The 57671-nt window shown below is 72.8% G+C and carries 42 protein-coding genes; 9 read left to right on the plus strand and 33 right to left on the minus strand.

What is annotated here, in order from left to right; translation table 11 throughout:
• Positions 1-310 precede the first annotated feature (310 nt).
• From ACZ3UD_RS31710 to eccD, 9 genes are all read right to left on the minus strand, one after another.
• Entirely contained in the window at positions 311-1996 is a 1686-nt protein-coding gene (locus ACZ3UD_RS31710; protein WP_465595435.1) for a ribonuclease J, read from the minus strand.
• A 170-nt stretch (positions 1997-2166) separates the two neighbouring features.
• Positions 2167-3066 (minus strand): 4-hydroxy-tetrahydrodipicolinate synthase, encoded by a 900-nt coding sequence (dapA, locus tag ACZ3UD_RS31715; RefSeq protein WP_465595438.1) that lies wholly within the window; start codon positions 3064-3066, stop codon positions 2167-2169.
• 214 nt (positions 3067-3280) lie between these two features.
• Positions 3281-4012 carry an FAD-dependent thymidylate synthase gene (thyX, locus tag ACZ3UD_RS31720; protein WP_465595441.1) on the minus strand — a complete coding sequence of 244 codons (732 nt, stop codon included), beginning with the start codon at positions 4010-4012 and terminating at the stop codon, positions 3281-3283.
• Positions 4009-4467, minus strand: coding sequence for a hypothetical protein (locus ACZ3UD_RS31725; protein ID WP_465595444.1), 459 nt, complete (start codon positions 4465-4467; stop codon positions 4009-4011). The genes thyX and ACZ3UD_RS31725 overlap by 4 nt, the downstream gene beginning before the upstream one ends.
• 25 nt (positions 4468-4492) lie before the next feature.
• Complete coding sequence (gene dapB, locus ACZ3UD_RS31730; protein ID WP_465595448.1) at positions 4493-5239, minus strand: 4-hydroxy-tetrahydrodipicolinate reductase; 747 nt, start codon at positions 5237-5239, stop codon at positions 4493-4495.
• Positions 5240-5294: 55 nt separating this feature from the next.
• Complete coding sequence (locus ACZ3UD_RS31735) at positions 5295-6647, minus strand: M16 family metallopeptidase (protein WP_380614693.1); 1353 nt, start codon at positions 6645-6647, stop codon at positions 5295-5297.
• A gap of 120 nt (positions 6648-6767) precedes the next feature.
• On the minus strand, positions 6768-8975 hold the full coding sequence (locus ACZ3UD_RS31740; RefSeq protein ID WP_465595452.1) for a polyribonucleotide nucleotidyltransferase: 2208 nt from the start codon (positions 8973-8975) through the stop codon (positions 6768-6770).
• A gap of 457 nt (positions 8976-9432) precedes the next feature.
• A complete protein-coding gene (gene rpsO, locus ACZ3UD_RS31745; RefSeq protein ID WP_465595455.1) occupies positions 9433-9723 on the minus strand; it encodes a 30S ribosomal protein S15 in 291 nt (96 codons plus the stop codon).
• A gap of 241 nt (positions 9724-9964) precedes the next feature.
• Positions 9965-11425 carry a type VII secretion integral membrane protein EccD gene (gene eccD / locus ACZ3UD_RS31750; protein ID WP_465595458.1) on the minus strand — a complete coding sequence of 487 codons (1461 nt, stop codon included), beginning with the start codon at positions 11423-11425 and terminating at the stop codon, positions 9965-9967.
• A 343-nt stretch (positions 11426-11768) separates the two neighbouring features.
• Between eccD and eccCa the strand changes: the two genes are divergently transcribed.
• Both eccCa and ACZ3UD_RS31760 read left to right on the plus strand, forming a co-directional pair.
• Positions 11769-15710, plus strand: coding sequence for a type VII secretion protein EccCa (gene eccCa, locus ACZ3UD_RS31755; protein WP_465595461.1), 3942 nt, complete (start codon positions 11769-11771; stop codon positions 15708-15710).
• Positions 15711-16179: 469 nt separating this feature from the next.
• Positions 16180-17583 carry an APC family permease gene (locus ACZ3UD_RS31760; protein ID WP_465595464.1) on the plus strand — a complete coding sequence of 468 codons (1404 nt, stop codon included), beginning with the start codon at positions 16180-16182 and terminating at the stop codon, positions 17581-17583.
• Between the two features lie 81 nt (positions 17584-17664).
• On the opposite strand, the gene ACZ3UD_RS31765 is transcribed toward ACZ3UD_RS31760, so the two are convergent.
• The 6 genes from ACZ3UD_RS31765 to ACZ3UD_RS31790 all read right to left on the minus strand — a co-directional run bounded on the left by ACZ3UD_RS31765 (position 17665) and on the right by ACZ3UD_RS31790 (position 23566).
• On the minus strand, positions 17665-18960 hold the full coding sequence (locus ACZ3UD_RS31765) for a hypothetical protein (RefSeq protein ID WP_465595467.1): 1296 nt from the start codon (positions 18958-18960) through the stop codon (positions 17665-17667).
• Positions 18961-19015: 55 nt separating this feature from the next.
• Positions 19016-19558 carry a SigE family RNA polymerase sigma factor gene (locus ACZ3UD_RS31770; protein ID WP_465595470.1) on the minus strand — a complete coding sequence of 181 codons (543 nt, stop codon included), beginning with the start codon at positions 19556-19558 and terminating at the stop codon, positions 19016-19018.
• A 110-nt stretch (positions 19559-19668) separates the two neighbouring features.
• Positions 19669-20937, minus strand: a complete 1269-nt coding sequence (mycP, locus tag ACZ3UD_RS31775; RefSeq protein WP_465595473.1) for a type VII secretion-associated serine protease mycosin — start codon at positions 20935-20937, stop codon at positions 19669-19671.
• Positions 20938-21021: 84 nt separating this feature from the next.
• Entirely contained in the window at positions 21022-21318 is a 297-nt protein-coding gene (locus ACZ3UD_RS31780; RefSeq protein WP_465595476.1) for a WXG100 family type VII secretion target, read from the minus strand.
• A 102-nt stretch (positions 21319-21420) separates the two neighbouring features.
• Positions 21421-21723 carry a WXG100 family type VII secretion target gene (locus tag ACZ3UD_RS31785; protein WP_465595479.1) on the minus strand — a complete coding sequence of 101 codons (303 nt, stop codon included), beginning with the start codon at positions 21721-21723 and terminating at the stop codon, positions 21421-21423.
• A gap of 178 nt (positions 21724-21901) precedes the next feature.
• Complete coding sequence (locus tag ACZ3UD_RS31790; protein WP_465595482.1) at positions 21902-23566, minus strand: type VII secretion protein EccB; 1665 nt, start codon at positions 23564-23566, stop codon at positions 21902-21904.
• 200 nt (positions 23567-23766) lie between these two features.
• On the opposite strand from ACZ3UD_RS31790, the gene eccE reads away from it, so the two are divergent.
• The 3 genes from eccE to ACZ3UD_RS31805 all read left to right on the plus strand — a co-directional run bounded on the left by eccE (position 23767) and on the right by ACZ3UD_RS31805 (position 28281).
• A complete protein-coding gene (gene eccE, locus ACZ3UD_RS31795; protein ID WP_465595485.1) occupies positions 23767-25170 on the plus strand; it encodes a type VII secretion protein EccE in 1404 nt (467 codons plus the stop codon).
• Entirely contained in the window at positions 25170-25937 is a 768-nt protein-coding gene (locus ACZ3UD_RS31800) for a hypothetical protein (RefSeq protein ID WP_380614682.1), read from the plus strand. The genes eccE and ACZ3UD_RS31800 overlap by 1 nt, the downstream gene beginning before the upstream one ends.
• A gap of 130 nt (positions 25938-26067) precedes the next feature.
• On the plus strand, positions 26068-28281 hold the full coding sequence (locus ACZ3UD_RS31805; RefSeq protein ID WP_465595489.1) for a MinD/ParA family ATP-binding protein: 2214 nt from the start codon (positions 26068-26070) through the stop codon (positions 28279-28281).
• A gap of 52 nt (positions 28282-28333) precedes the next feature.
• Here the strand turns inward: ACZ3UD_RS31805 and ACZ3UD_RS31810 are convergent, their stop codons facing one another.
• The 10 genes from ACZ3UD_RS31810 to rimP form a co-directional block, all read right to left on the minus strand.
• Entirely contained in the window at positions 28334-29311 is a 978-nt protein-coding gene (locus tag ACZ3UD_RS31810; protein ID WP_465595492.1) for a bifunctional riboflavin kinase/FAD synthetase, read from the minus strand.
• 65 nt (positions 29312-29376) lie between these two features.
• Complete coding sequence (locus ACZ3UD_RS31815) at positions 29377-32967, minus strand: serine protease (protein ID WP_465595495.1); 3591 nt, start codon at positions 32965-32967, stop codon at positions 29377-29379.
• A 210-nt stretch (positions 32968-33177) separates the two neighbouring features.
• The gene (truB, locus tag ACZ3UD_RS31820; RefSeq protein ID WP_465595498.1) at positions 33178-34107 is read right to left on the minus strand and encodes a tRNA pseudouridine(55) synthase TruB; all 930 of its coding nucleotides are present in this window, start codon (positions 34105-34107) and stop codon (positions 33178-33180) included.
• A gap of 76 nt (positions 34108-34183) precedes the next feature.
• A complete protein-coding gene (locus ACZ3UD_RS31825) occupies positions 34184-35287 on the minus strand; it encodes a DHH family phosphoesterase (RefSeq protein WP_465595501.1) in 1104 nt (367 codons plus the stop codon).
• Positions 35288-35289: 2 nt separating this feature from the next.
• Positions 35290-35730: a 30S ribosome-binding factor RbfA gene (gene rbfA, locus ACZ3UD_RS31830; protein ID WP_387936145.1), complete on the minus strand. Its 441-nt coding sequence runs from the start codon at positions 35728-35730 to the stop codon at positions 35290-35292.
• 153 nt (positions 35731-35883) lie between these two features.
• The gene (locus ACZ3UD_RS31835; protein ID WP_030311386.1) at positions 35884-36180 is read right to left on the minus strand and encodes a DUF503 domain-containing protein; all 297 of its coding nucleotides are present in this window, start codon (positions 36178-36180) and stop codon (positions 35884-35886) included.
• 135 nt (positions 36181-36315) lie between these two features.
• Positions 36316-39462 (minus strand): translation initiation factor IF-2, encoded by a 3147-nt coding sequence (infB, locus tag ACZ3UD_RS31840; protein ID WP_465595506.1) that lies wholly within the window; start codon positions 39460-39462, stop codon positions 36316-36318.
• Positions 39463-39674: 212 nt separating this feature from the next.
• Entirely contained in the window at positions 39675-39986 is a 312-nt protein-coding gene (locus tag ACZ3UD_RS31845) for a YlxR family protein (protein WP_465595509.1), read from the minus strand.
• 75 nt (positions 39987-40061) lie between these two features.
• Complete coding sequence (nusA, locus tag ACZ3UD_RS31850) at positions 40062-41063, minus strand: transcription termination factor NusA (protein WP_465595513.1); 1002 nt, start codon at positions 41061-41063, stop codon at positions 40062-40064.
• Positions 41064-41116: 53 nt separating this feature from the next.
• Positions 41117-41656, minus strand: a complete 540-nt coding sequence (rimP, locus tag ACZ3UD_RS31855; protein ID WP_465595516.1) for a ribosome maturation factor RimP — start codon at positions 41654-41656, stop codon at positions 41117-41119.
• 303 nt (positions 41657-41959) lie between these two features.
• Here rimP and ACZ3UD_RS31860 point away from each other — a divergent pair, with 303 nt between their 5' ends.
• Together ACZ3UD_RS31860 and ACZ3UD_RS31865 are read left to right on the plus strand one after the other, a co-directional pair.
• The gene (locus tag ACZ3UD_RS31860) at positions 41960-42955 is read left to right on the plus strand and encodes a ferritin-like domain-containing protein (RefSeq protein WP_465595584.1); all 996 of its coding nucleotides are present in this window, start codon (positions 41960-41962) and stop codon (positions 42953-42955) included.
• A gap of 181 nt (positions 42956-43136) precedes the next feature.
• Positions 43137-44066 (plus strand): aminoglycoside phosphotransferase family protein, encoded by a 930-nt coding sequence (locus ACZ3UD_RS31865; protein WP_465595519.1) that lies wholly within the window; start codon positions 43137-43139, stop codon positions 44064-44066.
• A 28-nt stretch (positions 44067-44094) separates the two neighbouring features.
• Here the strand turns inward: ACZ3UD_RS31865 and ACZ3UD_RS31870 are convergent, their stop codons facing one another.
• The 5 genes from ACZ3UD_RS31870 to dxr all read right to left on the minus strand — a co-directional run bounded on the left by ACZ3UD_RS31870 (position 44095) and on the right by dxr (position 49764).
• Complete coding sequence (locus tag ACZ3UD_RS31870) at positions 44095-44652, minus strand: GNAT family N-acetyltransferase (RefSeq protein WP_465595522.1); 558 nt, start codon at positions 44650-44652, stop codon at positions 44095-44097.
• 122 nt (positions 44653-44774) lie between these two features.
• On the minus strand, positions 44775-45650 hold the full coding sequence (locus tag ACZ3UD_RS31875) for a GNAT family N-acetyltransferase (protein WP_465595587.1): 876 nt from the start codon (positions 45648-45650) through the stop codon (positions 44775-44777).
• A 169-nt stretch (positions 45651-45819) separates the two neighbouring features.
• Positions 45820-46980 (minus strand): flavodoxin-dependent (E)-4-hydroxy-3-methylbut-2-enyl-diphosphate synthase, encoded by a 1161-nt coding sequence (ispG, locus tag ACZ3UD_RS31880; RefSeq protein WP_465595525.1) that lies wholly within the window; start codon positions 46978-46980, stop codon positions 45820-45822.
• A gap of 144 nt (positions 46981-47124) precedes the next feature.
• Positions 47125-48429, minus strand: a complete 1305-nt coding sequence (locus ACZ3UD_RS31885; protein ID WP_465595528.1) for a M50 family metallopeptidase — start codon at positions 48427-48429, stop codon at positions 47125-47127.
• A 93-nt stretch (positions 48430-48522) separates the two neighbouring features.
• Entirely contained in the window at positions 48523-49764 is a 1242-nt protein-coding gene (dxr, locus tag ACZ3UD_RS31890) for a 1-deoxy-D-xylulose-5-phosphate reductoisomerase (RefSeq protein ID WP_465595531.1), read from the minus strand.
• A 75-nt stretch (positions 49765-49839) separates the two neighbouring features.
• On the opposite strand from dxr, the gene ACZ3UD_RS31895 reads away from it, so the two are divergent.
• Entirely contained in the window at positions 49840-50508 is a 669-nt protein-coding gene (locus ACZ3UD_RS31895) for an NAD(P)-binding oxidoreductase (RefSeq protein ID WP_465595534.1), read from the plus strand.
• An 80-nt stretch (positions 50509-50588) separates the two neighbouring features.
• On the opposite strand, the gene ACZ3UD_RS31900 is transcribed toward ACZ3UD_RS31895, so the two are convergent.
• The 3 genes from ACZ3UD_RS31900 to ACZ3UD_RS31910 form a co-directional block, all read right to left on the minus strand.
• Positions 50589-52031, minus strand: a complete 1443-nt coding sequence (locus ACZ3UD_RS31900; protein ID WP_465595537.1) for an aldehyde dehydrogenase family protein — start codon at positions 52029-52031, stop codon at positions 50589-50591.
• 154 nt (positions 52032-52185) lie between these two features.
• Positions 52186-53751, minus strand: coding sequence for a PucR family transcriptional regulator (locus tag ACZ3UD_RS31905; protein ID WP_465595540.1), 1566 nt, complete (start codon positions 53749-53751; stop codon positions 52186-52188).
• A gap of 202 nt (positions 53752-53953) precedes the next feature.
• The gene (locus ACZ3UD_RS31910; RefSeq protein WP_465595543.1) at positions 53954-56017 is read right to left on the minus strand and encodes a type IV secretory system conjugative DNA transfer family protein; all 2064 of its coding nucleotides are present in this window, start codon (positions 56015-56017) and stop codon (positions 53954-53956) included.
• A gap of 241 nt (positions 56018-56258) precedes the next feature.
• Between ACZ3UD_RS31910 and gabT the strand changes: the two genes are divergently transcribed.
• Positions 56259-57614: a 4-aminobutyrate--2-oxoglutarate transaminase gene (gene gabT, locus ACZ3UD_RS31915; protein WP_465595546.1), complete on the plus strand. Its 1356-nt coding sequence runs from the start codon at positions 56259-56261 to the stop codon at positions 57612-57614.
• The last annotated feature ends 57 nt before the right edge of the window (positions 57615-57671 follow it).

Here is a 57671-nt window from a genome sequence, read left to right on the forward strand (position 1 = left end):
CGCTGTTGAGTTCTCAAGGAACGGACGCTTCCTTCGGACCGCCTTCCAGCAGGCCCTCCGGGCGCTTCGTTCTTTCGTGTTTCCAGCTTATCAGATGTTTTCCGCTCCGTTTTCCGGAGTTTCATTCATCCGACTTGGCTTTCGCCTTTCGGCGCTCCCGAACTCTACCAGAGTTTCTCGGTCCGTTTTCCCGGCCGTTCTCGAATTCAGATTCGAGGACTTCCTTGGGGCTCGTCCCGTGGGGCAACCCGGAGAACATTACGCACCGGGTCGCCCCACGTCAAACCAGCCTCAGCGGGTCGGAGGAGGCTCAGACCTCGACGACGACCGGCAGGATCATCGGCCGGCGGCGGTAGTTGTCCGCGACCCACTTGCCGATGGTCCGGCGGACCAGCTGCTGCACCTGGCGGGGCTCCAGCACGCCGTCGCTGGCCGAGCGGTCCAGGGCCTCCTGAAGCTTGGAGACCACCGGCACGAAGGCGTTGTCCTCGATGCCGGAGCCGCGGGCCTGGATGGTCGGACCGCCGATGATCTTGCCGTTGGTCGAGTCGACCGCGACGAAGACCGAGATGAAGCCCTCCTCGCCGAGGATCTTGCGGTCCTTGAGCGAGGCCTCGGTGATGTCGCCGACCGAGGCACCGTCCACGTAGACGTAGCCGGCCTGCACCTTGCCGACGATCCGGGCGACCCCCTTCTCCAGGTCGACGCAGACTCCGTCCTCGGCGATGACCACGCGGTTGCGCGGCACACCGGTGGCGATGCCCAGCTCGGCGGCGGCCCGCAGGTGGCGCCACTCACCGTGGACCGGCATCAGGTTGCGCGGCTTGCAGATGTTGAAGAAGTAGAGCAGCTCGCCGGCCGAGGCGTGGCCGGAGACGTGCACCTTGGCGTTGCCCTTGTGCACGACCTTGGCGCCCCAGCGGGTCAGGCCGTTGATCACGCGGTACACGGCGTTCTCGTTGCCCGGGATGAGCGAGGACGCCAGGACGACGGTGTCGCCCTCGACGATGCGGATCTGGTGGTCGCGGTTGGCCATCCGGGAGAGCGCCGCCATGGGCTCGCCCTGTGAGCCGGTGCAGATGAGCACGACCTCCTTCTCCGGGAGGTCGTCCAGCTGCTTGACGTCCACGATCAGGTTGCCGGGGACCTTCAGGTAGCCGAGGTCGCGGGCGATGCCCATGTTGCGGACCATCGAGCGGCCGACGAAGGCGACCTTGCGACCGTACTCGTGGGCGGCGTCCAGCACCTGCTGGATGCGGTGCACGTGGCTGGCGAAGGAGGCGACGATGATGCGCCGATCGGCGTTCGCGAAAACGTTCCGCAGCGCCGCCGAGATGTCACGCTCGTGCGGGATGAAGCCGGGGACCTCGGCGTTGGTGGAGTCCACCAGCAGCAGGTCCAGGCCCTCCTCCGCCAGCTTGGCGAAGGTCGGCAGGTCGGTGAGGCGGCCGTCCAGCGGCAGCTGGTCCATCTTGAAGTCGCCGGTGGCCACGACCATGCCGGCGGGGGTGCGGACGGCCACGGCGAGGGCGTCCGGAATGGAGTGGTTGACCGCGATGAACTCGCAGTCGAAGGGGCCGATGCGCTCGCGCTCGCCCTCCTTGACCTCCAGCACGTACGGCCGGATGCGGTGCTCGGCGAGCTTGGCCTCGATCAGCGCCAGGGTCAGCTTCGAACCGATCAGCGGGATGTCCGGGTTCTCCCGGAGGAGGAAGGGGACGGCGCCGATGTGGTCCTCGTGCCCGTGGGTGAGGACGATGCCGTCGACCTTGTCGAGGCGGTCCCGGATGTAGCTGAAGTCCGGGAGGATCAGGTCGACGCCGGGCTGCTCGTCCTCGGGGAAGAGGACGCCGCAGTCGACGATCAGGATGCGGTCCCCGTATTCGAAGACCGTCATGTTGCGGCCGATCTCGCCGAGGCCGCCGAGCGGAGTGATGCGGAGGGCGCCCTCCTTCAGGGCCGGGGGCGCGCCGAGTTCGGGGTGCGGGTGGCTCAAAAGACTCTCCTCACGACGCACGCCATATGCCCGGGGTCCTCCCCCTGGAGACATATGGCGTGCGTACTCAGTGTCGTTTTCCTACTGGGTCGGTGCTCTCGCGCCTTCGGTCCGGTCCAGCGGCGGTCCCGTGAGGGTCCGGCGAGCCGGGGCGCGCACGTCTGTGTCTGCTACAGGTGTACCCCGCCGGCGGCGAGATCCTGCTTCAATCGGTCGATCTCCTCGGGCGTCGCGCCGACCAGCGGCAGCCGCAGCGGGCCGGCCGGCAGGCCCTGGAGCCCCAGCGCGGCCTTGGCGAGGATCACGCCCTGGGTGCGGAACATACCCGTGAACACGGGCAGCAGGCCCTGGTGGATCGCGGTGGCCTTCGCCACATCACCCGCCAGGTAGGCCTCGATCATCGTCCTCAGCTCACCGGCCACCACGTGCCCGACGACGCTGACCACGCCGACGGCTCCGACCGACAGCAGCGGCAGGTTGAGGATGTCGTCGCCGGAGTACCAGGCGAGGTCGGAGCGGGCGATCGCCCAGGCCGCGGCGCCGAGGTCGCCCTTGGCGTCCTTGTTGGCGACGATCCGCGGGTGCTCGCCGAGCCGGACCAGCGTCTCGTGGCTCAGCGCGACCCCGCTGCGGCCCGGGATGTCGTACGCCATGACCGGCAGGCTCGTGGCGTCGGCGACCTGCGTGAAGTGCCGGTACAGGCCCTCCTGCGGGGGCTTGTTGTAGTACGGCGTGACCACCAGCAGGCCGTGCGCCCCGGCGGCCTCGCCCTGGCGGGCCAGCTCGACGCTGTGGTGCGTGTCGTTGGTGCCGACGCCGGCCACCACGTGCGCCCGGTCCCCGACCGCCTCCACCACGGCGCGGACGAGCTGGGCCTTCTCGGCGTCGCTGGTGGTCGGGGACTCACCGGTGGTGCCGTTGACGACGAGGCCGTCGTTCCCGGAGTCGACGAGGTGCGTGGCGAGGCGCTGGGCGCCGTCGAGGTCGAGTCCGCCGTCGGCGGTGAACGGGGTGACCATCGCGGTCAGCACCCGGCCGAACGGCGTCTGGGGGGTGGAGGTCGGAGCCATGGGTCCAAAACTACTCGTAGGCGGTGGGACGGTACCCATGCCGGTCCAGGGTTCGGACAGGTGTAGCAGGTCAGGGGCAGGAAATGGGATCCCGGTGCTGCCCGCTCGGGGGTTCAGACAGCACCGGAATCCGTGGTCACGAATCTAGGGAGCGGCTAGAAAAGCCGCAATCCAGACATGCCACGCACTCTGCCCGTATGCCTGTCGTCCCAGGTCAGGGGGCGACTCGACCGTGCTTCTCGAAGGCCGCATGGGTGAGCGGCATGAGCTGGGCCCACTGCTGCTCCATCTGCTCGGCGACCATCTCGATCTCGCGCTGCGGGAACGACGGCACCGCCGAGTTCTCCCGCCTGGTGCGCAGCGAGAGGAAGTGCATCAGCGAGCGCGAGTTGCAGGTCGCGTACATCGAGGAGAACAGGCCGACCGGCAGCACCGCGCGGGCCACCTCCCGGGCCACGCCCGCCGCCAGCATCTCCTGGTAGCGCGCGTAGGACTCGCGGTACGCGGCCTCCATCGCCTCGGTCGTGGTCCTGTGCTGCTCCGGGGTGCCCTCGGTGAACTCGTACTTGCCGGGGCGGCCCTGCTGGACCAGCATCCGGTCCTCGCCGGGGACGTAGAAGACCGGCTGCAGCTCGCGGTAGCGGCCGGACTCCTCGTTGTACGACCAGCCGCTGCGGTGGCGGTGGAACTCGCGGAACACGAAGATCGGCGCGCTGATGAAGAAGGTCATCGAGTTGTGCTCGAAGGGCGTGCCGTGCCGGTCCCGCATCAGGAAGTTGATCAGGCCCTTGGACTTCTCCGGGTCCTGCTGGAGCGCCTCCAGGGACTGCTCGCCCGCGGTCGAGACCCGGGCCGCCCAGATGACGTCCGAGTCGGCGGCGGCGCTGCGGACCAGCTCCACCGTCACGTCGCTGCGGAAGCTGGGGGCCGTCGGTTCGTCGCTCACGCGTTGCTCCTTGCGGGTTCGGTGCTGTGCAGCTCGATGGCGTGCTGCATGGTCTTACGGGCGCGCGGGGTGTCGCCGGCGTCGGCGTACGCCACGGCGAGGCGGAACCAGACCCGCCAGTCGCCGGGCGCGGCCTCCGCCTCGGCCTGGCGGCGGGCGAACACCGCGTCGGCCGAGGCCCGGTCGATCCGCCCGCCGGTGGTGCGCTTCAGCTCGTCCACCGGCAGGCCGCCCTCGGCCTCCAGTTCGTGGGCGAGCTGCTCGCTGGCCCGGCCGAAGCGGACGGTCTGGCGCAGGAACCAGACGCCGATCGCCGGGATGACGAAAGCACAGAGGCCGATGCCGATGCCGAGCGGCTTTCCGGTGGCGATCAGCTGGACGCCCTCCCCCACGCAGAGCAGGGCGACCACCAGCAGCACGCCGGACAGGACGAAGAAACCGGTACGAGAGGTCATGTCACTCTCCCAGGAATGAGCACGGTCACAGGTCCAGGAAGTGTTCGAGGCCGAAGGTCAGCCCCGGCGTCCCGACGACCTTGCGCACGCCCAGCAGGATGCCCGGCATGAAACTGCTGTGGTGCAGCGAGTCGTGCCGGATGGTGAGCGTCTCGCCGGTGTCGCCGAACATCACCTGCTGGTGGGCGAGCAGGCCGCGCAGCCGTACGGCGTGCACCGGCACCCCGTCCACGTCGGCACCGCGGGCGCCGGGCAGGCTGTGGGTGGTCGGGTCCTGCTGCCGGGGGCGGCCGGCCTCGGCGCGGGCGGCCGCGATCAGCTGGGCGGTGCGGGTGGCGGTGCCGCTGGGGGCGTCGGCCTTGCGGTCGTGGTGCAGCTCGACCACCTCGACCGACTCGAAGTACCGGGCGGCGATCTGGGAGAACTTCATGCCGAGGATCGCGCCGATGGAGAAGTTCGGCGCGATCAGCAGACCGAGCTCCGGGGCCTGGTCGAGCCAGCCGCGGACGGTGGCGAGCCGCTCGTCCGTCCAGCCGGTGGTGCCGGTGACCACGTGGATGCCGTGGTGCAGGCAGTAGTCGAGGTTGCCCATCGCCGAGTCCGGGTGGGTCAGCTCGACGACGACCTGGGCCCCGGCCCCGGTCAGCTCCTCCAGCTTGGAATCGCGGCCGAGGGTGGCCACCAGCTCCAGGTCCGGCGCGGCCTCGACGGCCTTGACCGCCTCGGAGCCGATCCGGCCCTTGGCGCCGATCACGGCGACACGCAGCGTCATAGCGAAAGTCCTCTCACCAGCAAACTCAGACCGGACAACCTCAGACCGGGCAATCTCAGACCAGCAGATCGGCGAGCTTGGCGGCCCGCTTGTCGTTGACCGGGCCGATCAGCGCCAGCGACGGCCGGTACGCGCCCAGCACATCACGGGCCACCGCGTGGACGTCGTCCAGGGTCACGGCCGCGATCCGCTCGAGCATGTCGTCCACCGACAGGTGGTGCCCGTAGCTGAGCTCGGCCTTGCCGATCCGGTTCATCAGCGACCCGGTGTCCTCCATGCCGAGCACGGTGGAGCCGGAGATCTGGCCGATCGCGCGGTGCAGCTCCTCCTCGGTGATGCCCTCGGCGACCACCTTGGCCAGCTCGGCGCGGCAGATCCGCAGCACCTCCTCGACCCGCTTGGGCTGGCAGCCGGCGTAGATGCCGAACAGGCCGCTGTCCGCGTACGAGGAGGAGTACGAGTAGACCGAGTACGCCAGCCCGCGCTTCTCCCGGACCTCCTGGAACAGCCGGGAGCTCATCCCGCCGCCCAGGGCCGCGTTGAGCACGCCCATCGCCCAGCGGCGCTCGTCGTGCCGGGGCACCCCGGGCACGCCCAGCACCAGGTGGGCCTGCTCGGTGGAGCGGTTGAGCACCTCGACCCGGCCGGCCGTGCGCAGTGCCTTGACGCCGCGGCGGGCCTCGGCGGGGGCGGCGGTGGAGCGGGCCAGCACCGGGGCGAAGGCCTGCTCGACCTGCTTGACCACCTTGCGGTGGTCCAGGTTGCCGGCCGCGGCGACGACCAGGTGCTCCGGGCGGTAGCGGCGGTGGTAGAAGCCGGCGACCTGGTCCCGGGTGAGCGCCTTGATGGTCTCCTGGGTGCCGAGGATCGGGCGGCCGAGCGGGCCGCTGCCGTAGATCACCTTGGCGAACAGGTCGTGGACCACGTCACCCGGGTCGTCCTCGGCCATCGCCATCTCTTCCAGGATGACGCCGCGCTCGGCCTCCACGTCCTCGGTGCGGATCAGCGAGCCGGTGAGCATGTCGCAGACCACGTCGATGGCCAGCGGCAGGTCGGTGTCCAGGACCCTGGCGTAGTAGCAGGTGTTCTCCTTCGCGGTGAAGGCGTTCATCTCGCCGCCGACCGCGTCCAGGGCGGCCGAGATGTCCAGCGCGCTGCGCCGCTCGGTGCCCTTGAAGAGCAGGTGCTCCAGGTAGTGGGTGGCGCCGTTGAGCTGCGGGGTCTCGTCCCGCGAGCCGACGCCGACCCAGATGCCGAAGGTCGCGGAGCGCACCGTCGGCAGGGTCTCGGTGACGACCCGCAGGCCGCCGGGCAGCACGGTGCGGCGCACCGTGCCGGCGCCGTCGACGCCCTTGAGCAGGGTCCGGGTGGTGCCGGGTCGCTGCTTTACCGCCGGGGCCTGGGCCACGGGGGGTACCTCCAGACAAAACGCACGTGGAAAAGGCACGTACGGACGAACGCGTGGACAACAGGGTGCGGCCCGCACGCCGCGAGGCGTACGGGCCGCAAGGGGTCAGCTAGCGGCGCTTCACTCGGAAGCGGCCTCGCCGCCCTCCTCGCCCTCGACGACCGGGATCAGGGAGAGCTTGCCGCGCGGGTCGATCTCGGCGATCTCGACCTGCACCTTGGCGCCGACGCCGAGGACGTCCTCGACGTTCTCCACGCGCTTGCCGCCGGCCAGCTTGCGGATCTGCGAGATGTGCAGCAGGCCGTCCTTGCCCGGCATGAGCGAGACGAACGCGCCGAACGTCGTGGTCTTGACCACGGTGCCCAGGTAGCGCTCGCCGACCTCCGGCATGGTCGGGTTGGCGATCTGGTTGATCGTGGTGCGGGCGGCCTCGGCGGCCGGGCCGTCGGCGGCACCGATGTAGATGGTGCCGTCGTCCTCGATCGTGATCTCGGCGCCGGTGTCCTCCTGGATCTGGTTGATCATCTTGCCCTTGGGGCCGATGACCTCACCGATCTTGTCCACCGGGATCTTGATGGTGATGATGCGCGGCGCGTTCGGGGACATCTCGTCCGGGGAGTCGATGGCCTCGTTCATCACGTCGAGGATGTGCATGCGGGCGTCGCGGGCCTGCTTCAGCGCGGCGGCCAGCACCGAGGCCGGGATGCCGTTGAGCTTGGTGTCCAGCTGCAGCGCGGTGATGAAGTTGCGGGTACCGGCGACCTTGAAGTCCATGTCGCCGTACGCGTCCTCGGCACCCAGGATGTCGGTCAGCGCGACGTAGTGGGTCTCACCGTCGATCTCCTGGGAGATCAGGCCCATGGCGATGCCGGCGACGGCGGCCTTCAGCGGCACACCGGCGTTCAGCAGCGACATGGTCGAGGCGCAGACCGAGCCCATCGAGGTGGAGCCGTTGGAGCCGAGCGCCTCGGAGACCTGGCGGATGGCGTACGGGAACTCCTCGCGGGTGGGCAGCACCGGCAGGATGGCCCGCTCGGCCAGGGCGCCGTGGCCGATCTCGCGGCGCTTCGGCGAGCCCACGCGGCCGGTCTCGCCGACCGAGTACGGCGGGAAGTTGTAGTTGTGCATGTAGCGGCGACGCGTCTCCGGGGAGAGCGTGTCCAGCTGCTGCTCCATGCGCAGCATGTTCAGCGTGGTGACACCCAGGATCTGGGTCTCGCCGCGCTCGAACAGGGCCGAGCCGTGGACGCGCGGGATGGCCTCGACCTCGGCGGCCAGGGTGCGGATGTCGGTGACGCCGCGGCCGTCGATGCGGATCTTGTCCGTGATGACGCGCTCGCGGACGATCTTCTTGGTCAGCGCGTTGTAGGCGGCGCTGATCTCCTTCTCGCGCCCCTCGAACTCGGGGAGCAGCTTCTCGGCCGCAACCGCCTTGACGCGGTCCAGCTCGTTGTTGCGCTCCTGCTTGCCCGGGATGGTGAGGGCCTGGGCCAGCTCGTCCTTGACGGCGGCGGTCAGCGCGGCGAGGACGTCGTCCTGGTAGTCCAGGAAGACCGGGAACTCGGCGGTCGGCTTGGCGGCCTGGGCGGCCAGCTGCGACTGCGCGGCGCACAGCACCTTGATGAACGGCTTGGCCGCCTCGAGACCGGCGGCCACGACCTCCTCGGTCGGCGCCTCGGCGCCGCCCTCGACCAGCTTGATGGTCTTGTCGGTGGCCTCGGCCTCGACCATCATGATCGCGACGTCGCCGTCCGGCAGGACGCGACCGGCGACGACCATGTCGAAGACGGCCGACTCCAGCTCGCTGTGGGTCGGGAAGGCGACCCACTGGCCCTTGATCAGCGCGACGCGCACGCCGCCGATCGGGCCGGAGAACGGCAGGCCCGCCAGCTGGGTGGAGGCGGAGGCGGCGTTGATGGCGACCACGTCGTACAGGTGGTCGGGGTTGAGCGCCATCACGGTGCAGACGACCTGGACCTCGTTGCGCAGGCCCTTGACGAAGGACGGGCGCAGCGGGCGGTCGATCAGGCGGCAGGTGAGGATCGCATCCTCGGAGGGCCGGCCCTCGCGACGGAAGAACGAGCCGGGGATGCGGCCGGCGGCGTACATCCGCTCCTCGACGTCCACGGTCAGCGGGAAGAAGTCGAAGTGCTCCTTCGGCTGCTTGGACGCGCTGGTGGCCGACAGCACCATGGTGTCGTCGTCCAGGTAGGCCACGGCGGAGCCGGCGGCCTGACGGGCCAGACGGCCGGTCTCGAAGCGGATGGTACGGGTGCCGAAGGAACCGTTGTCGATCACGGCCTCGGCGTAGAACACGTTCTCTTCCACCTGGAAGATCTCCTCTTTCGTACGTCTCCGGGAGAGCGCCCCCGCGCACTGCCTTGCGTTTGGCCCTGGGGCCCTCCCGCCAGGGAGGGCGGCAGTCGGGCCGGTCTTCGATCGAAGCCTCCGGCGTGCCCCGCTCGGCTGCGGGGGTTCCGGGGGCCACTACCGAGGACCGGCGCCTCACGGCTGCCGGGCCGGGACGGGCGGTTCGCGTCTGGACGCTCTCTCGGATGCGGGCGGCTTCCGTTTGAAGCCTTCGTCCCGCGGGGGTTTCGGGTCTTTCTGCCTGGGTGGCGCGCTGGTGCGCCATCACCCGGCATGCCCACAACCCTACGGTGCAATCCTCGGCCACCTGGGGAGGTGCGCGCGAGTTGTTATGTCCGGGTGCCGCGGTTCAACCACCGCGGCATACGCGCGAGGGGCGGCTCCCCGGTGTGGGGAGCCGCCCCGAGCGGCGTTCTCAGCGGGCGCCGCCGGCGGCACCGCGGCGGATGCCCAGGCGGTCGACGAGCGTACGGAAACGCTCGATGTCCTTCTTGGCCAGGTACTGCAGCAGGCGACGGCGCTGGCCGACCAGGATCAGCAGGCCACGACGCGAGTGGTGGTCGTGCTTGTGGGACTTGAGGTGCTCGGTCAGGTCCGCGATGCGACGGGACAGCATGGCCACCTGGACCTCGGGGGAGCCGGTGTCGCCCTCCTTGGTGCCGAACTCGGCCATGATCTGCTTCTTGACGTCAGAGGCGAGAGCCACTGCAACTCCTTCAAGGTCTTACCGAGCGGTCCTGGTCGACAACACAGGACTCTGCGAGAACTCGGTGTCGTGTCGGAGCGCGGCCGGCCCCCTCCGGATTTGTCGCTGGGCGACCCACCGGGGGCGGACACACGGCTGCGCTCGGAGGCCAAGCTTACCAGTGCCGCCCACCCGGCTGGCCAGCGGGCCTCACGAGGGGTAGCGGAGCGCTTCCCGAGAAGGGTGGCGACGGGCGACCGGGTCAGCCGGTGGCCCCGCGGACCAGCCGGTAGATGTTCAGGACGGCGAGCGCCAGCGGCACCAGGGACATCAGGGTGAGGCTGTCGACCAGGTCCAGGATGCGCCCCCAGAACGGGGAGACGCCGAGCCTGGGCACCACCAGGGCGATCGCGGTGAGCAGCGCGGCGCCGAAGGCGATGGAGGCGGCCAGCCAGATGGTGCGCAGGTCGAGCTCGGTGGTGGAGCCGACCGCGCGCAGGAAGAACTGGGGGGTGTGCAGGGACAGCCCGACGATCAGCAGGCACAGGCCCAGCAGGCCGGCGACGGTGAGGCTGAGGACCTGCGCGGTGTAGCGGAACAGCCGGGCGCGCAGCATGGTGGCGATGCCCAGGGCCAGCGCGAGCAGCTCGGGGAAGGTCCGGTCGGTGAAGGCGAGGACCGCGCAGGCGCCGACCACCACCGCGGCGCAGCCGCCGACCAGGCCGACCAGCACCTCGTGGCCGCGGCGCGCCTGGTGGGCGATCTTCTCGTACTGGACGGCCTCGGCGCGCTCGGCCTCCTCGTCGTAGTCGCGGCTGCGGGTGCGGGTCTGGCCGGGGGCGCTGAAGCCGACCGGCAGCCGGGCGAAGCGGGCGGAGAGGCTGGGCAGGAAGCCGACCGCGGCCACGGCGGCGACGCCGGTGACGGCGGCGATGTTCCCGGCCGGGGTGCCGGGCATCAGCACGGCGGTGAAGGTGGCGAGCGAGCCTGCGGTGGCGACGAAGGCGGCGGCGACGAACACCGCGTCCTTCTCGGGCAGCAGTCCGGCCAGCAGCACGGCGACCACCAGGACGGCGACGCAGCCGGTCAGGAACTGGAGCCGGCCGGGGCCGTCCCACTTGTGGGCGACGGCGAGGATGCCGCTGCCGCCGATCATGGCGTGCGGCAGGGCGCCGAGGCCGAGCGCGAGGGCGGAGTGGGCGTCCTGGTAGACCCGGGCGCGCACCCCGGCGAGCGCGGTGAGCACGACGGCGGTGACGCCGGCCAGGATGCCGGGCAGGCCGTGCATGTCGTGGCGCAGGTCGGAGAACCAGAGAGCGAAGCCGAGCAGGGTGAGCAGCACCCCGGCGCCGATCAGGCCGAAGCCGCGCATCAGGTCGACGGTCCAGAACCGGCGGTCGGCCTCGACGGCGCCGGCGATGGCGTCGGCGACGTCGTCGTAGACGGCCGGCGGGAGGGACTCGGCGAAGGGGCGCAACGCGAGCAGGTCGCCGTCGCGGACCTGCTGGGCGGACAGCGGCAGGCTGCTGTCGAGCACCGTGCCGTCGCGGCGGACCAGGTGGAAGCCGGTGGGGGCGCCCTCGGGCTGGCTCTGCTTGGCCAGCCGCAGCACCTCGGGGTAGACGTCCGCGAGCGGGACGTCCTCGGGCAGGGCGACGTCGATCTTGCGATCGGGGGCGACGACGGTCACCCGGCAGTAACCGGTGGCAGCCGCGGAAGTCATGGCTGCACCTCGATCCTTCGACGCACTGGCGCTCCCCCTTGTTGACGGTGCCGCGGCACGGCTGCGCGCGGTGTGGCTGTGGAACCGGCCCGGCCGGGCCGCGAGTTGGCGCGGCGTTACCCTACCCGTTCGGTTCGCGCCCGGCGCCGGTGCGGGGCGGCGGGCGGTGCGGGGGCGGCCGGGGCCGGAACACGCCGCTATGTAGGATCGGCGCCTGCGCAAGGTAGTACGGGGGCTGCGCTGTGTGGGGCGTCCTCAGCCACAACCGTCCCGTACGGGCCGTACGCAGTCGCGTGAGGGCTGATGCCGAAGTGATCGATCGACGCCGCGGGGTGGATGACACATGGGTGTGATCACGGTCAAGCGACCGGCCAGGGCGTACCCGCCGACCGTGCCGGACGAGCCGGTGGAGCTGGTGACTCCGCCCGAGCTGCCCCGGCAGGGCGGCGAGGACTGGCTGATGAGCATCCTGCCGATGCTCGGCATGGGCGGCTCGGCGGTGTTCTTCTTCTCGCCCGGTGCGGCCGCCCCGATGAAGATCATGGGCGGTCTGATGATCGCCTCGACGGTCGGCATGGTGCTGGCCCAGATCGTGCGGGCCCGCAAGGGCGGTTCGACCGCGATGGCGGACGAGCGGCGCGACTACCTCAAGTACCTGCAGCAGACGCGCCGCCAGGTGCGCCGCACCGCGGAGAGCCAGCGCGGCGCGCTGCTGTTCCTGAACCCGGCGCCGGACCAGCTGTGGTCGATCGTCGAGGACGGCCGGCGGCTGTGGGAGCGGCGGACCTCGGACGGGGACTTCGCGCAGATCCGGGTGGGCCTCGGGCCGGTGCAGCTGTCCACCCCGCTGGTGGCGCCGCAGACCGCGCCGATGGACGAGCTGGAGCCGCTCTCGGCGGCCGCGATGCACTCCTTCCTGAAGGCGCACGGCACCCTGCTGGACCTGCCGCTGGCGGTGTCGCTGCGGGCCTTCTACCACATCACGGTGTGCGGGGATCCGGACTCGGTGTACGGCAACGTGCGCGCGATGATCGCCCAGTTGACCACCCTGCACTCGCCGGACGACCTGCTGGTGGCGGTCGCGGTGGCGCCCGGCGCGGCCGAGGAGTGGGGCTGGACCAAGTGGCTCCCGCACAACCAGCACCGCAAGGAGGCCGACGGCGCGGGCTCGCGCCGGCTGTTCGCCACCGACCTGGGCGACCTGGAGTACCTGCTGCAGGACGAGCTGGCCGGCCGCCAGCGCTTCGTCCGGGACGCCGCGCCCGCGGCGGACCAGCCGCACATCGTGGTGGTCATGGACGGCGCCGGGGTGCCGCACGACTCGCTGCTGGCCGGTGCCGAGGGCGTCCAGGGGGTGACCGTCATCGAGGTCGTCCCGGGCGAGGTGGACGAGCCCAGCGGGCACCTGATGGTGACGGTCAACTCCGAGGAGCTGGTGCTGCGTTCGGCCTCCGGCGCGACCTACACCGGCAAGCCGGACCTGCTCTCGGTGTGGCAGTCCGAGGCGCTGGCGCGGCAGTTGGCGCCGTACCGGATCTCGGCCGGCGGCGACGACGAACCGCTGCTGTCCAACCTGGACTTCACCGACATGATGAACTCGGGCGACCCGGGCTCCTTCGACGTGAGCCGCAGCTGGCGCTCCCGCCCCCAGCACGAGCGGCTGCGGGTGCCGATCGGCGTCGGCGCCAACGGCGAGCACGTCTACCTGGACATCAAGGAAGCCGCGCTGGAGGGCATGGGTCCGCACGGCCTGTGCGTCGGCGCGACCGGTTCCGGCAAGTCGGAGCTGCTGCGCACCCTGGTGCTGGCACTGGCGATGACCCACTCCTCGGAGACGCTCAACTTCGTGCTCGCCGACTTCAAGGGCGGCGCGACCTTCTCCGGCATGGCGGACATGCCGCACACCTCCGCGGTGATCACCAACCTGGAGGGCGAGCTCACCCTGGTCGACCGCATGCGCGACGCGATCGAGGGCGAGCTGCAGCGCCGCCAGGAGCTGCTGCACCGCTCCGGCAACTACGCCAATATCCACGAGTACGAGCGGGCCCGGGCGGCCGGCGCGGCGCTGGACCCGCTGCCCTCGCTGGTGCTGATCATCGACGAGTTCTCCGAACTCCTCACCGCCAAGCCGGACTTCATCGAGATGTTCATCCAGATCGGCCGCATCGGCCGATCCCTGGGGGTGCACCTGCTGCTGGCCTCGCAGCGCCTGGAGGAGGGCAAGCTGCGCGGCCTGGACACCTACCTCTCGTACCGGATCGGTCTGCGCACCTTCTCGGCGGCCGAGTCGCGGGCGGCGATCGGGGTGCCGGACGCGTACCACCTGCCGCCGGTGCCGGGTGTCGGCTACCTGAAGTTCGGCGAGGACGTGATGGACCGGTTCAAGGCCGCGTACGTCTCGGGGCCGTACCGGGCGCCGGGGCAGCAGCGGTCGACCGGCGGACGCCGGGTGAACGCCCGCCCGGTGGAGTTCACCGCGGCCTACGTGGAGCTGCCGGACCCGGTGGAGGAGGAGGCTCCGCAGGCACCGGAGCAGGACGACGCGCTGGTGGACACCGTGCTGGACGTGTTCGTCCAGCGGATGTCCGGCCAGGGCCCGGCCGCGCACCAGGTGTGGCTGCCGCCACTGGACGAGGCGCCGAGCATCGACCACCTGCTGCCGCCGCTGCAGGTCGTCCCGGAGCGCGGGCTGACCGCGCCGGGATACCCGGGCGGCCGGCTGCGGACGCCGATCGGCGTCGTGGACAAGCCGCGCGAGCAGAAGACCGACATCCTGGAGGTCGACTACGCGGGGGCGGCCGGCCACGGTCTGGTCGTGGGCGGCCCGCGCTCGGGCAAGTCGACCGTGGTGCGCACCGCGGTGGCCTCCTTCGGCGTCACCCACACCCCGCGCGAGGTGCAGTTCTACCTGCTGGACTTCGGCGCGGGCAGCTTCCAGTCGCTGACCGGGCTGCCGCACGTCGGCGGGGTGGCCGGGCGTCTGGACGTGGACAAGGTGCGCCGGATGGTCTCCGAGGTGCACGGGGTGATGAACCGGCGCGAGGAGCTGTTCCGGAGCACCGGGATCGACACCATCGGGACCTACCGGGCCCGGCGGGCGGCCGGTCAGCTGCCGGACGAGGCCTTCGGCGACGTCTTCCTGGTGATCGACGGCTGGAACACCTTCAAGCAGGAGTTCGAGGCGCTGGAGCCGGTGATCGGCGACATCGCCCAGCGCGGCCTCGGCTACGGCGTCCACCTGATCATCACCGCGACCCGCTACGCGGAGGTCCGCCCGGCGCTGAAGGACCTGCTGCAGAACCGCATCGAGCTGAAGCTCGGTGACGCGATGGAGTCCGAGGTGGACCGCCGGGTGGCACAGAACGTCCCGCCGCTGGCCGGTCGCGGCGTCACCGCGGATCGGCTGCACTTCCTGTCCGGCCTGCCGCGCCTGGACGGCTCCTCCTCGGTGGAGGACCTGCAGGACGGCGTGGCCGGCCTGGTCAGCGCGGTCGACGGGGCCTGGACCGGCCCGCGCGCCCCGCAGGTGCGCATGCTGCCGGCCGTGCTGGACGGGAACTCGCTGCCGATGGGCTCCGAGCACCCGGAGCGCGGCATCTCCTTCGGCGTGGACGAGGCCGAGCTGGCGCCGGTGTTCGTCAACTTCGAGACCGACCCGCTGTTCATCGTCTTCGGCGACACCGAGTCGGGGAAGTCGGCGATGCTGCGCATGCTGATCAAGCAGATCACCGAGCGCTACACGCCGGAGCAGGCGGGCATCGTGGTCGGCGACTACCGGCGCGCGCTGCTGGGCACCGTGCCGCCGGAGTACCTGGTGGAGTACGCGGCGGCGCAGCCGGCCATGTCGGCGATCGTCGACATGCTGCGCGGGGCATGCGCCCGCCGCCTGCCCGGTCCGGACGTGACCGCCGAGCAGCTGCGCAACCGCAGCTGGTACAGCGGCAAGGACATGTTCGTGATCGTCGACGACTACGAGCTGGTCGCGACCAGCTCGGGCAACCCGCTGGCCCCGCTGGCCGAGTTCCTGCCGTTCGCCCGGGACATCGGCCTGCGGGTGATCGTGGCCCGCAGCGCGGGCGGCGCCGGGCGGTCGCTGTACGAGCCGGTGATCCAGCGGATGCGCGAGCTGGGCGGGCAGGGCGTGATCCTCTCCGGCAACCGGGACGAGGGCGCGCTGCTGGGCACCGTCAAGCCGCAGGCGCTGCCGCCGGGCCGAGGCGTCTACGTGTCACGCCGCGCGACCAACGGACAGATGGTCCAGACGGGCTGGCTGCCGGTGGCGTGACCGCGCCGCCGGCCACGGACGGTGATCGAAGGGGTCGGACTCCCGGGAGTCCGACCCCTTCGCCGTCCCAGGTGCTGAAACGTTACCTAGATCTTTCCGGGACGGGGCTGCGGTTCCCGTACCCGGCCCGGAAGTTGCGCCGCCGTTTGGAGGCGCCTGGGCGTAGTGCCGTACAGCCGGATCGCTACCTTCGAATGATGCCCTGCAATACGAAGTTCACCTTCGATTCATCCTCGATGCGGTCGAGGTAACAAGTCGGACAAACCGCGCGATGACCGTACGTGATCATCAGATCGCATGTTTATGCCCTTCACCGCAACGGATTCCGAAGCAGTTCCGGCGTTGACGCAATCAATACGGCCAAGGTTCCATTGCGGCCCGGGAGCGACCGGAACAGACCCGAGCAACCAGCCAGCGGAGGCGATACCGCTCCCATTCCAAGGACCGCTCAGAGCCGATCGGAAGCCACATGACCGACACGCTTCGCCCGCCACAGACCGTAGCCGCCACGGCGGACGGGGCAGCCGCGCCCCAGCAGCTCAAGCGCTCGATCGGCGTCGTGGGCGGCACACTGCTCACGCTGTCCTGCGTCACCCCGGCCTCGACGCTCTTCGTGATCGTGCCGGAGCTGTTCTCCAGCATCGGCAGCGCCACCGCCATGGCCATCGCCATCGGCTCGGTGCTCTGCATCGCGGTCGCGTTCTGCTACTCCGAGCTCGGCACCCTGATCCCCAGCGCCGGCGGCGAGTACGCGATGGTCGGCACCCTGGCCGGGCGGCTGGCGGGCTGGCTGGTCTTCATCCAGTCGCTCATCGTGGTGATGATCGTCCCGTCGGTCATCGCCCTCGGCACCGCCGACTACCTGGCGCCCGTCCTCCACGTCGACAAGCCGATCGCCGGCGCCGCGGTGATGCTGGCCGCCACCCTGGCCGGTCTGCTCGACCTGCGGGCCAACGCCTGGATCACCGGCATCTTCCTGGTCCTGGAGGTCGTCGCCGCCGGTGTCGTCTCCGTCCTCGGCTTCGCCCACAGCAACCCCGACCACCCCAGCCTGCTGCACGGCGTGGTCGCCGGGGACGGCGGCGCCGTCAGCCCGGTCGGCATCGGCGCCATCATCGGCGCGCTCGGCATCGCCCTCTTCGTCACCCAGGGCTTCTCCACCGCCGTCTACCTGTCCGAGGAACTGGAGAACCCGCGCCGCACCGTCTCGCGCACCGTGCTGTGGACGCTCGGCCTCTCCAGTGCCATCATCCTGATCCCGGTCGCCGCCATCACCGTGGGCGCCCCCGACCTGCAGACCCTGGCCTCCGGGGACATCTCCGGCATGGTCGCCACCTGGAGCAACTCCGCGGTCGGCACCTTCATCAGCCTGTGCATCGCGCTGGCCATCATCAACGCCGGCATCGTGATGGTCATCCAGAACTCCCGGGTGCTGTTCGCCTCCGCCCGCGACAAGGCCTGGCCCGAGCCGGTCAACAAGGCCTTCGGCACCCTCGGCCGCTTCGGCTCCCCGTGGATCGCCACCCTGGCGGTCGGCATCCCCGGCGCCGCGCTCTGCTTCGTCAAGGGCGAGCTGCTCAGCAACATCACCGGCGTCGCCGTCACCGCGATGTACCTGCTGGTCGCGATCGCCTCGCTGCTCTCCCGGCGCGGCCACCACAAGCACGCCTCCGCCTGGCGGATGCCGCTGTGGCCGGTCGTCCCGGCGCTGCTGATCGTCGTGCTCGTCTACATCATGACCCAGCTGGACGCCGAGCCCCTGCTGTGGACCGGCGGCATCACCGCCGCCGCCACCCTCTACTGGCTGTTCTACCTGCGCCCCCGACAGGCCACCCGCTGGGTGATCAGCCTCCCCGAGGACCAGCAGGGCTGACCTCCCGCTCCCCCACACCCCTCCCCCACACGGCAGTGCCCCGGGCTCCCCCAAGCCCGGGGCACTGCCACGTTCACGCCGCTACTTCTTCAGCTTCCAGACCGGGGCGGCGGCGATCGCCTGCATCTGGTCGTTGCTCAGCACCGGGGTCTTGCGGGTCGCCGGGGTCTGCTGGGTGCCGCTGTTGAACGAGCTGATCACCACCCGCAGGCCGTCCGGGTGCAGGGTGTCGACGGTCCACATGCCCGTGCCCGGTTTGTCGCTCCCCTTGCGGACCACCACCTTGGTGCCGTCCGGCAGCGCCTGGGCGTTGCCGAACAGCCCCTCCCCGGTCTTGTCGTCGTGGCTCCAGTCCTGCACGTTGAGCTGCACCATGGACTTGCCCTTGCCGTCGTCGAGCACGAAGTTGGCGTAGCCGAAGCCGTCGCCGCCGGTCTCCGTCTCGGTCAGCCCGTTCGGCAGCAGCTTGGCGACGTTCTGCAGGATCTCCTGCGCGCTGTACTCCTTGGAGGTGTCGCGGACCGGAGCCTGCTCCGGCTCCGGGATCGCGGCGATCACCCCGTCCCAGGACTTGTCGGTGACGATCGCCCTGAGCTGCTCCGGCGACAGCGGCGGGGTCGGCCGGCTGTCCGGCGAGCCCTTCTCGGCCGCCGAGTTCCACTCGGACAGCTGGATCTGGCGGCCGTCCTGGCCGATCAGCCTGGCGTTCCACCACTTGGTGGTGGCTCGCTTGTCCGGGTACTCGTAGCCCTGGAAGACGGTCACCGAGCCGCCGCCCGGCAGGCTGGTGGTGGTGCAGGCGTCGTACGGGACCAGCTTCTTGTCCGGGCAGGCGTTCCGCGCCGCATTGGGGTCGTTCGACGCCACGCGGCTGAACGAGATGCCCATCGCGGCCTTGCCCTTGCCGTCGTCGAACACCAGGGTGGCGCCGGCACCGCCGGGCTTGCCGGGCGTCGCCCCGGTGCCGGTGCCCTGGCCGGCGGTGACCTGGCCCTTGGGCAGCAGGGCCTGGAAGGCGGCCAGCACCTCGTCGCCGCTGACCGCCTTGGGGGTGGGCGTGCCGGCCGAGGCCGGGGTCAGGGCCGCGCTCGCGCTCACACTCCCGGAGGCGGCCCCGGTGGCGGCGGCCACCGTGCCCGAGCCGGAGGAGGCGGCGGAGGTGGACCCGGTCAGGTACACCGCACCGGTGCCGATCAAGGCCAGCGCGGCGGCGCCGCCCACCACCGCGGCGGTCGAGCGCCGGCGCCAGCGGCGGCGGCCGCGCTGGTACCCGCCCGCGACCAGACCGGCCTGATCGGCCTGCTCCGGGCGAAAACCCTCACCCGTACGGGTGAGGGCGTAGAGAAGATCGTCCTCGAACTTGTTCGGTTCGGACATGGCTGATCACCGTCTCCTTGCGTCACGAATGGTCGGTGGGCCTTGCGAAAAGCGTTCAGCGGGCGGCGAGTTCGGCCAGCGAGTCGCCGAGCAGGGTGCGCAGCCGGGACAGCGCCCGGGTGGTCCGGGTGCGGACCGCACCGGAGGAGACCCGCAGCACCTCGGCGGTCTCCTCGACACTGCGGTCCTCCCAGTAGCGCAGCACCAGCACGGCGCGGTCCTTGGCCGGCATCCGCCCGAGCGCGTCGAGCAGGGTCAGCCGCAGGCTGCTGTCCGCGTCCCGCCCCTCCGGCTCCGGCAGCGCCTCGGTCGGGCGCTCGCCACTGGAGCGGCGGCGTTGCTGGGCGATGAAGGTGCGCACCATGACGGTGTGGGTGTAGGCCGCCGGGTTGTCGATCCGGTGCCGACCGCCGGTGAAGGCGCTGCGCCGCCAGAGCACGTACATCCGGCTGAGGGCCTCCTGCACGAGGTCCTCGGCGTAGTGGGTGTCCCCACTGGTGAGCAGGCAGGCCGAGCGGTACAGGTGCCCGGTGCGGCTGGAGACGAGTTCCAGGAACTCGGCGTCCTTGGCCTCCCGGCCGCCCCCGATCCACCCCATGCCCGCCGCTCCCCCTCGTCCGCCCGCCCTGACACTTCTTCGATGCGGTGAGCGGCTGACGGTGTTACAGACGTTTCACAGGATTTTTCCGAGCGGTCGCGAGGCGCGGATCAGTCGGCGGTCTTGCGGCGCTGGTCGCGCAGCACGACACCGCCGCCGATCAGCAGCGCGACCAGCAGCGCCCCGATCGCGAGCACGTACGTCGCGGTGCGGCCGTCCCGGTCCGCCTGGGTCTCGCCGAGGCCGACCGGCTGCGGCACGATCGGAGCGGCGGCCAGCTGCACCGGGGCGTCCGGGACGGGGGCGGACGGCGCGACGTCGGGCGCCTTGGTGACGGCCTTGACCGGGTCCACCACGCCCCAGCCGGTGAACCGGTTCGGGTCGCGCTCGGTGCGTTGGGCGGTCTGCTCGATCCAGGCCCGCACCTGGGCCGGCTTCCAGTCCGGGTGGGCGCCGACCAGCAGCGCGGCCAGCCCGGAGACGTACGGGGCGGCGAAGCTGGTGCCGTTGTCCACGCACTGGCCGCCCCCGGGCACGGTGGAGAGCATCTCGACACCGGGCGCGGCGACCTTCACGAAGGAGCCGTACTGCGAGAACGGCGCGCGCTCGTTGTTGCGGTCCGAGGCGCCGACGGCCAGCACGGTCGGGAAGGCGCCCGGGTAGGTGTCTCCCTCCTTGCCGTCGTTGCCGGTGGAGGCGACCACCACGATGCCGACCTCCTCGGCGGCCTGGATCGCGGCCTTCAGCTCCTGGTATCCGCCGAAGTGGGCGTCGCCCGCGCCGCGCACGTCCTGGGAGATGTTGATGACCCTGACCGGGGGCTTCTTCGGGTCCTTGTTGTTGTTGACGACCTCTGTGATGGCCGCGACGAGGCTGGAAACGTCGCCGTTGCCCTCGCTGTCGTTCTGCCGGATCGAGTAGATCTGGGCGTCCGGAGCCAGCCCGACGAAGCCGGTCTTGTCACTCTTACGGGCGGCGATGATGCCCGCCACCTTGGTGCCGTGGCCGACCGGGTCGATCTTGGAGGTGCCCTCGACCGGCTGCTTGGTCTCCTTGTTGACCAGCAGATTGGAGCCCTGCAGCACCTTGCCGGCCAGCTGCGGGTTCTGCTCGTCCACCCCGGTGTCGATGACCGCGACCACCACGCCCGCGCCGGTGGTCCTCCCGCCCTGCCACAGCTCGTCGAGCAGCAGCCGCTGCAGCGACCACGGCACGGTCTGCACGTCGGGTGCGGGCTTCGGGCAGTCACCCGCGGCGGCCAGCCCGGGCCCGCCGTCCGCGTACGCCGGGGCGGTCAGCGGGCCACCCAGCACCACGAGCGCGGCCAGCGCCGCGGCCGTCCTACGGAACCCGCGTCCGGACACCCTGCCACCCCTCATGTTCTCCACCCGTGCCACGCGCCGAAGGGCGGGTGCCCGGAACCCGGGTACCCGCCCCTGTCGTTCCCGTTCGGGAACCTTCGGTCAGCCGTTGTGCCAGAGCTTGGCGTTCTGGTCCTCGGTCGCCTTGTAGCTCTGGGCGGCGCTCTCCAGCGAGCTGGCGATCTTCCCGCAGGTCTCGTGCAGGTTGGAGGCGGCGTTGTCCCACTTGGTCTGCTGGGCGTTGTAGCCCTCCTGGGCCGCACCCTGCCAGCTCTGCGAGATGCGGGTGACGTCCTTCTTCAGGTCGCTCAGCATCGTTTCGATGCGGGCGGCGGAAGCCTTGACCTCCTCGGCCGCGTTGTGAACGGTCTGGAAGTTGACGAGGATGTGGTCGGACACAATGTCTCCCTTGACGAGTATGCGGAGCACCCCGCGCTCAACCGCGGGCGCCCCGTCGGGCGGTAGGTCGGAACAGGACGGTGATCAGCGCGGACGCGGCGATCAGCCCTGGTTGCCGAACAGCGCCTTCTGCTCCTCTTCGGTGCTCGCGTAGTGCTTGGTGGTCAGCTCGATCGCGTGCTGGATCTTGCCCAGCGATTCCTTGAGGTCCGCGATGTCCTTGTTGACCTGGTTCTGCAGGGTCGTGTAGGCGGTCGCCGCCTGGCCCTTCCAGCCGCTGGTGATGTTGGTGACCGTGCTGTCGAGCTTCACGCGCTCGGCCTCGATCTTGCCGATCGCGTCCTCGATGCGCTTCGCGAAAGCGTTCATCTCCTGAGCGGTCATCGTGAACTGACCCTGAGCCATGCTCTACCGTCCCCCATGAGACACATTGTGTGTACGGAGGGCCCCACGACCCTCCGCTGCATCACCGGTGTGATGTCCAGCAGCACTGTAGTCGGCACACGCAACTCACCCAACATTGAGCGCTGAGTAGTTACCAGACCATGACACTGGTGCCAATTCCGTTGCCCGGCACGGCCGGTCAGGCGTTCTGCGGCTGCGCCGCGCTCTTCGCGGTCAGCGGCGGACCGGCCGGCACGAGGTTCGACCACTGCTGCGGCACCGGCAGCGGCTGGAGGTTCGGGTAGCCCAACCGCGCCTGGTTGCCGCCGGGTTGGTCGTCCGGGTTCTGGGTCGGCTGCCCGCCCGGGTCCGGGGTGCCGGGCGGCGGGGTCGGCGTCTTCGGGGCGCCGGCACTCGGCGAGGCGGTGGGACGGCCGCCGTCACCGTTGGACGGGACGGCGTAGCGCAGGCCGGTCTCGGTGATCAGGAAGTCGGTGCCGGAACCGCCCGTCCCGTTGTCCATCGCGCGGTAGAACAGGCCGTGACCGGGCGTCACGTACGCCGCGCCCGCGCCGTTGTTGTACGGAGCCGGGTACGCCGTGCCGGCCCAGACGCTGCGCTTGGGCGTGCGCCCGTCCTCGGCCAGGCCGTCGAAGGTGCTGCAGACGACCAGGCGGGCGTCCTGGCGGTCCTGCCAGTTGTTCACCGGCGCACCGGACTTCAGCGGCCAGTCGTCCGCGGTGCCCGGCAGGCGGGTGTCGGTGTTGAACTTGGACTGCTCGTCCGGGGTCATCTCGTCGCTGCGCGGCTTCTTGTCCTGGTCGTACTTGTAGAGCATCTGGTTGGCCGGGTTCTGCCGGATCAGCTCCTCCTGGAACGGAGTGATCAGGTAGAGCCGGTCCTTGCCGACCACGTAGCGGCGGTCCTGGTAGTGCACCAGCCGGCCGACCCGGCGGTCTGCCTGGTTCCCCAGCTCCACCTGGGAGTTGGGGCCCTGGGAGTCGGCCGTCTCCTTGAGCTGCGGGAAGGTGATCGCGGTGGCGGGCACCAGGGTGTCCAGCCATTCCCGCTTGACCCGCTGCGGCACCGCGTTGGGCCCGAAGACCGCGGTGACCAGAGCCTTGCGCTCCTTGTCGTCCGACTGCGGCGAGCCGATCTCGTGCTTGCGGCCCTGCGCGTCGACCAGGTACATCTTCGCGCCGCCCGCGGCCGACTGCCCCGGCGCCGGAGCGGCGGAGATCTGCTGGTCGTCCGCCTGCTGCACCAGCATCAGCTGGTCCTGGCCGAGCACCCGGTCCTTGGCCGCCAGCGTCGCCGCGTCCGGACCCGCCGCCACGAACACCGCCTGGTTGACGGTCTCCTGCTTGTCGTCCGAGCCCGGGCGGTCGCAGACCGACCACTTCATCGACTGGCTCGCGTTGTCCTTGCTCGGCAGCTTGTCCGGGGCGTACGGGATGCCGATCGTCGGGCCGTGGTTGGGGTAGCGGTCGAGCACCCCGTCGTCCACCACCACGACCTTGGCGTCCGCGGGCAGCACCAGCCGCGCCGAGGACATGTTCAGCACCTGGTGCAGCCGCTTGGTCTTGCCGTCCGGGTCGGTCAGCACCACGTACCGGGTGGTCGACTGCTTGCCCTGGATGATGTTCTTGCCGCTGTCCCACTGCAGCGGGGCGGCCGGCTTGAACACCCCCCAGAGCCCGAAGCCGGCCACGATCAGCGCCCCGACCAGCACGCTCGGCAGCACCGCCTTCACCGGCCGCGGCGCGTCCTCGTCACTGCCCCCGCCGGAGGGCAGCAGGAACGCCCCCACCGTGCGCTTGCGGGCGAAGGTGTACGCGTTCAGCTCGTCCCGGCGCGATGCCATTCCTCGTCGTCCCCCTTGTCAGACGTGTGCCAGGCGTGGTCGGCCCCCGTCGGCCCGACCCGCCCCGTGGTCCGCACCCGCCGGGCGGGATCCGGCTCGAACCCTCTACGATGCGGCAGCAGACGGTGAGTACGGTACGGGTACGGTCCGCGAACCAGCCAGCCGGGCCGCGACAACGGATCAGAGAGGGCCACCGGGGGATGCCAAGCCAGACCGCTCCAGGACGCCGCGGCACCGCAGGCGGCGGGAGGTCACGCCGGTCCGGACGGGCCCGGGGCGGCCCTTCCGCCCCGGCCGCAGCCGTCCACCCGCCGACGGCCGGCACGGCCGGCGGCCCCGTCCAGGTCCGCGTCAACCCCCGGCCCGGGCTGCTCGGCGGACGCCTGAAGCTCCAACAGCTCGTGCTGGTCGAGGTCGCGGCCGCCCTGGTCGCGGTGGGCTGGACGATCAGCCGCCCGGTCGCGGCCGGCTTCGGCGCGGTCTCGCTGGTCCTGCTGGTGCTGGCGGTCATCCCGCTGCGCGGGCGCACCATCCCGGAGCTGCTCCGGGTCCGCTCCGCCCTCAAGTCCCGCCGCAAGCAGGCGAAGTCACTGCTGCCGCCGCCCGGCACCGACCCGGCCCTGGCGCCCGCGCTGGAGCTCGAACCGGGGCTGCGCACCTGCACCCACGCCACCGAGGCCGAGTTCGGCGGCCGCGCGGTCCGCCGGGAGACCGGCATGGTCGGCGACGGCACCTTCCTCAGCTCGGTGCTGCTCGTCCAGGCCAAGGACCAGCCGCTGCGCCCGGTGCGCACCGCACTGCCGCTGCCGCTGGACGTGGTCTGCTCGGCGCTCACCGTGGACGACATCACCCTGGAGTCGGTCCAGCTGGTCCAGCACACCCAGCCCGCCCCGGCCCCGCACCTGCCCGAGCAGTCGCTGGCCGCCCGCGCCTACCGCGAACTGCCCGACGGCACCTCCACCCCCGGACTGCGGCTGACCTGGATCGCCCTCAAGCTCGACCCGGAGCGCGCGGCCACTGCCGTCCGGGCCCGCGGCGGCGGCGAGGAAGGCGCCCGCAAGGCCCTGCAGCGGGTGACCGACCAGCTGGCCGGGCGGCTCAACAGCGCCGGGTTCAACGCGACCGTGCTGGACGAGCGCGAGCTGATCGCCGCCCTGGCCATCGCCACCTGCGCCAACCCGATCGCGGTGGCCGGGCGTCAGGGCACCGGCAGCGGCGGCGGCACCACCCGCCGCACCCAGGAGGGCAACCGCTTCTGGCGGATCGACGACCGCTGGCACAGCACCTACTGGATCTCCCGCTGGCCGCAGCTGAGCCGCCCCGGCGGCGCCCCCGGCCGGATCGCCGCACCGGACCTGGTCAACCTGATCACCGGCTCCCCCGCGCTGGCCAGCACCTTCAGCCTGACCGCCGCGCACGGCACCGGCGGCTCGGTGACCGTCAGCGGGCACCTGCGGGTGACCGGGCGCAGCGAGAGCGAGGTCGGCGAGGTCGGCCGCCAGGTGGAGGCCCGGGCCCAGAGCGCCGGACTCGGCCTGGTCCGACTCGACCTGGAGCAGGCCCCCGGCATGCTCGCCACCCTGCCACTGGGAGGAGCGTCCTGATGGCGTACCAGACCTACCCCGCCCCGGGCCCGACGCCCGGCGCCGAGCAGCGCAGGGCCCGGCCGAGGATCCTGCCCGGCTTCGGGCTGCGCGGCCCGCGCCGGGAGAAGCACGTGCTGGAGGCCGCCGACCTCTCCGCGCTGGCCTTCCCGGTCGGCGACGACGGCGTGGTCATCGGCGTCGACCCGCAGGGGCTGCCCGCGGTGCTCGGCCTGTTCCGCCCCAGCGCCTACGACCTGGTGCTGGTCGGCGGCATGTGGACGGCGCAGATCATCGCGCTGCGGGCGGCCGCGATCGGCGCCCGGGTCGCGGTGGAGACCGCCCGCGCGCAGCTCTGGGGCCCGATGGCGCAGGCCGCCGGCGGCGGACAGCCGTGCGTGACGATCCACCAGGTCGGCCGGCTCGGCCCGCAGGGCGCCTCGGTGGCCTCGCCGGTGCTGGTGGTGCGCGACCTCGGCGCCCGCCCGCCGCGCAGCCGGCTCTCCGCCGCGCCCTGGCAGACCACCCTGACCCTGCTGCCCTACCTCGGCCCGAACGCCTCCCGGGTGCTCAACGCGGCCGACCTGGTCGGCGTGCAGCGGATCTCCCCGCAGGAGGCCGAGCTGACCGGCCGGGTGCTGTCGCTGCCGCCGGAGGACGTGGCCGCACTCCCGACCCTCGGCGACGACCTCACCCTGTGGGCCACCCGGATGCGGCGTCAATACGTCCGGGCCGTGGCCGGACAGGCCGAACAGCAGGTGCTCGGCGGCCCGCGGCGGATGGACTGAGCCGACCGTTCCGGGCCGGTCGATCCCGGTCCGGGACGAAGCCGCCTTCAACCGGGGCAGCCGTACGGCCTAGTCTTTGTTGCGGCAACGGCACCGCTGAACAAGCGGCGGCGAACACGAGGGAGCCCTAGTGAGCAGCGATCGGGACGGCGTCTACGTCGGCGACAACGCGGCAGAGGACGACGACGACTGGTCCGACGCGCCTGACTACACTCCCCCGTCCTGGTACGTGCAGTCGGACGCCCCGGCGGCTCCGGGCGGCGCCCCGGCGGGCGCTTCTGCCGCTGCTCCTGCCGCTGCTCCGGCGGCGGCTCAGCCGGCCGTCCCGCCCGTGCCCACGCCCACCGCCGAGGAGGCCGCCCAGGCTCCCGGCGCCATGGCTCAGGCCCAGGCCCAGGCCCAGCCTCCGGCCTCGGTCCCGGCCCCGGCCGCCGAGCCGGTCCCGGCGGCCGAGCCGGTGCCGCCGTCCGTCCAGGCCGAGGCGCAGCACGTGCCGTTCCCGATGCCGGCCTCTGCCGCGATGCCCGAGCAGCAGGCGCCCGCCGCGGCCTGGCCGACGGCGGAGTCGCTGGCCCAGCCGGGCGCACCGCAGCAGCACCCGTACCCGGCTCCGGCGCCCGCCGTTCAGCCGGGCCAGCCCGTCCCGCCGCAGGACCTCGCGCAGCCGCCGGCCCAGCCGGTGCCCGGGCAGCCCCCGGCGCACCCACAGCCCCCGGCGGTCCCGCAGCACCTCCAGGTGCCGCAGGCTGCCCAGCCGCCGCAGGCGGCGCAGGACCCGCAGGCCGGCTGGGACCCGCAGGCCGCCTGGGGCGCCCAGCCGCCCGCCGGCGCGCAGCCGCTGCCGCAGCCCGGCCAGCCGCTCCAGCCGCAGCCCGCGCAACCGGTCCAGCCCCAGGCCGGCCCGGTGGACCCGCGCCAGGGCGGCTGGCCACAGCCCGGCGCCTACCCCCAGCCGGCCGCCTTCCAGCCGCAGCCCGACCAGCCCGCTCAGTCCGGCCAGCCGCAGCAGCCCGGCCCCGGGCAGCCCTGGCCGCGGCAGGGCGCCGCCGCGCAGCAGCCCGCCGCGTTCCAGCAGGCGGCCGCCCCGCAGCAGACCGCGCACGGTGCGCCGCTCGGCTACACCGCCGCCGTCGAGCTGTCCTCGGACCGGCTGCTGCGCAGCCAGCCCAAGCAGCAGCGCCAGCAGCCGCGGTTCCAGTTCGGCGGCAAGGCCGCGGCGGCCGAGAAGGCCCGCAAGCTGGAGATCATCCGCACCCCGGTGCTGAGCTGCTACCGGATCGCCGTGATCAGCCTCAAGGGCGGAGTCGGCAAGACCACGACCACCACCGCGCTCGGCGCGACCCTGGCCAGCGAGCGCCAGGACAAGGTGATCGCGATCGACGCCAACCCGGACGCCGGCACCCTGGGCCGCCGGGTCAAGCGCCAGACCGGCGCGACCATCCGCGACCTGGTGACGGCCATCCCGCACCTGCGCAGTTACATGGACATCCGTCAGTTCACCTCGCAGGACCTGAACTCGGGCCTGGAGATCCTGGCGAACGACGTCGACCCGGCCGTCTCGACCACCTTCAACGACTCGGACTACCGCCAGGTCATCGACGTGCTGGGCCGCCAGTACCCGATCATCCTGACCGACTCCGGCACCGGCCTGCTGTACAGCGCGATGCGCGGGGTGCTGGACCTCGCCGACCAGCTGATCATCGTCTCCACCCCCAGCGTGGACGGCGCCTCCAGCGCCTCGACCACGCTGGACTGGCTCTCCGCGCACGGCTACGCGGACCTGGTGCAGCGCAGCATCACGGTGGTCTCCGGGGTGCGCGAGACCAGCAAGATGATCAAGATCGAGGACATCGTCGCGCACTTCCAGACCCGCTGCCGCGGCGTCGTCGTGGTGCCCTTCGACGAGAGCCTGGCGGCCGGGGCCGAGGTCAACCTCGACATGATGCGGCCCAAGGTCCGCGAGGCGTACTTCGAGCTGGCCACCCTGGTCGGCGAGGACATCATCCGGGCCCAGCAGGCGGCCGCCCAGCAGGGCGGCTGGCAGCAGCAGGCCCAGCAGCCCCAGCCGCAACCGCAGCCGTACCAGACGCAGGTCCCGCAGCCCGCGCCGGGCGCGCCGTGGGCGCCGCAGCCCGGCCAGACCCCGCCCGGCTACGGCTACCCGCCCCAGCAGGGCGCCCCGGCCCCGTGGCCGCCGCAGCAGAGCGCCCCGCAGCCGGGCCCGGGCTACGGCTACCCGCCCGCCCAGGGCCAGCCGCCGGCGCCCGCCCCGCCCTCCGTGCCGGACGGCTACCAGCCCCCGCCGCCCGGCTACGGCTACCCGCCGCAGGCACCCCAGCAGTGACGAACGGAAGGGCCCGCCGACTCGGGCGGGCCCTTCCGGTGTCCTGGCGGGGTCAGGCGCCGTCGGTCAGCTCACGCGCGCGCTTGACGTCGTCGGCCATCCGGTCCAGCAGCGCCTCGATGGAGTCGAACTTCTCCATCCCGCGCAGGTAGGCCAGGAAGTCCACGGCCACGTGCAGCCCGTACAGGTCCAGGCCGACCCGGTCGATGGCGTACGCCTCGACCGTGCGGGCGGTGCCGTCGAAGGTCGGGTTGGTGCCGACCGAGATCGCCGCCGGCATCCTCTCTCCTTGCCCGCCCTCGGGCAGGAGGGGCCCATGCCCTACGACGGTCAGCCAGCCCGCGTACACCCCGTCGGCCGGGATCGCGCTGTGCGGCACGGTCTCCACGTTGGCGGTCGGGTAGCCGAGTTCGCGGCCGCGCTGCGCGCCGCGCACCACCTCGCCCTCGACCCGGTGCGGGCGGCCCAGCACCTCGTTCGCCCCGGCCATGTCCCCGGTCTCGACCAGTCGGCGGGTCAGGCTGGAGGAGAACGGCTCGCCGTCCCCGGCGGTGCCGCACACCTGCAGGTCGACCACCTCGACCTCGAAGTCGTCCGCCCGGCCCAGCTCGGTGAGCAGCGCCACGTCCCCGGCGGCCCGGTGCCCGAAGCGGAAGTTGGGGCCCTCGATGACGACCCGGGCGTGCAGCGCGTCCACCAGCACCTGCTGGACGAAGGTCTCCGGGGACTCCTGGGAGAACTCGGTGGTGAACGGCAGCACCAGCACCGCGTCCACGCCGAGCTCGGCGATCAGCTCGGCCCGGCGCCGGTGCGGCGCGAGCAGCGGCGGGTGGCTGCCCGGGCGGATCACCTCGCGCGGGTGCGGGTCGAAGGTCACCACGACCGCGGGGATGCCGAGTTCGCGGGCCCGCTCGACGGCCCGCCCGATGATCAGCTGATGCCCACGGTGCACCCCGTCGAACGAGCCGATGGTGACGACGCTGCGTCCCCAGTCACCGGGGATCTCCTCCAGGCCACGCCAGCGCTGCACCCGACCGCTCCTTGTTCCGTACGGTGCGTACCCTCGGTACGCTCAAACGCTCAAAACCCGAACCCCTATAGCGTGCCATGTGCCTGCCCCGGTTCTGGCACCGGAATGGGGGTTGAGCGCACTGGTGCACCCAGCGCCCGCGCGGGTACGGTCCGCTCGGCCTCCGCCGCGGCGTACTGCGGGTCGCGTCCGGCCGCCGCCAGGGCCCGCATCCGGGCCAGCCGGGGGCCGTCCGGGGCGGTCGGCGCGGCGTCCCGCGGCCACTGGGCGAGCAGCTGGGCGAAGGCCGCCGAGTGCCCGGCGCAACGCACCAGCAGTTCGTCCGCGTCCGCCAGCCCGGGGGTCACCCGGGCCAGCACGGCGCGGGCCCGGGCGGGATTCTCGGCCGCGCACTGTTCGGCGAGGCGCTCCACGGCGGCGGTGAGCACCGCCGGATCGGTCTCGGTGGCGAGCAGGGTGTCCAGCAGCTCGCAGCGCAGCGCGTCCGCCGCCGGATCCGCCACCGGGACGGACAGCACCTCGGCGAAGGGCCTGCGGACCACCCCCGTACGGGCGGCCAGCGCGGCGCCGAGCAGCACCCGCAGCTCCAACCGGGCGGCCGGGCCGTCGATCGCGGCCCGGGCCAGCTTGCGGCCGAGGTAGTCGACGGCGACCGGTCCGGCCAGCTCCGGATGCCGGCGCAGCAGCCGGGCGGCCAGTTCGGCGCCGCGCCGGGCGGCCACCGGGGCACGGGCGTCGGCGAGCACCCGCAGGGTCTCGGCGGGGGCCGCGCCGGGGGCCGCCAGTCTGTCGGCGAGCGCGGCCAACACGGGCTCCGGGTCGCTCTCCAGGGCCGGGGCGAGCGCCCGCGGGGTGAGGAAGGCGTCGCCGCCGGCGCGGTGCAGGGCGAGCGCGGCGTCCAGGTGCCCGGCCCTGGTCGCCTCGTCCGCGACCAGCAGGGCCAGGGCGGCGCCGTGCAGGCCCGGCTCGTCCTCGCGGGCGAGCAGGGTCAGGGCGGTGAACCGCAGCAGTTCGGCCCCGGCACCGGCCGCGTACGGGGCGGTCCGCAGCGCGTGCACGGCGGCCGCGACGTGCCGTTCGGGCCGCCGGTCGTGGCTCCAGCGGTCCACCGCGCGGCACAGCGCGGACGGCTCCTCAGCGGCGAGCACGGTCAGCAGCGCGTCCGCCCTCGGGTGCGCGGCGTCGGCCAGCGCGTCGGCCAACTCGTCCAGGGCGAGCCGCCGGTGGGCGTACAGCAGGTCGTGGGCGAGGTCTGCGACGCTGGGACACGCCCTCGGGCCGGGGCCGCCCGGCAGGCCGTGCGGGTCCTCGAACCAGGCGCAGAGCAGCGGGAAGACGGCGACCGGGTCGGCGCGCAGCCGCTCGGCCACCGCGCCGAGGAAGCCCTGCCCCGGGCCGTCGACGGCCACCAGGCGGCGCAGCAGGGCGAGTTCGGCCTCGACGGGCAGGCCGAGGCCGGTCCAGAACGCCGGGCCGAAGCGGCCCGCACCGCTGGGCGCCTCCCAGCCGTCCGCTGCGGCGGCCCGCTCGGCGATCCGACCGGCCAACTGCTCCAGCAGCGCGCGGTGTTCGACGGGGTCGGGGCTGGCGGCCAGCCCGGCGGCGAGCAGCCGGGCCGCCCACCAGGCGGGTTCGCTGCCCGGCGGGCGCAGGTCCAGGGCGCGCCAGATCCGGTGCAGCCACGGGTCCAGGGCGGGCGCGCCCCAGGTCTCGGCCACCCCGCGCAGCGCGGCGGCGACCGGGCCGATCCGGTGCCGGGGGACGGAGTTCGCCCCGGCGGCGGGCGGGGCGGGGGTGTCCTCGGCCTCGCCGAGCAGCAGCCGCAGCGCCGCGTCCAGGTCCAGGTGCAGGCCCTGCAGCCAGTCGGCGAACTCGCCGTGCGCGAAGCGGAATCCGGGCCCGGCGGGGACGAACAGCCCCTCGGCGAGCACCGCCGCGGCCCAGCCGCCGTCGGCCGGGAACAGCTCCTCGAAGGCCTCCCGGCCGAGGCCGCCCGGCTCCCCGCCGAGCATCCGCCGGGCCGCCTCGTGCACCCGCCCGGCCACCGCCGCCGCGAGCCGCCGTACCCGCCGCTGGCGCGGCCCGGCGGGCCGGGCGGCGCCCCTGCGGTGCGCGCCCGGGCGGCGCGGACGGCCGTCCTCTGCGAGCCGCTGGGCCACCCGCAGGCAGCACAGGTCCAGGTGGGCGCCGAACAGCTCGCTGCGGCGCACCGGTTCGCCGTGCAGGCCCTGCGCCCACAGCTCCCCGGCCAGCCGGACGGCCAGCGGGTGCCGCGCGTCCTCGGCGGCGGACGGTCGGCCTGGCGGCAGCCCGTAGCGACGGCGCACCCGCTCGGCCGCCTCGGCGGGCAGCGGGCCGAGCCGGTGCCCGGCCAGACTCGGCGCGCCGGGGCCGGCGCCGTCCATCCGGACGGTCGGGGCGCTGGCCAGGTCACCGTCCGGGCCGGGCTCCGCCAGGTGCCGCGCGCCGGCGGCGCCGCTGCCCCAGGGCTCGGCCGCCAGTCGCTCCCAGACCTCCTCGCCGCAGGCCGTCAGCAGCCGCGCCCCGCAGCCCGTCAGCCACTGCCCGGCGCCGCGCAGCCAGCGCGGTCCCAGCTCGACCGGGGCCTCCTCGGGGCCGTCCAGCACCACCAGCAGCGGCCGCCCGGCCGCCGCGCAGAGCGCCGCCACCGGCTCGGGCGCCGGCGCCGGGGTGCCGAGTTCGGCCGCCGCGGCTGCCAGCGCCCGTTCCACGGGTTCGGCCAGCGAGCGGTCCTCGGCGCGCAGGTCGGCGCCGCGCAGCCAGAGGGTGGGCAGCGGCCGGGCGCCGCCGGAGCGGCGGACGGCCAGCGCGGCCAGTTCGGTGGAGCGCCCGCTGCCGGGGGCGCCGACCAGCGCGGTGACGGTCGCCGTCGGCTCGTCCCCGTCCAGGCCGTCCGGCCGGTCCACCCGGTCGGCGGCCAGCCCGGCCACCCGGCCCGGCCCGGCCCCGGCAGCGGCCAGTTGGGCGGCCGTCAGCCGCAGCACCCCGGCCAGGTTGAGCGCCGGACCGTACCCGGGCACCGCCGCCGAGTTGCGCGCCAGCAGCCCCGCCAGCGCCTCGGCGACCACCGTCCCGCCCCCAGCGGGGACGGCTGGCAGCGCCCCGCCGTGCCGGGGGCCGCGCAGGCAGGGCGCGGCCACCGCGACCACGGCGCCGCTGCGGGCGTCCAGCACCGGCGAGCCGGCCGGCACCGCGACCCCGCCGACCACCGGCACGTCCATCAGCAGCACCCCCGCGAGCAGGTGCCCGCCGTACATCGCACCGCCCACGCCCAGCAGCCCGCAGCGCAGCGCGACCGCCCGTTCGTCCTCTCCGGTGAGCGCGGGCAGCAGCACCTCGTGCCCGGCCCCCACGGCGGCCACCGGCAGCGGCGGCACCGGCAACCCGCCGACCGCATCGGTGCGCAGCAGGGCGAGCCCGTGCTCCGGCAGCGGCAGCACGGCGTCCGGGCCGAGCACCCGGGTCTGCCCACCGGGGGTGTGCAGCACCACCCGGTCCAGACCCGCCACGCTCTCGTGCGCGGTCAGCACGCTGCCCTGCGGGTCGGCGACGAACCCTAAGCCGTGCAGCCGCCCGTTGAGGTCCCTGATCCGCAGCAGGTACCGCCCCGGATCGCCCTCCAGAAACCCCCGCATGACCGCCCCTTCGACCGTTGCTCGCTCGCCGCCGGGAGCCTGCCCGCCGAGGCGGCGGCCCGACCGCGCCCGCGCCGCTCACCACGGCGTTTCACCTCGTGCGCTCCCTCGCGCGGGTGACCCCCCTGTTCGAGCGAAGTGGCCCCGAAAGGTGAAATCCCCGTCGGGAGGACTCTCCCGACGGGGATTTCACAAGACTGCGACTGCGACTCAGCCGACGAACACCGCCACCGGCTTCGCCTGTCCGCCCTGCTCCTCGACCAGGGCGAGGAAGCGCCCGTCCGGCCCGAACACCGCGATCGGCCCGTCCACGCCCAGCCCGGGCGCCTTCAGCCGCGCGCCGTGCGACAGCTTCTGCGCCGAGGCCTCGTCCAGGTCCCAGCGCGGGAAGGCGGCCGCCGCGGCCGCCGCGATCGGCAGCACCTCCAAGCCCGCGGCGGAGTCGTCGGTGACCGACGCCTCAAGCTGCTCCAGGGTCCGCGCCGACTCCACCGAGTACGGCCCGACCTTGGTGCGCCGCAGCGCGGTCAGGTGCCCGCCGACGCCCAGACCGGCGCCCAGGTCGCGGGCCAGCGCCCGGATGTAGGTGCCGGAGGAGCACTCCACGGTCACGTCCAGGTCGATCACCGCGGTGCCGTCCTCGGCGACCGCCGCGCGCTGCTCGTGCACGGTGAAGGAGTGGATCGTGGTCGGCCGGGCCTCCAGCTCGAAGTCCTCGCCCTCGCGCACCCGTGCGTACGACCGCTTGCCGTCGATCTTGATCGCGCTGACCTTGGACGGCACCTGCATGATCTCGCCGGTGAGCGCCGCGATCCCGGCGTCGATCGCCTCCCGGGTGACGGCCCCGGCCGGGGTCGAGGAGGTCACCTCGCCCTCGCGGTCGTCGGTGACGGTTGTCTGCCCGAGCCGGATGGTCGCCTCGTACGTCTTGGCGGTCAGCATCAGGTGGCCGAGCAGCCGGGTGGCCCGCTCGACGCCGATCACCAGGACGCCGGTGGCCATCGGGTCCAGCGTGCCCGCGTGCCCGACCTTCCGTGTCCCGGCCAGCCACCGCAACTTGGCGACGACCCCGTGCGAGGTGATGCCCTCCGGCTTGTCGACGATCACCAGGCCGTCCGGGCCGGTGCCTTTGCGCTTCATCGAGTTCTTTCTCCAAGCCAGCGATCGCTGGCAATCTATTCTGGGGGCGACGTGCAGAACGATCAACGCGGGATGGTCAACGAAGGGGCCGCAGCGCGCCCCGGAACCGCTCGACCACCCCGGCCACGTCCTCCCGGGCACTGAACCCGGCCGCGAAGACGTGCCCCCCGCCGCCCAGTTCGGCGCAGGCGGCGGCGACGTCCACCGCGCCCTTGGAGCGCGAGGAGCCGCGCAGCGTCCCGTCCGGGTCCTGCTTGAGCACCAGCGCCACCTCGGCCTCGGCCGGCCTGCGCAGGATGTCGATCAGCCCCTCGATCTCCTCGACCGTGACGCTGAACAGCGCCAGGTCCTGGTACGGCACCCAGGTCCACACCAGGCCCAGTCCGTCGGCCGCGTCCGGCTCGTAGACGGCCCGGTCCAGCGCGGCCGCGAGCACCTTGAGGTAGCCGAAGGAGGAGGTGTCCCACAGCTGCCGGGAGATCAGGTCGTGCCGGATGCCGGTGGCCAGCAGCCGGCCGGCGAGCTCGTGGGTCGCGGGCGTGGTGGCCCGGTACTTGAAGGATCCGGTGTCGGTGGCGACCCCGGTGTACAGGCAGGTGGCCAGGTCCTGGTCGAGCTCGACGCCGAGCCGGCGCAGCAGTTCGTCGACCAGCACGGCGGTGGCCGGCGCGGTCGGGTCGATCAACTGGTGGGTGCCGAAGCCCGGGTTGGAGGCGTGGTGGTCGAACACCACCAGGACGGGCGCGGCGAAGGCCTTGTCGTGCAGCAGCCCCAGCCGGCTCTGCGCGGCCACGTCGAAGCAGAGCACCAGCTCGGGCACGTCCGGCACCTCGGCGGCCGGCACGATCAGCTCCTGGCCGGGCAGGAAGGCCAGCGACTCGGGCACGATCTGCGGGTCGTCGCCGAAGGAGACCCGCACCTGCTTGCCGAGCGCGCGCAGCGCCAGGGCCGCCGCCAGCGAGGAGCCCAGCGCGTCGCCGTCCGGGCAGATGTGGCAGATCAGGTCGATCGAGCGGGCCCGTCCGATCTCCGCCACCACCTGCTGCCAGATCAGCTCGAAGCCGCTCTCCTCGGCGCGCGGGCCGGGGAGCGCCGCGAGGGCACCCTCCACCGTGCTGGTGGAGGACGCCCCCGTGGTCGATCCGGCTCGCGAGGCGGCCTGCGCCGACTCACCCGCCATGTCTACTCGTCCTCGTCGTCACGCTCGGACGCCGGGACCTTGTACGGGTCCGCGTCACCGGCGTAGGTCGCGCCCGCGGCGGTGGTGCGCACCGCCGCGTCGATGGCCTTGGCCCGGTCGAGCAGGTCGTCGATGTTCCGGGCGTTCTCCGGCAGCGCGTCCGCGACGAAGGTCAGCGTCGGGGTGAAGCGCACCCCGATCTTGCCGACCTCGGAGCGGATCACGCCCTTGGCGCTCTCCAGCGCGGCCGCGGTGGCCTCGCGGTCGGTGTCGTCACCGAAGACGGTGTAGAAGACGGTGGCCTCGCGCAGGTCGCCGGTCACCCGGGTGTCGGTGATGGTCACGAACCCCAGTCGCGGGTCCTTGATCCGCCGCTCCAGGGTCTGGGCGACGACCACCTGGATGCGGTCGGCGAGCTTGCGCGCCCTAGCGGTGTCGGTCACGTTGCCTCCTCGTGCAATGGGCCCGGTACCCGGGAGAGCTGCGCACCCGTCTGGGCCCACGCCCCAAAGTACCGGCCCGCGCCCGGCCTTGCGGGCGCTCTCGGTCCTGATCCGTGTGAGAACGGCGACTTCCGTCGGCCGGCTCCACGGTCCTCATTCGTCGTCGTCGTTGTGGTAGCGCCTCCTCGCGGAGAGGAGCTGCACCTCGGGGCGGCCGGCGACCAACCGCTCACAGCTGTCCAGGACCTCGGTGACGTACCCGGCTTCGCCGGCGACCACCGCGAGGCCGATCTCGGCCCGGCGGTGCAGGTCCTGGTTCCCGGTCTCGGCAGCGCACACGCTGTACTTGCGCTGCAGTTCGGCCACGATCGGCCGCACGATCGAACGCTTCTCCTTGAGCGAGTGGACGTCGCCCAGCAGCAGGTCGAAGGTGAGTGTTCCCACGAACATGTATGACAGGTCTCGCCGACCTGGAAGGCCTCGGGGCGTCGGCGCGGAACCGGCCGACACCCCAGGACCCTACACAGCGAGACCGGGGCCGGTCGACGGAAATACCACCCGTCGACCGGCCCCGGTTGACACCGACTAGGCGCGCGGCTTCTCGCGCATCTCGTAGGTCTCGATGATGTCCTCGACCTTGATGTCGTTGAACGACCCCAGGGTGACACCGGCCTCGAAGCCCTCGCGGACCTCGGTCGCGTCGTCCTTGAAGCGGCGCAGACCCTCGATGGTGAGGCTCTCCGCCACGACCTTGCCGTCGCGCAGCAGGCGGGCCTTGGCGTTGCGGCGGATGATGCCGTCGCGGACCAGGACACCGGCGATGTTGCCGAACTTGGAGGAGCGGAAGACCTCGCGGATCTCCGCGGCGCCGAGGCGCACCTCCTCGTACTCCGGCTTGAGCATGCCCTTGAGGGCGTTCTCGATCTCCTCGATCGCCTGGTAGATGACCGAGTAGTACCGGACGTCCACGCCTTCCTTGTCGGCCGCGGCGCGCGCACGGCCTTCGGCGCGCACGTTGAAGCCGATGATGATGGCGTCCGAGCCCATCGCCAGGTCGACGTCGGACTCGGTGATCGCACCGACGCCGCGGTGCAGCACCCGGAGCTCGACCTCCTCGCCCACGTCCAGCTTGACGAGGGCGTCCTCGAGGGCCTCGACCGAACCGGAGACGTCACCCTTGATGATGAGGTTGAGCTGCTCGATGGAGCCGGCGGCGATGGCCTTGTCCAGGTCCTCCAGGGACACCCGGACCCGACGCTGCGCGAAGGCGGCGTTGCGGTCGCGGGCCGAGCGCTTCTCGGCGATCTGGCGGGCGGTGCGGTCCTCGTCGACGACGATGAAGCTGTCGCCGGCGCGGGGCACCGAGGTCAGACCGAGCAGCAGCACCGGGCGGGACGGGCCGGCCTCGGCGAGGCTGTTGCCGTTCTCGTCCAGCATGGCGCGGACGCGGCCGTAGGCGTCGCCCACGACGATCGAGTCACCGACGCGGAGGGTACCGCGCTGGACCAGGACGGTCGCCATGGCGCCGCGGCCCTTGTCCAGGTGGGCTTCGATCGCAATACCCTGCGCGTCCTGGTGCGGGTTGGCCCGCAGGTCGAGCGAGGCGTCCGCGGTCAGGACCACGGCCTCCAGCAGCTGGTCGATGTTCAGACCCTGGCGCGCGGAGATGTCGACGAACATGGTGTCGCCGCCGTACTCCTCGGCCACCAGGCCGAACTCGGTCAGCTGGCCGCGGACCTTGGTCGGGTCGGCGCCCTCGACGTCGATCTTGTTGACGGCGACCACGATCGGCACACCGGCGGCCTTGGCGTGGTTGAGCGCCTCGACCGTCTGCGGCATGACACCGTCGTTGGCCGCGACCACCAGGATCGCGATGTCGGTGGACTTGGCACCACGGGCACGCATGGCGGAGAACGCCTCGTGACCCGGGGTGTCGAGGAAGGTGATCGGGCGCTCTTCGCCGTTCACCATGGTCGCCACCTGGTAGGCACCGATGTGCTGGGTGATGCCACCGGCCTCGCCGGCCACCACGTTGGACTTGCGGATCGCGTCCAGCAGTCGGGTCTTACCGTGGTCGACGTGACCCATGACGGTGACGACCGGCGGGCGCGGGGCCAGCTGGTCCTCGTCGCCCTCGTTGGCACCGAAGTCGATGTCGAACGACTCCAGCAGCTCGCGGTCCTCGTCGTCCCGGCTGACGATCTCCAGCTGGAAGCCCATCTCGTCCGCCAGCAGCTGCAGCGTGGCGTCGGAGACCGACTGGGTCGCGGTGACCATCTCACCGAGGTTGAACATGACGGAGACGAGCGCGGCCGGGTTGGCGTTGATCTTCTCCGCGAAGTCCATCAGCGAGGCGCCGCTCGACAGGCGAACGGTCTGGCCGTTGCCGCGAGGCAGCATCACACCGCCGACGGACGGGGCCTGCATGGCCTCGTACTCCTGGCGCTTCGCCCGCTTCGACTTGCGACCGCGAGCCGGGCGACCGCCCGGGCCACGACCGAAGGCACCCTGCGTGCCACCACGGGCACCCGGGCCACCGGGACGACCGCCGAAGCCGCCGGGACGGGGGCCGAAGCCGCCGCCACCACCGGGGGCGCCGCCACCCGGACGCGGACCGCCGAAGCCGCCGCCACCGGCCGGACGCGAGCCCGGACCGGCCGGACGACCCTGGAAGCCCGGACGGGCGCCGCCGCCACCGGGACCGGCCGGACGGCCGCCGGGGCCACCCGGACCACGGCTACCCGGGCCCGGACGCGGGCCGGCCGGACGCTGCGGCATCATGCCGGGGTTCGGACGCGGCATGCCCGACGGGGTCGGGGCGCCGGGGCGCGGACCGGCCGGACGCGGCATGCCGTCGGGACGGGGGGCACCACCGGGACGCGGGGCGCCGGCACCCGGCGCACCACCCGGACGCGGACGGTCGCCACCGGGACGCGGGGCGCCACGGTCAGCACCGGGAGCACCACCCGGACGCGGACGGTCGCCGCCCGGACGGGGAGCGCCACCGGCACCCGGCGCACCGGCCGGACGCGGACGGTCGCCACCGGGACGCGGACGGTCGCCGCCCTGCGCACCCGGAGCACCCGGACGGGCACCCGGCGCGCCCGGACGGCGGTCGCCGGGGCGGGCCATGCCGGTCGCGCTGCCCGAGGTGAACGGGTTGTTGCCCGGACGCGGGCCGGCCGGACGCGGGCCCGGACGGGCGCCACCGGTGGCCTGGCCGCTCGGGCGCGGGGCCTGGGAGGCCGGACGCGGGGCGTCGGCACCGGCCGGAGCCGGCGAGGAGAACTCGGCCGCGGGAGCGGCCGGAGCCGCCGGGGTCGCGGGACGCGCCGCCGGGCGCGGGCCCGGGGTCGGCGCACCCGGACGGGCGGCGGCGGGAGCGGCCGGAGCCGCGGGGGCGGCCGGGGCGGCGGGAGCCGCGGCGGCCGGGGTCGGACGGGGACCCGGGGTCGCGGCAGGCCGCGGACCCGGGGTCGGGGCACCCGGCTTGGGTGCACCCGCGGCACCTGCCGCGGGCTGGGGCGCCGCGGTCTTCCGCGGGCCCGGCTTGGCAGCGCCACCACCGGTGGGGGCCACACCAAGCGCGTCAGTCAACTTGCGCACGACCGGCGCCTCGATCGTCGAGGACGCCGAACGGACGAACTCACCGAGCTCGGTGAGCTTGGCCATGACGGCCTTGCTCTCCAAGCCAAGTTCCTTGGCGAGTTCATAAACCCGGACCTTAGCCACTTCACTCCTGTCTATGAGTCCGGGGGTCTCGTCCGCCGGACTGTCGCTACTTCATGGGCGTACCCATCGCGTACTCATCGCGTACTCATCGAGTGCTCATCGCAATCTCGACCTACTTCCACATCGCGAGGTACCTGACTGGTGGCACGGCGCGCGGCTGCCCGAACGCTGTGCTTGTTGCGGTGGTTCTCCGCCGCGATGAGCGGCGGCCGTCACGGGAGGCGGCCCGCCTGAGAGGCTCCGCCTGCCCGCTCCTCGATGAACCCGCGGAGCCGCTCCGTGTCGAGCGTCCCCTGGAGCCGGAAGGCCCGGGGAAACGCCCGACGGCGGACCGCGAGGTCGAGGCAAGCCGGATCGGGGTGCAGGTGTGCGCCCCGGCCCGGCAGTGCGCCACGGGGATCAGGGACGCAAACGCCCTCGACCGCCGTGACACGCAACAGCTGGTGCTTGGCCGCGCGCTTGCGGCAGCCCACGCAGGTGCGTTCCGGGCGTGCTCGGACGTGCGTCCGGCCAGACGAAGGCAAGTCTACCCCTCCGAAGCGACATGGCGCCGCCCGCAGATCCCGGAGGACCCGCGGGGACGCCAGGAACAACACTGACTACCGGGCCGGGGATTCCTCGGCCTGGCCCTCGGTGTCCGGCCGGATGTCGATCCGCCAGCCGGTGAGACGCGCGGCCAGGCGGGCGTTCTGCCCCTCCTTGCCGATCGCCAGCGACAGCTGGTAGTCCGGCACGATCACCCGGGCGGAGCGCTGGGCGGCGTCCACGATCTCCACGCTGGTCACCCGCGCGGGGGACAGCGCGGCGGCGACCATCTCGCGCGGGTCCTCGGACCAGTCGACGATGTCGATCTTCTCGCCGTGCAGTTCGCCCATCACGGCGCGCACCCGGGAGCCCATCGGGCCGATGCAGGCGCCCTTGGCGTTCAGCCCGGCGCGGCGCGACCAGACCGCGATCTTGGTCCGGTGGCCGGCCTCACGGGCGATCGCGGCGATCTCCACGCTGCCGTCCGCGATCTCCGGGACCTCCAGCGCGAACAGCTTCTTCACCAGGCTCGGGTGGGTGCGCGAGAGCGTCACCGACGGCCCGCGGACACCGCGGCGCACCGCCACCACGTAGCACTTCAGCCGGGTGCCGTGCCGGTAGTCCTCGCCCGGGACCTGCTCCTGCGGCGGCAGGATGGCCTCCAGTTTGCCGATGTCGACCAGCACGTTCTTCGGGTCGTTGCCCTGCTGGACGACACCGGTGACGATGTCGCCCTCCTTGCCCGCGTACTCGCCGAAGGTCTGGTCGTCGGCGGCGTCGCGCAGGCGCTGCATCATCACCTGGATGCCGATGCTGGACGCGATCCGGCCGAAGCCGTTCGGGGTGTCGTCGAACTCCTTCGGCTCGACGCCCTCGTCCAGCTCCGCCGGGTCCTCCATGGCCCACACGGTGACGTGGCCGCTCTTGCGGTCCAGGTGCACCCGCGCCCGGCGGCGCGAGCCCTCGGTGCGGTGGTACGCGGTGAGGAGGGCGGACTCGATGGACTCGACCAGCAGGTCGAAGGGGATGTTCTTCTCGTTGACCAGCGTGCGCAGGGCACTCATGTCGATGTCCACGGCTACGCCTCCTCGTCTTTCGTCACGTTCATCATGGTCGTACGGCGGCCGGCTCACTCGGCGCCGTCGTCCCCCTCGTCGAAGTCGGCGGCCTCGTCCAGGAGCTTCTCGTCGTCCTTGCGGTTGAACTCGACCTGGACCCGCGCCCGGGCCACCTCGCCGTAGTCGAGACGGCGCTCCTTCGGACGACCGCGCCCCTTCACCGGCTGCACCTCGACCAGCGCGCCGTCCTCGTCCGCCTCCAGCACCCGGGCGACGATCTCCCCGCCGTCGACCAGGTGGATCTTGGCCAGCCGGCCCTCGGCCCGCTGCCAGTGCCGGGGCAGGACCAGCGGACGCTCCGCACCCGGCGAGCCGACCTCCAGCAGGTAGGGCTCCTCGCCCATCAGGTCGGACCCGTCCAGAGCCTCGCCGACCACCCGGCTGAACTCGGCGATGGCGTCCATGTCGACGCCGCCGTCGGTGTCGACGTCGATCTGCACCTGTCGGCGGCTGCCCGCCTTGGTGACCTTGACGTCCTCCAGGTCCAGTCCGGCCTGCTCGGCCAGCGGCTCCAGCAACGCGCGCAGCCGGTCGGTGTGGGTGGTGCTCATCCGGGTGGACTCCTCGGCCGCGTCTGCTGTTGTCAGAAGGTCGCCCCGCACCCTCCGCGCCCCGTGGGCGCACGCCGGGTCACGGCAGCTCGGCCCAAAGCCTAGCCGGTGAAGCCGCCAACCACCGATTCCGGACCACCCCGGACCAGCCGGACGCCACCCACTGCGAGCAAGCTCACACCAGCCCACCCGCCACACCGCACCCCCGATCCCCACCCGCAATCGTGGGGGTTCTGCAAAGATTCAGGCCAACGAGGGCAGGCGGGGAGGCCGTCCTCCCGTACACGCCCCGGAGTGACCCCGATGCAGCCGCACAGCCGACGGACCTTCCTGGCCCTCGGGCTGATAACCCTCACCGCCGCCTGCACCAGCTCCAACGGGGCCGACCCCAACGGCGACGTGATGCCCGGCAACAAGGGCCCCGGCCCCGACCCCGACAACCCGGTCCGCCTGCGTGCCATCGCCGCCACCGACACCCTGCTGGCCGCGTACGACACCGCCCTCGGCACGCCCGGCGCCCAGACCGCGCTGCTCCAGCCCCTCCGCGCCGAAACCGCCCAGCACCGCGCCGCCCTCGCCTACGGCGTGCCCGCCGCCTCCGTCCCCCCGGCCCCCACCCCCAGCACGCCCACGGCGCCCCCCACCCACACCCCCGCCACCCTGGCCGCACTGGAACGCCAGACCGCCCAGGCCCACCTCGCCGACCTCGGAGTCGCCCGGTCACCCCTGGCCCGCCTGCTCGCCTCCGTCGCCGCCTCCAACGCCCTGCACGCCGCCACCCTCGGCGCCCCCCTCGACCAGACCCCCGACCAGCCCTCCCCCACCGCTCCCCCGACTCCCGCCCCCACCCCGGGCACCTCCCTCCCCGCCCTCCAGAACGCCCTCAGCGCCGAACACGCCGCCATCTACGGCTACGGCGTCGTCGGCGCCCACCTCCCCGAAGACCAACAACGCGCCGACGCCCGCACCGCCTACGCCGCCCACCAATCCCAACGCGACGCCTGGCAACGCCTCCTCACCACCCTCGGCGCCACCCCCACCCCCGCCGCCGGCGGCTACCAGCTCCCCTTTCCCGTCACCGACGCCCCCACCGCCACCAAACTCGCGGCCCACCTCGAAACCCGCCTCACCGCCGTCTACGCCGACCTGGTCGCCGCCGTCCCCGCCCCCCAACGCCCCACCGCCGCCACCGCCCTGCGCGACTGCGCCCTCCGCGCCCACCACTGGGGCGCCCCCGACACCCCCTTCCCCGGCATCCCCGAACCCGTCCCCACCCCGACGGCGACCCGCCAGAGCTGAGCACGGGCGGGCCAGACCGTTGCGGGCGCGCAGGCCAAACCCCGCGCGCCCGCGCCAAAAACAACCCCAGCACCCCCACCCCCAGCACGGAGACACCCCCACGCCACTGACCTGCGATTTCACCCCCATCCCCGACAATGGACAGGCCACCCCAGGCAGAGCACCAACCGGAAGGCCAGGCATGTCGGGAAACACACCGCACATCACCATCCCCACCTGGCTGACCAACAGCGTCACCGCAGCCCAAGGCGAGGAAGGCCGCCAATGGCTGGCCACCCTCCCCACGAGGACAGCCGCCCACCTGGCCCGCTGGAACCTCACCCCCGAACGCACCCTGGACCCCGGCGGCAGCCTCAGCCTGATCACCTACGTCCACCGCGACGACCTCTCCCCCGCCGTCCTCAAGACCGGCCTGGTCACCCCCGAGACCGCCCACGAGCACACCGCCCTCACCCACTGGGCCGGCCGGGGCGCCGTCCTCCTCCTCGACGCCGACCCCGCCGAGGGCGTCCTCCTCCTGGAGCGCCTCCACGGCGAGATCCCGCTGCGCTCGCTCGCCGAGCCCAAGGCCATGCTGGAGGCCACCAGCCTGCTCCACCGCCTCTGGGCTGAGCTCCCCGACGGGCCGTCCCCCTACCCCACCCTCACCGACCGGGTCGCCGACACCGCCGCCCGCCTCACCCGGCACCGCGACCACCCCGCGGCAACCGCGGCGCAGCCCCTGATCACCGAGGCCCTGGCGACGGCCGAGTCCCTGGCCGCCTCCGCCACCGAGACCTTCCTCCTCCACGGCGACTTCCACCACGGCAACGTGCTGGCCGCCGACCGCGCCCCCTGGCTGGCCATCGACCCCCGCCCGCTGGCCGGCGAGCGCGCCTACGACCTGGCCCGCCTCGTCCTGGACCGCGCCGACACCCTGCTCGGCTCCCCTGGCGCCCCCGCCGCCGTCCGCCGCCGGCTCCACCAACTCGCCGACGCCCTCGACGTCGATCAGGACCGCCTCCGCGGCTGGACCCTGTTCCGCTCCGTCGACCTGGCCCTGCGCGCGCTCACCGCAGGCCGCCACGAAGACGCCGAGCTCTACCTGGTGTTCGCCGGGCACCTCTCGTAAAAAGCCCCCGAGCAAAAAGCCCCCCGAGCTAACCCCGCCCGCCCCCGAGCCCCCGCAAGGGCAACCGCGCCCCCATCACCGCGTACAACCGGTCCGTCGCCGGAAACCGCACCGCCCGGGCCAAGTCCTGGTACCCCAACGCCCGGTACAGCCGCCGCGCCGGCGTCTCCGCGTCGATCGCCGACAGGATGCTCCGGTCCAGCGCCGACCCCTCGCACAGCATCCGGATCAGCCGGCTCCCGACCCCCTGCCCCTGGAACTCCGGCAGCACGTGCAGTTCGGTGACCGCGAACACCCCGTCCAGCCAGTCCCCGTAGCCGCGAGCGGTCAGGTACGGCTCGATGACCGTGCTCCACCAGTGCTCCCGCTGGTTCGGCATCCCGTACCCGAACCCGACCAGCCGCCCCCCGCTCATCGCCCCGAACGCGATCACCCCGGGCTGCTGGGCGTGCCGCCCCACGATGTGCAGCCGTACCGCGACCTCCTCGGGCGTGAGCCCGAACGCCACCGCCTGGACCTCCAGCGCCTGCGGCGCCCAGGCCGCAAGGTCGATGGCCTCGATCGTCACCCCGGTCAGCTGATCCATGCTCCGGACGTTACTACCAGCGGCCCCGTGGCGCGGCCGAAGATCAGAACCCAACATCCCGGGAACCGCACGACAACAAACGCCCGCCGAACCGCGACAACGGCACCCCCGGAACGGAGCGCTCAGAAGAGAACGCTCATGAACGCCCCGACCTCCCGGAACCCCACCCGCCGATACGCCGCCCGCGCCCGCAGGTTGTAGTCGTTGACGTACAGCGAGACCACCGGCGCCACCTCCCGCAGCGCGACGTCCAGCACCGCCGCCATCCCGGTCTCGGACAGCCCCTGCCCCCGGTGCTCCGGCGCCACCCAGACTCCCTGGATCTGGCAGGCCCCCTCCGTCACGGCCCCGACCTCCGCCTTGAACACCACCTGCCCGTCGTCCGCGAACCGCGCGAACGACCGCCCGGTGGAGACGAGTTCGGCCACCCTGGCCTGGTAGAGGAGCCCCCCGTCCCCCGCCAGCGGCGACACCCCCACCTCTTCGGTGAACATCGCCACGCAAGCGGGCATCAACGCCTCGACCTCGTTGCGCCGCACCCTCCGCACCAGTGGATCCGGCGCGATCTCCACCGACGGCGAGGAGGTCGCCAACAGCGGCTGGTGGCCCCGGACTTCACGGGCCGGCCCCCAACTGCGCTCCAGCAGCGCCCAGAAGGCGGCGGTCGACTCGGCCGGCCCCACGATCGAGGAGCAGCGCCGCCCCTGCCGCCTGGCCCGCTCGGCGAAGGCCGCGACGGCCACCGGTCCGGCGTTGACCAGGACGAGGTTCGCCCCCGCGTAGCAGAGGGCGTCCAGTACACCGTCCCCGTCGTACCACCCCCACAACTCCCCGCCAAGCCGCCACGGGTCCAGCCCGACGGCCTCGACCCGGGTGGCGACGAAGGCGTTGGCGACCGGGTCGCGGTGGAGGATCTCCAGGGCGTCCGCGAGATCCGGGGGTTCCAGCACGCGGGTGGTGGCCAGGGCCCGGGCGGCCTGGAAGGAGCTGGGGAGAATCACACCTCGATCGAGCATCGAGACAGCACCTCACTGAGACGACTCTGGCCGCACCCTACTCCGTGGCCCCACCCGGCTACGGCCGCGGGGCCGTCCGCGAACGGACGGCCCCGCTTCCGGAAAACTGCGCTGCGGTCGCGTTCGGACCGAAGGAATCCGATCCGGACGGTCACTCCGCGGCGACGACGGTCGGCGAACCGGCCTCGACGCCCTCCTCCTGCATCTGCTCGGCGAGCTTGAGCGCCTCCTCGATCAGGGTCTCGACGATCTTCGACTCGGGAACGGTCTTGATCACCTGCCCCTTGACGAAGATCTGCCCCTTGCCGTTGCCGGAGGCGACCCCGAGGTCGGCCTCGCGGGCCTCGCCCGGGCCGTTCACGACGCAGCCCATGACGGCGACGCGCAGCGGCACCTCCATGCCCTCCAGCCCGGCGGTGACCTCCTCGGCGAGCTTGTAGACGTCGACCTGGGCGCGGCCGCAGGAGGGGCAGGAGACGATCTCCAGCCCGCGCTGGCGCAGCCCGAGGGACTCCAGGATCTGGTTGCCGACCTTGATCTCCTCGGCCGGCGGGGCTGAGAGCGAGACCCGGATGGTGTCGCCGATGCCCTCGGCGAGCAGCGCGCCGAAGGCGACCGCGGACTTGACGGTGCCCTGGAAGGCCGGCCCGGCCTCGGTCACGCCGAGGTGCAGCGGGTAGTCGCAGGCGGCCGCGAGCTGCCGGTAGGCCTGGATCATCACGACCGGGTCGTTGTGCTTGACCGAGATCTTGATGTCGCGGAAGTCGTGCTCCTCGAACAGCGAGCACTCCCACAGCGCAGACTCGACCAGCGCCTCCGGGGTGGCCTTGCCGTACTTCTCCAGCAGCCGCTTGTCGAGCGAGCCGGCGTTGACGCCGATCCGGATCGGCACCCCGGCGTCCTTGGCGGCCTTGGCGATCTCGCCGACCTTGTCGTCGAAGGCCTTGATGTTGCCCGGGTTGACGCGCACGGCCGCACAGCCGGCGTCGATCGCCGCGAAGACGTACTTCGGCTGGAAGTGGATGTCGGCGATGACCGGGATCTGCGACTTCTTGGCGATGATCGGCAGCGCGTCGGCGTCGTCCTGCGAGGGGACGGCGACCCGGACGATCTGGCAGCCGGACGCGGTCAGCTCGGCGATCTGCTGCAGCGTGGCGTTGATGTCCGAGGTGACGGTGGTGGTCATCGACTGCACCGAGACGGGGGCGTCACCGCCGACCGGCACGTTGCCGACCATGATCTGCCGGGAGTAGCGGCGCTTGGCCAGCGGCTTGAGCGGCAGGGACGGAATACCGAGCGAGATCGCGGTCATGTGCGCAGGGTTCCCCGGGGTTGAGGTGTGGTCGATCGCCCGGCCGCTGGGACGGCCGAGTCCGGGCGCGCGGACGATCGCGCACCCGGCCTCCACGGTACGGCACGGTCCGGGCGCCCAGCACACCCGCCGTACCCGAACGCCCTAGCTGATCTTCACCGGGTTCACCAGGTCGGCGACCATCACCAGCAGGGTGAAACCGATGAAGACGCTGGCCACGACGTATGCCACCGGCATCAGCTTGGCGACGTCGAAGGGGCCCGGATCGGGCCGCCGGAACAGCTGTGCGATCCGGCGGCGGACGGCCTCCCAGGCCGCGCCGGCGATGTGGCCGCCGTCCAGCGGGAGCAGCGGCAGCATGTTGAACAGGAAGAGCGACAGGTTGATCCCGGCCAGCAGGTTCACGAAGAAGGCGACCCGCTGGGTGCCCGGGATGTCCAGCGAGAACACCTCGCCGCTGACCCGGGCGGCGCCGACCATGCCGATCGGCGAGTCCGGGTCGCGCGGGGCGTCGCCGACGACCGCGTTCCACAGCCCGGGGATCTTGCCGGGCAGGGCGATCAGCGACTTGACCCCGCTCTCGGCCATGGTGGACATCCGGTCGAGGGACTGACCGAAGCCCAGCTGGACCACACCACTCGCCGGGGTGAATCCGAGGAACCCGGCCTGGACGGTCCGGCCCTTGAGCGGGACGCCGTTGCCGTCGTACTTCTGGACGTCGTTGACCGCGATGGTCGGGTTCAGGGTCACCTGCGCGTCTCCGCGCTGGACCACGACCGGCACCGTCTTGCCGGCCGACCGGCGGATGTCCGCCTGGAGCTGGTCGTAGGTGCGGATCCGGTCCCCGTCGAAGGAGAGGATCCTGTCCCCGGCCTTCAGACCGGCCTGGGCGGCCGGGGTCGGCGGGGCGCCCGCCGGGCAGCTGTCGGTGGGCTGGCCCGCCTTGACCACGCACTGGGCGACGGTGCTGACCGTCGGCACGTTCATCGAGACGCCGAAGCCCATCATGACGGTCAGGAACAGCCCGAACGCCAGGATCAGGTTCATGAACGGCCCGGCGAACATGACGATGATCCGCTTCCAGGGCTTGCGGGTGTAGAAGAGCCGGTGCTCGTCGCCCTCCTGAAGTTCCTCGTAGGAGGCCTCACGGGCGTCCTCGATCATGGTCCGCCAGGGCGAGCTGCTGCGCTTGGTGATCCGGCCGTCCTCGCCCGGCGGGAACATCCCGATCATCCGGATGTACCCGCCGAACGGGATCGCCTTGATGCCGTACTCGGTCTCGCCCTTCCGGCGGGACCAGAGGGTCGGGCCGAAGCCGACCATGTACTGCGGCACCCGGATGCCGAACAGCTTGGCCGTGGAGAGGTGGCCGAGCTCGTGCCAGGCGATCGAGACGAGCAGCCCGATCACGAAGACCAGGATGCCGACCACCGTCAAAACCGTTGCCACCGCTGGCCCTCCGTCATGCCGCTCCGCTCATCGTCTCGTCGTACCGTGTTCCGCGACGCGACGGGGGTACCGCCGGCGCCGCGGGCCGGTCCGTCAGCCCGCCGCCAGCTCGCGGGCCCGGGCGCGCGCCCAGTCCTCCGCGTGCAGGACGTCCTCGACCGTCAGGGAAGTTCCCGCCGCCGGCCCGCCGTCGTGCTGTCCGTGCTCGGCCACGACCTTGGCAACAGTGTCCACGATTCCCGTGAAAGCGAGGCGGCCCTTCAGGAAAGCCTCCACGCACTCCTCGTTCGCCGCGTTGAACACCGCCGGCGCCGTACCGCCCAGCGTGCCCACCTCGCGCGCCAGCTCGACCGCCGGGAAGGCCTCGTTGTCCAACGGGAAGAACTCCCAGGTCGCGGCCTTGGTCCAGTCACAGGCCGGGGCGGCGTCCGGCACCCGGTCCGGCCAGCCGATCCCCAGCGCGATCGGCATCCGCATGTCCGGCGGGCTCGCCTGCGCCAGGGTCGAGCCGTCGGTGAACTCCACCATCGAGTGCACCACTGACTGCGGATGGACCACGACGTCGATCCGGTCGAACGGCACGTCGTACAGCAGATGCGCCTCGATCACCTCCAGGCCCTTGTTGACCAGGGTGGCCGAGTTGATCGTGACGACCGGGCCCATCGCCCAGGTCGGGTGCGCCAGCGCGTCCTGCGGGGTCACCCCGGCCAGCTGCTCCCGGGTCCGGGTCCGGAACGGGCCGCCGCTCGCCGTCACCACCAGCTTGCGGACCTCCGCCCGGGTGCCGCCGGCCAGCGCCTGGAACAGCGCCGCGTGCTCGGAGTCCACCGGCACGATCTGGCCCGGCTTCGCCACCGCCTTCACCAGCGGGCCGCCGACGATCAGCGACTCCTTGTTCGCCAGCACCAGCACCCGGCCGGCCTTCAGCGCGGCCAGCGTCGGCCGAAGACCGATCGAACCGGTGATGCCGTTGAGCACCGAGTGGCACTCCGTCCCGGCCAGCTCGGTCGCCGCGTCCGGGCCCGCCAGCACGGTCGGCAGCGGCCGACCCGCCGCCTTCGCGGCCAGCGCCTCGCGCAGCGCCGGCTCGGCCGCCGGATCCGCCACCGCCACCGTGTGCACGCCCAGCCGCAGCGCCTGCTCGGCGAGCAGCTCCACCCGGCCGCCGGCCGCCGACAGGGCGACCACCCGGAAGCGGTCCGGGTTGCGGAGCACCACGTCGATGGCCTGGGTGCCGATCGAACCGGTGGAACCGAGGATCACCAGCTCCCTGGGGCCGGAGGGGTCCGCCACGGTGGGCGTGAAACGCAGCTGCGGGTGGGCGAGCGAAGTCATGCGCCCATTGTGTCCTGTTCGCGTCCCTCCCGGACGACAGGACGACCGACGACCCTTCGGACTACCGTCGGAGCCATGCGTACCGTCATCGCCGGGGGCCACGGACAGATCGCGCTGAAGCTGGAACGGCTGCTCGCCGACCGCGGCGACCGCCCGGCCGGGATCATCCGCCGCCCCGAACAGGCCCAGGACCTCGTCGACGCCGGCGCCGAGCCGCTGCTGCTCGACCTGGAGTCCGCCACCGTCCCGCAGCTGGCCGCCCTGCTCGCCGACACCGACGCGGTGGTCTTCGCCGCCGGCGCCGGTCCGGGCAGCGGCGCCGCCCGCAAGAGCACCGTCGACCGCGACGCGGCCGTCCTGCTCGCCGACGCCGCCGAGCTCGCCGGCGTCCGGCGGTACCTGATGGTCTCCTCGATGGGCGCCGACGCGGCCGCCCACCACCCCGCCGACGCGGTCTTCGAGACGTACCTGCGGGCCAAGGGCGCCGCCGACGACGCCGTCCGCGCCCGCACCGCGCTCGACTGGACGGTACTGCGCCCCGGACGGCTCACCGACGGCCCCGGCACCGGCCTGGTCCGGCTCGCCCCCTCGGTCGGCCGCGGCGCGGTCGACCGGGCCGACGTGGCCGCCGTCCTGGCCGCGCTGCTGCGCGAGCCCGGCACCGCCGGGCAGACCCTGGAGCTGGTCGCCGGGAACGCCACCGTCGCCGAGGCCGTCGCCGCCGCGGCCGGACACGACGGCTGAACACGACGCGGGGCCCGGTCCGCACCCGGACCGGGCCCCGCGTCAGGCGGCCTCCGTCGGTCGGCCACCGTCCGTCGCTCTCAGAGGTCGAGGCCGGTCAGGACCATGACCTTCTCGACGGTGTAGTCGTCCATCGCGTACTTGACGCCCTCGCGGCCGACGCCGGAGTCCTTGACGCCGCCGTACGGCATCTGGTCGGCGCGGTAGGAGGGCGCGTCGCCGATGATCACGCCGCCGACCTCCAGCTCCCGGTGGGCGCGGAAGGCGGTCTGCAGGTCGTGCGTGAACACGCCCGCCTGCAGGCCGAACGGCGAGTCGTTGACGGCCGCGAAGGCCTCGGCCACGCCGTCCACCCTGTGCAGCGACAGCACCGGGCCGAACACCTCGGCCTTGGCCAGGATCGCGTCGGCGGGCAGCTCGGCCAGCACGGTCGGGGCGTACGTCGCGCCCTCCCGGGTGCCGCCGGTGAGCACCTTGGCGCCCTTGGCGACCGCGTCGTCCACCCAGGACTCCACCCGCTTGGCGGCGTTCTCGTCGACCAGCGGGCCGACGTCCGTCGCGTCCTCGTTCGGGTCACCGGTGACCTGGGCCTTGACCTTGGCCACGACCTTCTCCAGCAGCGCGTCGTACACCGACGCGTCGGCGATCACCCGCTGCACCGAGATGCAGGACTGGCCGCCCTGGTAGTTGGCGAACATCGCGATCCGGGTGGCAGCCCAGTCCAGGTCGGCCTCCGAGGACCAGTCGGCGAGCACCACCGCTGCGGCGTTGCCGCCCAGCTCCAGGGTGGTGTGCTTGCGCGGCACCGAGTCCATGATCTGGTAGCCGACCTTGTCCGAACCGGTGAAGGAGATCACCGGCAGGCGACGGTCCTGCACCAGGGCCGGCATCCGGTCGTTCGGCACGGTCAGGATCGACCAGGAGCCGGCCGGCAGGTCGGTCTCGGCCAGGATCTCGCCCAGCACCATCGCCGACAGCGGGGTCGCCGGGGCAGGCTTGAGGATGATTGGGGCGCCGACCGCGATCGCCGGAGCGACCTTGTGGGCGACCAGGTTCAGCGGGAAGTTGAACGGGGCGATCCCGAGCACCACGCCGCGCGGGAAACGGCGCACCACCGCGAAGCGGCCCACGCCGCCCGGGTCGGTGTCCAGCCGCATCGTCTCGCCGTTGGTGCGGCGCGCCTCCTCGGCGGCCCAGCGGAAGACCGACACCGCGCGACCGACCTCGCCGCGGGCCCACTTGATCGGCTTGCCGTTCTCGGCGGTGATCAGCTGGGCGAGCTCCTCGGTGCGCTCGGTCAGCCGCTTGGCCACGTGGTCCAGGGCGGCGGCCCGCTGGTGCGCCGGGGTGGCGGCGAACACCGGCAGCGCGGCGACGGCGGCGTCCAGCGCCTCCTCGACCTGCGCCTCGGTCGGGATGCTGACCTTGCCGACCAGACGGCCGTCCCAGCTGTTGTGCACCTCGAAGTCGGCGTCACCGCTCGCCCGGCGGCCGGCGAGCCAGAAATCGTACGTGGTGGTCACCGTGGTACCGGCCCTCTCCTCGTCGTCGTACGGCCCACGGGCGTGGGACCCGAACCCGAGGGTAGGTGCGAGGGCAGGCCGATCGGATTGGCCGACTAGGAGCGTTCGACTCCGGGGCCACTCCACCACGTCCAGGCGTGTGTTCTCTTCCGGTCTATTCCTCGCCGGAGCGCAACGCCAGCCACAGCTCCATCCGCACGTCGGTGTCGTCCAGCGAGCGGCCCAACAACTCCTCGACCCGGCGCATCCGGTAGCGCAGCGTGTGCCGGTGCACCCCGAGGTCGGCCGCCGCCGCGTCCCACTGGCCGTGCCGCGACAGCCACGCCCGCAGCGAGGCCACCAGGTCACCGCGGGCCGTCCGGTCGTGCTCGCGCAGTGGCCGCAGCAGCCCCTCCGCGAACGCCGTCACCGCGTCCTCCCCGAGCAGTGGCAGCAGCGAACCCGCGCCGACCTCCTCGTGGTCCACCGACCGGCGCCCACCGCGCAACGCCACCGCCAGCGCCCGCTCCGCCTGCGCGTGCGCCGTACCGGCCTCCTCCAGCGCGGCCGGCGCCGAGACGCCCAGCGACAGGCCCTCGTGCTCCTCCACCACGCCCAGGCAGGCCCGGTGCACCGCGCCGTTGTCCAGCGCCAGCACCATCAGCCGCGGCCCGTGCGCACCGTCCTCCCGCGCCACCAGCAGCTTCTCGCCCACCCGGGAACCGGCCTGCTCGGCCCGGTCGCCCAGCTCCGCGAGCGCCTCCGAGGCGTCCGCGTTCGGCCCCGACCCGGCCACCAGGACCCGTATCGTCCCCTCCGGCATGCCGCCGAACAGCCCCATCGCTACCTGACGGGCCGTCGCCACCTCACCCGCCAGCACCATCCGCAGCAGCGCCGCGCCCATCCGCTCCTCGGCCTGCCGCAGCTCGCGCGAACGCTCCAGGGTGAGGGTCAGCAGCGCCACCGCCGCGTTCAGCACGTACCGCTCGGTCGGCGTGATCCGGTCCTCGGTCCCGACCGCCAGGAAGCCCCGGGCCCGCCGGTCCGCCCCCAGCGACTGGACCACCACGTAGTCCTCGTCCGCCGTGTCTATCCCCGGCGAACGCCCCTGCAGCGCCGCACTCGACGGCGCCGGCCGCCGGCGCAGCCGGTCCACCTCCGCCGCCAAGCGCCCCGCCCGGCGCGCCGCCCAGTCCGGCGCCACCACCGACAGCGCGCCCGACCCGTCGTAGAGTGCCGCCCAGCCCCCCAGCCGCGCCGCCAGCCGGCGCACCACGGCCGTCGTCCCGTCCTTGCCCAGCGCCGCCCGGGTCAGCTCCTCCTGCGCCTCGAAGCTGGTCGTCACCGCCTCGTACTGCTCCGCGGCCAGCGCCGCCGACACCACCTTGCTGATCGCGATGAACGGCGTCGGCTCCGGCACCCGCAGCAGCGGCAGCCCCCGCTGCGCCGCCGCGTCCACCAGCGGCTGGGGCACCTCGGTGTGCGACAGCCCCACCCCCAGACCCAGCCCGACCACCCCGGCATCGGCCAGCCGGTGCACGTACGCCTGCAGCTGCGCCGCCGTACGGCCCAGCTTGATACCGGTGGTGAGCAGCAGCTCGCCACCCTCCAGGAACGGGGTCGGGTCGTCCAGCTCGCTGGTGTGCACCCAGCGGACCGGCCGCTCCAGGTGGTCCGCGCCGGCGAGCACCGTCAGATGGAGCGAACTGTTGCGGACGACGGAGGCGAGTGTGGGGGGCATGGCACCTTCGGGGGATCGACCTGACCGCGCCATTGCGGCCGGGCGAGGAGAGGGACGTGGGACTGGTGAGGGTCTCTCCCCTTCATTATGGACGCCCCGGACAACCGGCACTGCCGAATCCACCTCGAAGGCGACTTCCGCCTGGCCTCTCCACAACCCCCGTCCCACCGCCGTCCCGCCTAAGCCTCGCCTCACCCCCGCCTCAGCCCCGCAGATCCACCAGCAGCGGCGGCACCTGCTCCCCCGACACCGCCGTCAACGACACCACCGCGTGCCCCGCCGGCAACGCGTGCGCCAGATCCGACGGCGACCACCGCAACCGCTCCACATCCCGGGTCGTCACCGACTCGGTCTGCGCCGTCGTACCCGACAACGCCTTCCGCCCGAGCCTGCCGGCCCGCCTTATCACCCCGCCGGAGGTGTCGGGGGTGTGGGTCACCGCGGTCTCCTGCACCAGGTGCGTCCCCCAGGCCTCAGAGAACAGCCGCCCGTCCCAGGGCGCGATCCCCGGGAAGGCCATCCGGCAGCCGACCGCGCCGAACAGCGGCGCCCGCAGCGCCTCCGGCAGGTCCACCAGCGACCGCAGCAGCAGCACCGCGCCCGCGTTCGCGCCGCGCATCCGCTGCAGGCCGCGGACGGAACCGGCGTCCAGGGCAGCGGAGGCGTCGTCCACCACCAGCCCGGCGAACAGCGAGCGGTCCTCCCGGGCGCCCGCCGCCTGCACGAACTGACCCACCACCAGCCGGGACAGCATCCGGGCGGCCTCCGGGTGACTGCGCTCGGGCAGCTTCACCCGCACCCGCAGAGGGTGGTCCAGCACCCGCATCGCGAACGGGGGGCGGCCGGTGCCGTCGGTCGCGAAGGCGCCCTCGAAGGCGGGCCGGTCCAGCAGCGCCAGCCGGTCCGCCAGCAGGGCCCCGGGATCGTCCGCCCGGCCGCGCTGGCGCTCCCGGTGCTCCAGGTCCCGCTCGTACGCGGCCAGTCTGCCCGCCGCGCCGAGCGCCTTCACCAGCGCCGCCAGCGCGTCCGGTTCACCGCCCAGCAGCGCCCGCAGCTCGCGCACCCCCGGGTAGCGGCCGTACGCGGCGTGGAAAGGGCCGACCACCTGCTGCAGCGCCGTCCGGGCGTTCTCGGCGCGGGCGATCAGCTCGTCCGGCAGCAGCGCCTCGGCCAGCCGGGCGGCGGTCTCATCCGGGTCCTGCGCCGCGCCGTACAGGTCCAGCCCGTACACCGAGGCCGGGTCGCCGGGAGCGATCACCACGTCGTACCAGGCGTCCGGGCCGAGGTCGACGTCCGCCGCCCCCACCACCACCGCGCACGCGGTGCCGGCCAGCGCCTGCAGGCACAGCGCCTCGGCCACCGGCCGGGCCAGCCGCGCGGTCTTCCCCGTCCCGGCCGGGCCGACCGCCAGCAGCGAGGTGCCCAGGACCGCCGGGTCCAGCGCGAAGTCGGCCGCCCGGTGGCTCAGCGGATTCTTCGGCACGTCCTGCGCGACACCGAGGCAGACCTGGCCGAGCAGCAGATCGTGCCGCCGGACCCGGCCGGGCAGCTCGCGCGCCTCGGACGGATGAGCGAACGCCGCCGCGCCGCGGGTGGCCACCTGCTCGGTGAAGGCGGGCACGAACACCGGGTCCGCCTGGGCAGACTCCCAGGCGCGCTGGATCCGCACGTAGTCGACGTCGCCGACCGCCTCCGAGTCCAGCCGCACCGCCGCCTCAACCGCCCCGCCCCGGCGCAGCCCGTCCCACGGGTCCTGCCCACGGACGGACTCCGCCGCCGACCCCGCCTCCTCGGCGGGCTCCTCCCGGGTCACCGTCCGGGACAGCAGCGGGGCGGCGTAGCGACGCCACACCTCGGGCCAGCGGCCCATGCGGCCGAAGACCTTGATAACCACGCCCAGCACGAGGGCGTTCAGGGTCAGCACCACGGAGGTGGCGACGAAGGCCGATTGGGACGGAAGGACGCCGATGAACGTGGTCCCGTCCGTGGCGAACTCGACCCCGTAGACGAAGGCCAGCCACCCCACCACCACGTTGAGCGCCGCCCGCAGCAGCAGCGGCCAGGTCGGGACCTTGGCGGCCTCGGCGCGCTCCGGGTCGATGCGGCGGTAGCCGAGCCGGTAGACGCCGGGTTCGGCTTCGGGGCGCGGGGCGGTGGCCCAGTCGGCGAGGTTGAAGGCGGGCCCGCCGGGTCGTTGGTGGGGCAGAGGGGTCGGGGGTCTGGTGGTGGTGCGTTCGCCGTGGTGGTGTGACCCGTGCTGTGCCATGTACGGCCCCGCTCCCTCGCCCGCCCGGCCCGACCGCCGTCGGTGCCGCCATACCCATGCCGCCGTACCGGCGACACGCCCGCGCTCAGGGTAGTGGAGCGGGACCTGCCGGTAGTCGCACCACCCGCGCTGGCCGTGCCGGACAAGTCGGATGGCGCAGTGCTACCGAGTGGCGCATGCCCGGTCGGGGAGGGCGGCCGTAGCCTGCGAAACACCGAGCCGAGAAGTCTGGAGATACCCCATGAGCGCCGTAACGCCGCTCCCGCAGGAGCGCCGCCTGGTCACCGCGATCCCGGGCCCGAAGTCGCAGGAGCTGCAGGCCCGCAAGCTGGGTGCGGTGGCGGCCGGCGTCGGCACCACCCTGCCGGTGTACGTCACCCGTGCCAACGGCGGCGTGCTGGAGGACGTGGACGGCAACTCGCTGATCGACTTCGGCTCCGGCATCGCCGTGACCAACGTCGGCAACAGCGCCGAGGCCGTGGTGGCCAAGGCGAGCGAGCAGCTGGCCGCCTTCACCCACACGTGCTTCATGGTGACCCCGTACGAGGGTTACGTGGCCGTCGCCGAGCAGCTGAACGAGCTGACCCCGGGTGACCACGAGAAGCGCACGGCGCTGTTCAACTCGGGCGCCGAGGCGGTCGAGAACGCGGTGAAGATCGCCCGCGCCTACACCAAGCGCACCGCCGTCGTGGTGTTCGACCACGGCTACCACGGCCGCACCAACCTGACCATGGGCCTGACGGCGAAGAACATGCCGTACAAGCAGGGCTTCGGTCCGTTCGCCCCGGAGATCTACCGGGTGCCGGTGGCCTACCCGTACCGCTGGCTGACCGGCGCGGAGAACTGCGCCGCCGAGGCCGCCGCGCAGGCGATCGACATCATCAACAAGCAGATCGGCGCCGACAACGTCGCGGCGATCATCATCGAGCCCATCCAGGGTGAGGGCGGCTTCATCGAGCCGGCCAAGGGCTTCCTGCCGGCCATCGTGGAGTACGCGAAGGCGAACGGCATCGTGTTCGTCGCCGACGAGATCCAGACCGGCTTCTGCCGCACCGGCCAGTGGTTCGCCTGCGAGGACGAGGGCATCGTCCCGGACCTGATCACCACCGCCAAGGGCATCGCCGGCGGTCTGCCGCTGGCCGCGGTGACCGGCCGCGCCGAGATCATGGACGCCGCGCACGCCGGCGGCCTGGGCGGCACCTACGGCGGCAACCCGGTGGCCTGCGCCGCCGCGCTGGGCTCCATCGAGACCATGAAGGAGCAGGACCTCGTCGGCAAGGCGCAGCGGATCGGTGAGGCCATGCTGGGCCGCCTGCGCTCGATGCAGGAGAAGTTCGACATCATCGGGGACGTCCGCGGCCGCGGCGCGATGATCGCCGTCGAGCTGGTGAAGCCGGGCGGCAAGGAGCCGAACGCGGAGGCCACCGCGGCCATCGCCAAGGCCTGCCACGCTGAGGGCCTGGTCGTGCTGACCGCCGGCACCTACGGCAACGTGCTGCGTTTCCTTCCGCCGCTGGTCATGCCGGAGCACCTGCTGAACGAGGGTCTGGACATCATCGAGGGCGCGTTCGCGCTCCAGGGTGTCACCGCCGCCTGATCCAGGCGCCACCTGCCCGCCGGAGGGATGTCCGGACAGCGCTGAACGGCCCGTGGG

Source organism: Kitasatospora sp. NPDC023118, from assembly GCF_055560875.1.

Bases quoted from the DNA above. Each gene is read 5' to 3' on its own strand.
- dapA (WP_465595438.1), bottom strand. From the start codon at position 3,066: ATGGCTCCGACCTCCACCCCCCAGACGCCGTTCGGCCGGGTGCTGACC.
- ACZ3UD_RS31725 (WP_465595444.1), bottom strand. From the start codon at position 4,467: ATGACCTCTCGTACCGGTTTCTTCGTCCTGTCCGGCGTGCTGCTGGTG.
- dapB (WP_465595448.1), bottom strand. From the start codon at position 5,239: ATGACGCTGCGTGTCGCCGTGATCGGCGCCAAGGGCCGGATCGGCTCC.
- eccD (WP_465595458.1), bottom strand. From the start codon at position 11,425: ATGACTTCCGCGGCTGCCACCGGTTACTGCCGGGTGACCGTCGTCGCC.
- eccCa (WP_465595461.1), top strand. From the start codon at position 11,769: ATGGGTGTGATCACGGTCAAGCGACCGGCCAGGGCGTACCCGCCGACC.
- ACZ3UD_RS31760 (WP_465595464.1), top strand. From the start codon at position 16,180: ATGACCGACACGCTTCGCCCGCCACAGACCGTAGCCGCCACGGCGGAC.
- ACZ3UD_RS31765 (WP_465595467.1), bottom strand. From the start codon at position 18,960: ATGTCCGAACCGAACAAGTTCGAGGACGATCTTCTCTACGCCCTCACC.
- ACZ3UD_RS31770 (WP_465595470.1), bottom strand. From the start codon at position 19,558: ATGGGGTGGATCGGGGGCGGCCGGGAGGCCAAGGACGCCGAGTTCCTG.
- mycP (WP_465595473.1), bottom strand. From the start codon at position 20,937: ATGAGGGGTGGCAGGGTGTCCGGACGCGGGTTCCGTAGGACGGCCGCG.
- ACZ3UD_RS31785 (WP_465595479.1), bottom strand. From the start codon at position 21,723: ATGGCTCAGGGTCAGTTCACGATGACCGCTCAGGAGATGAACGCTTTC.
- ACZ3UD_RS31790 (WP_465595482.1), bottom strand. From the start codon at position 23,566: ATGGCATCGCGCCGGGACGAGCTGAACGCGTACACCTTCGCCCGCAAG.
- eccE (WP_465595485.1), top strand. From the start codon at position 23,767: ATGCCAAGCCAGACCGCTCCAGGACGCCGCGGCACCGCAGGCGGCGGG.
- ACZ3UD_RS31800 (WP_380614682.1), top strand. From the start codon at position 25,170: ATGGCGTACCAGACCTACCCCGCCCCGGGCCCGACGCCCGGCGCCGAG.
- ACZ3UD_RS31815 (WP_465595495.1), bottom strand. From the start codon at position 32,967: ATGCGGGGGTTTCTGGAGGGCGATCCGGGGCGGTACCTGCTGCGGATC.
- truB (WP_465595498.1), bottom strand. From the start codon at position 34,107: ATGAAGCGCAAAGGCACCGGCCCGGACGGCCTGGTGATCGTCGACAAG.
- ACZ3UD_RS31825 (WP_465595501.1), bottom strand. From the start codon at position 35,287: ATGGCGGGTGAGTCGGCGCAGGCCGCCTCGCGAGCCGGATCGACCACG.
- ACZ3UD_RS31835 (WP_030311386.1), bottom strand. From the start codon at position 36,180: ATGTTCGTGGGAACACTCACCTTCGACCTGCTGCTGGGCGACGTCCAC.
- rimP (WP_465595516.1), bottom strand. From the start codon at position 41,656: ATGAGCACCACCCACACCGACCGGCTGCGCGCGTTGCTGGAGCCGCTG.
- ACZ3UD_RS31860 (WP_465595584.1), top strand. From the start codon at position 41,960: ATGCAGCCGCACAGCCGACGGACCTTCCTGGCCCTCGGGCTGATAACC.
- ACZ3UD_RS31865 (WP_465595519.1), top strand. From the start codon at position 43,137: ATGTCGGGAAACACACCGCACATCACCATCCCCACCTGGCTGACCAAC.
- ACZ3UD_RS31870 (WP_465595522.1), bottom strand. From the start codon at position 44,652: ATGGATCAGCTGACCGGGGTGACGATCGAGGCCATCGACCTTGCGGCC.
- ispG (WP_465595525.1), bottom strand. From the start codon at position 46,980: ATGACCGCGATCTCGCTCGGTATTCCGTCCCTGCCGCTCAAGCCGCTG.
- dxr (WP_465595531.1), bottom strand. From the start codon at position 49,764: ATGACTTCGCTCGCCCACCCGCAGCTGCGTTTCACGCCCACCGTGGCG.
- ACZ3UD_RS31895 (WP_465595534.1), top strand. From the start codon at position 49,840: ATGCGTACCGTCATCGCCGGGGGCCACGGACAGATCGCGCTGAAGCTG.
- ACZ3UD_RS31905 (WP_465595540.1), bottom strand. From the start codon at position 53,751: ATGCCCCCCACACTCGCCTCCGTCGTCCGCAACAGTTCGCTCCATCTG.
- ACZ3UD_RS31910 (WP_465595543.1), bottom strand. From the start codon at position 56,017: ATGGCACAGCACGGGTCACACCACCACGGCGAACGCACCACCACCAGA.
- gabT (WP_465595546.1), top strand. From the start codon at position 56,259: ATGAGCGCCGTAACGCCGCTCCCGCAGGAGCGCCGCCTGGTCACCGCG.